This window comes from Bacillus cereus group sp. BfR-BA-01356 (assembly GCF_022663635.1).
Lineage (GTDB): Bacteria > Bacillota > Bacilli > Bacillales > Bacillaceae_G > Bacillus_A > Bacillus_A cereus.
This window is the reverse complement of sequence record NZ_JAKUFX010000022.1, coordinates 1-56856: the sequence shown is the minus strand read 5'-3', so window position 1 is coordinate 56856 and position 56856 is coordinate 1. Positions and strand designations below refer to the sequence as shown.

The window sequence follows — 56856 nt, the reverse complement described above, 5'->3', positions numbered from 1 at the left end:
TTGGATTATTAAAAATGAATGAATTAACGCCTCTTCAAAGGAGAGTTTTAGTCGAAAAGCATTTAATTAGTCCAAATCTCGCAGGGACCGAATATGGAGCATGTCTGTTATCAGAAAGCGAACACATTAGTGTGATGCTTAATGAGGAAGACCACATTAGGATTCAGTGCCTATTTCCAGGGCTACAGTTATCAAAGGCGCTTCAAAGCGCTAATCAAATAGATAATTGGATTGAGAAAGAGGTTGAATATGCTTTTGATGAATCACTTGGATATATTACGAGTTGTCCTACTAACGTTGGTACAGGATTAAGAGCTTCTGTAATGATTCATTTACCAGGGCTGGTTTTAACAAAAAGAATTAGCCGTATTATACAAGTAATTCAAAAATTAGGGTTAGTAGTAAGAGGAATATACGGTGAAGGTAGCGAAGCGTTAGGTAATATATTTCAAGTATCAAATCAAATGACGCTAGGGAAATCCGAAGTAGATATTATTGCAGATTTAAAGAGTGTCATGCAGCAAATTATACAACAAGAAAAATTGGCCAGAGAATTAATTGTACAAAATTCGAGCATTGAGCTTGAAGATAAGGTTTATCGTTCTTACGGTATACTAGCAAACAGTCGTTTAATTCAATCTGCAGAAGCGGCAACTTGCTTATCGGATGTACGACTTGGTATTGATCTAGGATATATAAAAGGTATATCGAGAAATATTTTGACTGAGCTAATGGTTCTTACGCAACCAGGTATTTTACAACAATATGCAGGAGGACCTTTAGGACCGGAAGAAAGAGATTATCGAAGAGCAACCTTAATCCGTGAGCGATTACGTATTGAAAAAAACTAAGCGCAAGTAGGAGGCGATTTCTATGATGTTTGGAAGATTTACAGAAAGAGCACAGAAAGTATTAGCTTTATCTCAAGAGGAAGCAATTCGCATTGGGCATAATAATATTGGAACAGAACATATTTTACTTGGGCTTGTACGCGAAGGTGAAGGAATTGCAGCAAAAGCGTTAATTGCTCTTGGATTGAGCCCGGAAAAAGTGCAAAAAGAGGTAGAAGCGTTAATTGGACGTGGAACAGAAGCTTCTCAAACTGTACATTATACACCTCGTGCTAAAAAAGTTATTGAATTGTCTATGGATGAAGCGCGTAAGCTAGGACATTCTTACGTTGGAACAGAACATATTTTACTTGGCTTAATCCGTGAAGGTGAAGGTGTAGCGGCACGTGTTTTAAATAATTTAGGCGTAAGCCTCAACAAAGCAAGACAACAAGTATTACAACTTCTTGGAAGTAACGAAGCAAGTTCAGGTCACCAAGGTGGTTCATCGACAAATGCCAATACACCGACACTAGACAGTTTAGCACGCGACTTAACAGTTGTTGCACGTGAGAATCGTTTGGATCCTGTTATTGGACGTAGTAAAGAAATTCAACGTGTAATTGAAGTGTTAAGCCGTAGAACAAAAAACAATCCAGTGTTAATTGGAGAGCCTGGTGTAGGTAAAACAGCAATTGCTGAAGGGTTAGCACAGCAAATCGTAAATAATGAAGTTCCTGAAACGTTAAGAGATAAGCGTGTTATGACACTAGATATGGGAACAGTGGTAGCTGGGACGAAATATCGTGGTGAGTTTGAAGATCGTTTAAAGAAAGTAATGGATGAAATACGTCAAGCAGGGAATATTATTCTATTTATTGATGAACTTCATACATTAATCGGTGCAGGTGGAGCAGAAGGTGCAATCGATGCATCAAATATTTTAAAACCATCTTTAGCACGCGGAGAATTACAATGTATTGGTGCGACAACTTTAGATGAGTATCGTAAATATATTGAAAAGGATGCAGCTTTAGAGAGACGTTTCCAGCCAATTCATGTTGATGAGCCGAGTCTAGAAGAATCAACTCAAATCTTGAAAGGTTTACGCGATCGTTATGAGGCGCATCACCGTGTGTCTATTACAGATGATGCAATTGATGCAGCTGTAAAACTTTCTGATCGTTATATTACGGATCGTTTCTTACCGGATAAAGCAATTGATTTAATTGATGAAGCTGCTTCAAAGGTTCGCTTACGCTCTTATACAACACCACCAAACTTAAAAGAGCTTGAAGTGAAGCTTGAGGAAATTCGAAAAGAAAAAGATGCGGCTGTACAAAGTCAAGAGTTTGAAAAGGCTGCTTCCTTACGTGATATGGAACAACGCTTACGTGAGAAATTGGAAGATACAAAGCGTCAGTGGAAAGAGCAACAAGGAAAAGAAAATTCAGAGGTTACGGTAGAAGATATTGCAAATGTCGTTTCTACATGGACACGTATCCCTGTTTCTAAACTTGCACAAACAGAGACTGATAAATTATTAAACTTAGAATCCATTCTTCATGATCGTGTCATCGGCCAGGATGAAGCGGTAGTGGCTGTAGCGAAAGCTGTTCGTCGTGCAAGAGCAGGACTAAAAGATCCGAAACGTCCAATTGGTTCATTTATTTTCTTAGGGCCAACAGGTGTAGGTAAAACAGAATTAGCAAGAGCATTGGCAGAATCTATGTTCGGTGATGAGGATGCAATGATTCGCATTGATATGTCTGAGTATATGGAGAAACATTCAACTTCTCGCTTAGTTGGTTCTCCTCCAGGATATGTTGGGTATGAAGAAGGCGGACAATTAACAGAGAAGGTTCGTCGTAAGCCGTATTCAGTTGTCCTATTAGATGAAGTAGAGAAGGCGCATCCCGATGTATTTAATATTTTACTACAGGTATTGGAAGATGGTCGTTTAACTGATTCTAAAGGACGTACAGTTGACTTCCGTAATACGATTGTTATTATGACGTCTAACGTTGGTGCTGAGGCGTTAAAACGTAACAAACATCTTGGATTTAACGTACAAGATGAAAGCCGTGATTATTCGGATATGAAAGGTAAAGTAATGGATGAGCTGAAAAAGGCATTTCGTCCAGAATTCTTAAACCGTATTGATGAAATTATCGTATTCCATATGCTTGAGAAAAAACATATTCAAGAAATTGTGACTCTTATGGTAAATCAGTTAGTGAATCGCTTAAAAGAACAAGAAATTGAATTGCAATTAACAGAAGGGGCGATTGCAGCTATTGCTGATAAAGGGTTTGATCGTGAATATGGTGCTCGTCCACTACGTAGAGCAATTCAGAAGCATGTAGAAGATAGACTATCGGAAGAACTTTTAAAAGGTGCTATTGAGAAAGGGCAAAAAGTTATCTTTGATGTAGAAGGGGAAACATTTGTCATTCATAGTGCTGAAAAGGTAAAATAAGTATAGACAAACTAAGAGGGCTACGAGATAGCCCTCTTTCTTGTACGAGAAGGTCAAATGTTTATAGATGAAAGCGAAGTGAAATATAAAAAGATATGGCTAAAAAGAAAACAAAATTCACATGTCAAGAGTGTGGTTATCAATCACCAAAATATATGGGTAAATGTCCAGGGTGTGGTCAATGGAATTCGCTTGTTGAAGAGATGGAACCCGTTGTATCATCCAGACGCCTAAATTATGCAAATGCAATTCAAACAGAAGTAACAAAACCAAGACGTCTTACAGAAGTAGAAACAAAGTCTGAGGCACGTATTGAAACAAAATTTCAGGAGTTTAACCGTGTACTAGGTGGCGGAATTGTAGATGGATCTTTAGTACTTATTGGTGGGGACCCTGGGATTGGAAAATCAACGTTATTATTACAGATTTCCTCGCAATTAGCAGATGCTTCATATGATGTATTGTATATATCAGGTGAGGAGTCAGCAAAGCAGATTAAACTTCGTGCAGATCGTTTACATGTAAATGGTAGTAATCTATTTGTTGTATCAGAGACAGATTTACAGCGTATTGCAGCACATATTGAAGAGATGAATCCTGCTTTTGTTGTTATTGATTCTATTCAAACGATACATTTACCTGAAGTGACATCAGCTCCTGGTAGTGTGGCGCAAGTACGTGAATGTACAGCAGAATTAATGAAACTTGCAAAAACAAAGGGGATCCCAATTTTTATCGTAGGGCATGTGACAAAAGAAGGTGCAATTGCGGGACCGCGTATGCTAGAACATATGGTCGATGCAGTTCTTTACTTTGAAGGAGATCGACACCATACATATCGTATTTTACGAGCTGTAAAGAATCGTTTTGGTTCTACGAATGAAATGGGTATCTTTGAAATGAAAGAACTTGGCCTTGCAGAAGTCTTAAATCCTTCTGAAATTTTCCTTGAGGAAAGACCAGTTGGAGTTGCAGGTTCAACAGTAGTTGCCTCAATGGAAGGAACAAGACCAGTTTTAGTAGAAATACAGGCATTAATTTCCCCTACTAGTTTTGGAAATCCTCGAAGAATGGCGACAGGAATTGATCATAATCGTGTCTCGCTTATTATGGCGGTACTAGAGAAAAGAACAGGTTTACTATTACAAAATCAAGATGCGTATTTAAAAGTAGCTGGTGGTTTGAAATTAGATGAACCGGCAATTGATTTAGCTGTTGCCTTAAGTATAGCTTCAAGTTTTAGAGATAAATCTACGGCACCAACTGATGCGGTAATAGGAGAAGTTGGATTAACTGGAGAAATAAGAAGAGTATCAAGAATCGAACAACGTGTACAAGAAGCAGCTAAATTAGGATTTCAACGTGCTATCATTCCTAGAAAAAATTTAGGGGGGTGGACAATTCCAGAGGGGATTGAGGTTGTAGGTGTTTCTAATTTAGGAGAAGCGCTTCGTTTGACATTAGGAGGCTAGGCTATGGAAGAAAATAAGCAACGTGTCAAAAGTATAATTAATATTTTACAGCTCGTGGCCCCGGGAACACCACTGCGCGAAGGGATAGATAATGTACTTCGCGCACAAACAGGGGGACTAATTGTTCTTGGGTATAATGAGCAGATTAAAAGCATTGTTGATGGTGGTTTTCATATTAATTGCGCATTCTCTCCTGCTAGTTTATATGAATTAGCAAAAATGGATGGAGCACTTATTTTAAATGAAACTGGAAGTAAAATTTTAATTGCAAACGCACAGTTAGTTCCGGATTCATCTATTGATTCTATTGAAACAGGTATGCGTCACCGAACAGCAGAGCGTGTAGCAAAGCAGACGGGCAGCCTTGTTGTGGCCATTTCACAAAGACGTAATGTAATTACGCTATATCAAGGGAACTTACGTTATACATTAAAAGATATAGGTGTCATTTTAACGAAGGCAAATCAAGCAATTCAAACGCTAGAAAAATATAAGGCTGTATGGAATGACGGCATTACGAATTTGGGTATTCTAGAATTTGAAGAGGTCGTTACAATGTCCGAGGTGGTTCACGTTTTACATAGTGTTGAAATGGTGCTGCGTATTAAAAATGAAATATTGAGCTATATTCATGAGTTAGGAACAGAAGGTAGGTTAATTCGTTTACAGCTTACAGAATTACTAGCTGATTTAGAGGCAGAGGCAGCATTGTTAATTAAAGATTATCACCAGGAGAAAACACAAGACCATCATCAAATATTGAAAAAGTTACAAGATCTTGCAAATACACAACTTTTAGAGGATAGTGATTTAGTTAAATTGCTTGGCTATCCAGGACAAACAAGTTTAGAAGAAAGTGTGACACCTAGAGGGTACCGAATCACAAGCAAGATTTCTCGTGTTCCGCCACTTATTATCGAGAATTTAATTAATCGATTTAAAACATTGCAAGGTGTTTGCCGAGCAACTATTAATGAATTGGATGATGTGGAAGGAATTGGAGAAGTGAGAGCGAAGAAAATACGAGAAGGTCTAAAAAGAATTCAAGAGCATCTCTATATGAGTAGACACAATTAAGAATATTACATTGATTCTATAATATAACGACACTAGAACATTTTTGGTATATGATATGATATATTGGTAAATAAAACTATTTACAAAAAAACACGTCCGCTTTTGCATTCGGCGTTTTGATTAGCGAAACAATGGTTAATAATGAGTAGGAGGTGGTTGGATGTTAAAACGGATTGTACAGCTCTTCTTTTTAGTGATCGGGGGAGCGTTAGGGATTTACTTAATCCCAAAAATTATTAATGTATTAGATATCGGTGCGGTTCCTTTGTTGGAAGGATCGTATGTTCGTGCAATTATTGGTGCAATTATTTTATTTTTAACAACATTTTGGCTTGTAGATTATATTGTTCAACTTATTAAGCATATTGAAGAGGCTCTTGTAAAGGCGCCTGTAGCAGATGTTTTATTTGGTACATTAGGATTAATCTCTGGTCTTATTGTTGCATATTTAATTTTGATACCAATTCGTGAATTTACAATTCCAGTTATTAGTACGGTGTTGCAAGTGTTCTTCACCCTTTTACTTGGATATTTAGGATTCCAAGTAGGATTTAAAAAGAGGAATGAATTGCTAGGATTATTTACATTACCCCAACGCGGAGGTAAGAAGAAAAACAATAGTGAGAATGAAGAGGTAGAGGTCGAAGCAGAAAAATCTACGACTCATTGGAAAATTCTCGATACGAGTGTAATTATTGACGGACGTATTGCAGATATTTGCCAAACAAAGTTTTTAGAAGGAACAATTGTCATTCCGCAATTCGTATTAGAAGAGCTTCAGCATATTGCCGATTCTTCAGATGCTTTAAAGCGTAATCGTGGCCGCAGAGGGCTAGACATTTTAAATCGTATTCAAAAGGAGATGCCAATTCCGGTAGAAATTTATGAAGGCGATTTCGATGATATCCAAGAAGTAGATAGCAAGCTTGTAAAGTTGGCAAAAATCACTGGTGGAACTGTAGTAACAAACGATTTCAATTTAAACAAAGTTTCTGAATTACAAGGGGTTACGGTGTTAAACATTAATGATTTAGCTAATGCGATTAAACCAGTCGTACTCCCTGGTGAAGAATTAAGTGTTTATGTTGTGAAAGATGGTAAAGAACAAAATCAAGGTGTTGCATACTTAGATGATGGTACGATGATTGTAGTAGAAGATGGTAGAGAGTATGTGGGTTCACAACTTGACGTACTTGTTACTAGCGTATTACAAACATCGGCTGGTCGTATGATTTTCGCAAAACGTAAATTGCTAGAAAAAGCATTATAAGTAGAGGATTATTAATATGTATACATTAATTATTCCGGCAGCGGGCCAAGGAAAACGAATGGGTGCTGGTAAAAATAAGTTATTTTTACTTATAGATGAAGTACCAATTATTGTGCACACATTGCGTGCTTTTGAAAAAGATAAAGCGTGCAAAAGTATTATTATGGCAATTAACGAAGAAGAACGCCCGTATTTTGAAGAGTTAATGCAGAAGTACCAGATTGAAAAGCACGTACAATTCATTCAGGGTGGAGCCGAAAGACAAGATAGCGTCTATAACGCACTTCAGTATGCGAGTGGTGTCGAATATGTTCTTGTGCATGACGGGGCGCGCCCGTTCGTAACGAATAAAGTGATTCGCGATGTATTAACTGCAGCAGAAAAATATGGAGCTTCCATTTGTGCAGTGCCAGTAAAAGATACTGTTAAGAAAGTAGAGAAGGGTGTTGTTGTAGAAACGGTAGAGCGATCTCAACTTAACGCTGTACAAACACCACAAGGATTCTCTGTTTCTCTTTTGCTAGAAGCTCATAGAAGCGCAAAGCAAAGTTGTTTTCTTGGCACAGATGATGCAAGTCTCGTAGAACGTGTGGGGAAGCAAGTAGGTGTAGTAGAGGGGAGTTACTATAATATTAAAGTGACGACTCCGGAAGATCTATTAATTGCTGAAAGTTTCCTACGTGTTCAGAAGAAATAACATTGATGACGTGTTAATAAAGAAAAGCTCGGCAACAGCCGGGCTTTTCTTTATAAGGATAGCGATATAATATAGAGTCATAAAGCTCAGTAGTTTAGCTTAAGGAGGAAGTAAGGATGTTTCGAATTGGACAAGGTTTTGATGTACATGAATTTGCGGAAGGGCGCCCGTTGATTATCGGTGGAATTACAATTCCACACGAGAAAGGATTAATCGGTCATTCAGATGCAGATGTATTGTTACATACGATTGCTGATGCATGTTTAGGTGCGATTGCAGCAGGAGATATCGGAAAGCATTTTCCTGATACAGACCCAGCTTTTAAAGATGCAGATTCAGCTGTATTGTTACAAAAAGTTTGGGAATTTGTGCGTGAACAAGGTTACGAGTTAGGAAATTTAGATTGTACAATTATTGCTCAAAAACCAAAAATGGCACCACATATTGAGAGTATGCGTAAGCGCATTAGTGAACTGTTAGAAACGTCTATCGATAACATTAATGTAAAGGCAACAACAACAGAAAAATTAGGATTTACAGGTAGAGAAGAAGGGATTGCTTCTCAAGCGGTTGTTTTATTACAGAAAAAATAATGGTTTTTAATTCGTAAGATGGATAATCACATTTTTTTGGTGTACAATTATAGAATGTGTTGACATTAAGAATGGAAGGTGTACCAATTATGGAAAAGCAAGTGAGAGTGCGCTACGCGCCAAGTCCAACAGGACACTTACATATCGGAAATGCGCGTACGGCATTATTTAATTATTTATTTGCTCGTCATTTAGATGGCAAATTTATTATTCGTATTGAAGATACTGATGTAAAACGTAACGTGGCTGGTGGAGAAGAAAGCCAATTAAAATACTTGAAATGGCTCGGTATGGACTGGGATGAAGGTGTTGATGTTGGTGGTGAATTTGGACCATATCGCCAAACAGAGCGTTTAGATATTTATAAAAAATTATATGAAGATTTATTAGAGCGTGGTCTAGCTTATAAATGTTATATGACAGAAGAAGAGCTAGAAGCAGAGCGTGAAGGACAAATCGCTCGCGGTGAAACACCTCGTTACGCAGGTAACCACCGTGAATTAACTGAAGAACAAGTGAAAGAATTTGAAGCTGAGGGACGTATTCCAAGTATTCGTTTCCGTGTACCAGCTGATCGTGACTACACATTCAAAGATATTGTAAAAGATGAAGTTGCGTTCCATTCAAATGATTTCGGTGATTTTGTTATTGTGAAAAAGGATGGAATTCCAACTTATAACTTTGCAGTAGCAGTAGATGATCATCTAATGGAAATTACACATGTACTTCGTGGTGATGATCATATTTCAAATACACCGAAACAAATGATGATTTATGAAGCTTTCGGCTGGGATATTCCACAATTCGGTCATATGACTCTAATTGTTAATGAAAGTCGTAAAAAGTTAAGTAAGCGTGATGAATCTATTATTCAATTTATTGAGCAATATAAAGAGCTTGGGTATCTTCCAGAAGCAATCTTTAACTTTATTGCACTACTAGGTTGGTCTCCGGTAGGAGAAGAAGAAATCTTCTCTAAAGATGAGTTTATCAAAATGTTCGATGCAGCTCGTTTATCAAAATCACCTGCATTATTTGATTCTCAAAAACTAAAATGGATGAACAACCAGTATATGAAAAAGCAAGATTTAGATACGGTTGTAGAGTTAAGCTTACCGCATTTAGTGAAAGCTGGACGTGTGGGAGAAACTTTAAGCGAACAAGACCAAGCTTGGATTCGTGATGTAATTGCTTTATACCATGAACAAATGAGTTTTGGAGCTGAAATTGTAGAGCTTTCTGAAATGTTCTTTAAAGATCATGTTGATTATGAAGAAGAAGGACAAGAAGTACTAAATGGTGAACAAGTACCTGAAGTACTTCGTGCATTTGCTGGTCAAATAGAAGCTCTAGAAGCAATGGAGCCAGCAGCAATTAAGGCAGCGATTAAAGCAGTTCAAAAGGAAACAGGACATAAAGGTAAAAATTTATTTATGCCAATCCGTGTTGCAACTACAGGACAAACGCATGGTCCAGAGCTTCCGAATGCTATTGCACTTCTTGGAAAAGAAAAAGTTTTAAATCGTCTTCAAAAAGTAATTGGTTAACATTTTCTAGGTTTAGAAATATAATAAGTATACCTAAAACCTAATAAGGAAAAGCGACGAGAAGGAGAAGTAGAAAATCAGGCTTTTTACAGAGAGAACCACCTTTAGGCTGGGAGTGGTTTATAAGCGGATTTTTGAAATGCCCCTTCGAGTCTTCTGCTGAACAGCGAATTGCTTCGTGGGATGTCTTAGGCCGCAAAGTAAGCAGAAGCGGTGTACACCGTTATCATGGATGAGTTTGAGGCTTTTTTAAGCCTAAACAGAGTGGAACCGCGCTTAAAAGGCGTCTCTGTCAATATGACAGAGACGCCTTTTTTTTATACCGTGTAAATAGGTATGAATATAGAATTTATCTCCTTATATAAAGAATTAGGGGAGAAGTGATGAGTTAGGGGAGTTAGTTCGCTCGACAAAAAAGCAGCCCATAAAGGGGAGGGAACACCGATGTTTAAGAGGCTTCGGGAAGATATTGAAGTCGTTTTTGAACAGGATCCAGCGGCAAGAGGTTATTTCGAAGTCATTTTAACTTACTCTGGATTACATGCAGTTTGGGCCCATCGAATTGCACATGCTTTTTATAAAAGAAATTTTTTCTTTCTTGCACGTTTTGTTTCACAAGTGAGCCGCTTTTTTACTGGCATTGAGATCCATCCAGGAGCAACTATTGGTCGACGTTTTTTTATAGATCATGGAATGGGAGTTGTAATCGGAGAAACTTGTGAAATTGGTGATAATGTAACGATTTATCAAGGGGTTACATTAGGTGGTACAGGAAAAGAAAAAGGAAAGAGGCATCCAACAATTCAGGATAATGTATTAATTGCGACGGGTGCTAAAGTTCTTGGTTCTATTACTGTAGGAGAGAATTCTAAAATCGGAGCAGGGTCTGTCGTATTAAAAGAAGTTCCTGCACATTCTACAGTTGTAGGTATACCTGGCCGTGTCGTTATTCAAAATGGAGTAAAGATTGGTCAAGAATTAAATCAATCTGACCTTCCGGATCCGATTTTTGATAAATTAAAGGCTATGGAAGTAGAACTTGATAAATTGAAGAAACAATTGGAATTAAAGGTAGAAAGGAAGGATAAAAATGACTATTCACATTTATAATACGTTAACACGTCAAAAAGAAGAGTTTGTTCCATTAGAAGAAAATAAGGTAAAGATGTATGTATGCGGACCTACAGTTTATAACTACATTCATATTGGGAATGCAAGGCCTCCTATGGTATTCGATACAGTGCGTCGTTATTTAGAATACAAAGGATACGATGTGCAATATGTATCTAACTTTACGGATGTAGATGATAAATTAATTAAAGCGGCAAATGAATTAGGTGAAGATGTACCGACAATTGCTGATCGCTTTGTTGAAGCGTACTTTGAAGATGTAACAGCACTAGGTTGCAAACACGCAACAGTTCATCCTCGTGTAACAGAAAATATGGATATCATTATTGAATTTATTCAAGAACTTGTGAATAAAGGGTATGCATATGAATCAGAGGGTGATGTGTACTTTAAGACGAAGGAATTCGAAGGTTACGGTAAATTATCACATCAACCAATCGCAGATTTACGTCACGGTGCTCGTATTGAGGTAGGGGAAAAGAAACAAGACCCTCTTGATTTTGCTTTATGGAAAGCTGCGAAAGAAGGAGAAATCTTCTGGGAAAGCCCTTGGGGGCAAGGACGTCCAGGATGGCATATTGAATGCTCAGCAATGGCGCGTAAGTACTTAGGGGATACAATTGACATTCATGCTGGTGGTCAAGACTTGGCATTCCCACATCATGAAAATGAAATTGCGCAGTCAGAAGCATTGACTGGAAAAACGTTTGCACGTTACTGGATGCATAATGGATATATTAATATTAACAATGAGAAGATGTCTAAATCGCTTGGTAACTTTATTTTAGTTCACGATATTATTAAGCAATACGACCCGCAGTTAATTAGATTCTTTATGTTATCAGTACACTATCGTCACCCGATTAACTTTAGTGAAGAGTTATTACAAAGTACGAATAATGGACTGGAAAGAATTAAAACAGCTTATGGAAACTTAAAGCATCGTATGGAGAGTAGTACGGATTTAACGGACCATAATGAGAAATGGTTAGCTGAAATAGAGAAATTCCAGACTGCATTTGAAGAGGCAATGAATGATGACTTTAACACTGCAAATGCAATTACCGAATTATACAACGTAGCAAATCATGCAAATCAATATTTACTTGAAGAGCATACATCTAAAGTTGTGATTGAAGCATACGTAAAACAACTGGAAACGTTATTTGATATTTTAGGATTAGAATTATCAAAAGAAGAATTACTGGATGAAGAAATTGAAGAGCTTATCCAAAAGCGCATTGAAGCTCGTAAAAATCGTGATTTTGCATTGTCTGATCAAATTCGTGACGATTTAAAAGAACGTAATATTATTTTAGAAGATACCGCTCAAGGTACAAGATGGAAAAGAGGATAAGGATGATCGATGCAAAGCAATTAAACAGCTTGGCGTTAGCGTATATGGGTGATGCGGTATATGAACAATATATCCGCTATCACCTCCTTCAAAAAGGAAAAGTTCGACCTAATCAATTACACCGCTTAGGGACGAGCTTTGTTTCAGCAAAAGCACAGGCGAAAGTTGTTTATCATTTATTAGAGACGGCATTTTTGACAGAGGAAGAAGAGGCGGTATTAAGAAGAGGGCGTAATGCAAATTCAGGTACAGTTCCGAAAAATACGGATGTACAAACATATCGACATAGTACAGCCTTTGAAGCGCTAATTGGTTACCATCATTTATTAAATAATCGTGAAAGATTAGACGAAATTGTATATAAGGCAATTGCAGTTTTAGAAGAAAAGGAAGGGGGCACATCATCATGACTAGTGAATATATTATCGGACGTAACCCTGTAATTGAAGCGTTAAGATCAGGGAGAGATATTAATAAAATTTGGATCGCAGAAGGTGCTGCCAAAGGACAAGTACAAATTGTACTAGCATTAGCGAAAGAAAATAAGATTATTTTACAACATGCACCAAAGAAAAAGTTAGATCAATTAGTTGAGGGTAATCATCAAGGTGTAATTGCTCAAGTAGCTGCATATCAGTATGCAGAGTTAGAAGATTTATTCAAAGTGGCAGAAAAACGTAATGAAGATCCGTTCTTCTTGATTTTAGATGAGATTGAAGATCCGCATAACCTAGGTTCTATTATGCGTACTGCTGATGCAACAGGAGCTCATGGAATTATTATTCCGAAGAGAAGAGCTGTGGGACTTACCGCATCAGTTGCGAAAGCATCAACAGGAGCGATTGAATACATTCCTGTTGCGCGCGTAACAAACTTATCTCGTACAATTGATGAATTAAAAGAGCGTGGACTTTGGATTGCTGGTACAGATGCCAAAGGGAAAACGGATTACCGTAATTTAGATGGTACAATGCCGATTGGATTAGTAATTGGTAGTGAAGGAAAAGGTATGAGTCGTATTATTGGTGAAAAGTGTGATTTCTTAATCACTCTACCGATGGTTGGTAAAGTTACATCCTTAAATGCTTCAGTAGCCGCAAGTTTGTTAATGTATGAGGTATATCGTAAACGTCACGAAATTGGTAAATAAAAAATGAACGATATTTTAATCGTTGACGGCTACAACATTATCGGAGCTTGGGGAGATTTGAAGAAACTGCGGGATGTAGATTTACAATCATCAAGAGATGCGCTTATTGATAAGATGGCGGATTATCAAGGTTATACAGGCACAAAAGTGATGATAGTCTTTGATGCCTATACAGTCCATGGTATTGAAAAAAAGATGAAACAATCTCGTGTAGAAGTAATATTCACACGAAAGAATCAAACTGCAGACGAAAAGATAGAGCAACTTGCGATAGAGCTTAGAAATATAAATACACAAATATATGTTGCGACTTCTGATTATACAGAACAATGGGTTATATTTGCGCAAGGTGCCCTTCGAAAATCTGCGCGTGAATTAGAGTTGGAAGTACAAGCAATGGAACAACAAGTAAGAAGGCGTACAAAAGACGCGAAAGAACAGCAGCCCGCCATGCGAAAGATATTTAGTAAAGATATTACAGAAAAATTAGAAAAATTAAGAAGAGGAGAGCGTTGAAGCATTGACGCTCTTTATCTTTTTACTGTATAATATTGCTAAATAAATAGCGGTCGGAGGGATCAAGGTGGAAGCAGGCTTCGTAAGTATAGGCGACGTTACATTTCGTGATTTAGAGGATGAGGCAATCGTTGAGTTAGTTCGAAAAGGTAATACTGACGCTCTAGAATATTTAATTCACAAGTATAAGAACTTTGTTCGTGCGAAATCAAGATCTTACTTTTTAGTGGGTGCCGATCGAGAAGACATTGTTCAAGAAGGTATGATAGGGTTGTTTAAAGCAATTCGTGATTATAAAGAGGACAAGCTGTCTTCATTCAAAGCATTTGCTGAACTATGTATCACTCGACAAATTATTACCGCTATTAAAACGGCAACAAGACAAAAACATATTCCTTTAAATTCGTATGTGTCTTTAGATAAGCCGATTTACGATGAGGAATCTGATCGAACGTTATTGGATGTTATTTCTGAAGCGAAGGTGACTGATCCTGAAGAGATGATCATTAGCCAGGAAGAATATACAGACATAGAATCAAAAATATCTGAATTATTAAGCGATTTAGAAAGAAAAGTGCTTTCTTTATATTTAGATGGTCGTTCTTATCAAGAGATTTCAGAACAGTTAAACAGGCATGTGAAATCTATTGATAACGCTTTACAAAGAGTAAAGAGGAAATTGGAACGATATATGGAAATGAGAGAAAGTACAACTTTAAATTCATAAGAAGTAACAAGTGCTACAGGTGTAAAATAAATCACCTGTTTTCTTTTGTAGAGAGTACAAAATGCATGTCATTGACATTGTCTTTTATTGTATGATACATTTTTAGGGACATAATGTTACAAGGTTGGTGTAACTAATGAGGAAAAAAGTTGTACTCTCATGTGAAGAGTGTAAAAATCGAAACTACTCTACTATGAAAGATACGAGCTCAATAGAGCGACTTGAAATAAAAAAGTTTTGTAAAACATGCAATCAGCATACAGTTCACAAGGAAACAAAATAAATAATTGAAATAATACACTGGAGGTCCCGCAGATGCGTTTAACGAACTTTTTCGGCGATGTAGGTCGCGAAATGAAAAAAGTAAGTTGGCCTAAAAAAGATGAATTACTCCGCTCAACAGCGACTGTTGTTGCTACAGTTGTGTTCTTTGCGATTTTCTTCGCAGTAGTTGATATGGGCATTTCTTCTTTAATTCGGTTAATTCTTGGTTAATTCTTGAATAAGAAGCACTTATCCATGATATAATGTTATTTATAAGAACTGTGTAAAAGCCCGGTGAACGGGTTTTTTCATTTGCGCAAAAAAATGTACGTCAGGGAGGGAAGGACGCTCGTCCTAAATGAATGGAAAAAAGTTGGTATGTTGTCCATACTTATTCTGGATATGAAAATAAAGTAAAAGCAAACCTAGAGAAACGTGTAGAATCAATGGGTATGCAAGATAAAATTTTCCGTGTTGTTGTCCCGGAAGAAGTAGAAGTAGAAATGAAAAACGGAAAAGAAAAATTAATGAAAAGAAAAGTGTTCCCAGGTTATGTATTAGTAGAATTAATCATGACTGATGACTCTTGGTATGTTGTACGTAACACGCCGGGTGTAACTGGGTTCGTTGGTTCTTCTGGTTCTGGATCTAAACCATCACCTCTATTAGAAGAGGAAGTTGTTACCATTATGAAACATATGGGAATGGACAACGAAGTGGTTGATTTCGACTTTGAACTTCATGAGACAGTACGTGTAAATGAGGGGCCATTCGCAGATTATACAGGTGCTATTGAAGAAATTGATGTGGAGAAGAAAAAGGTTAGCGTGCTTGTGGACATGTTTGGTCGCGAGACTCCAGTTGAACTTGACTTCCATCAAATTGAAAAATTATAAAATGAAACTTGAAATGAATTGTAAAAAGTGATAATATCTTTTAAGTCAGTACGTCTTCGTTATCGGAGACGTTTTTTGAAAGATTTTATCCTTACAGATAAAATATGACGTGGGAGGGCAAATCACTGTCCAATTGACCACATCACGGACTTAAGGAGGTGTGTCTCGTGGCTAAAAAGGTAATTAAAATGGTAAAGCTTCAAATTCCTGCAGGTAAAGCTAACCCAGCTCCACCAGTTGGTCCAGCATTAGGACAAGCAGGTGTTAACATCATGGGCTTCTGTAAAGAGTTTAACGCTCGTACAGCAGATCAAGCTGGTCTTATCATCCCTGTTGAAATTACGGTATTTGAGGACCGTTCATTCACTTTCATTACTAAAACTCCTCCTGCTGCTGTTCTTCTTAAGAAAGTAGCTGGTATTGAGTCTGGTTCTGGTGAACCGAACCGTAATAAAGTGGCAACTGTTAAGCGTGATAAAGTACGCGAAATCGCTGAAACTAAAATGCCTGACCTAAACGCTGCTAGCGTAGAAGCTGCAATGCGTATGGTTGAAGGTACTGCACGCAGTATGGGCATCGTTATCGAAGACTAATTCGATTTGTTTTTAAAAAAGGTTGCGGGTCTGGAATTCCAATTCGCAACCTTTATTATCGTAAATGATTATCGTTTTTAAATAAATGGATGGCGCTCATCCTCAGGTTATACCTGAAAACAGGCGTAAACGTGGGAGGTTATTCCGCTAAAACCACATTCGAGGAGGAAATAAAAATGGCTAAAAGAGGTAAAAAGTACGTAGAAGCTGCAAAGCTTGTTGATCGTGCAGCTGCTTACTCTGCAACAGAAGCAGTAGAATTAGTAAAGAAAACAAACACAGCTAAATTTGATGCAACTGTAGAAGCTGCATTCCGTTTAGGTGTTGACCCTAAGAAAGCTGACCAACAAATTCGTGGCGCAGTTGTTCTTCCACACGGTACTGGTAAAGTACAACGTGTATTAGTATTTGCTAAAGGTGAAAAAGCTAAAGAAGCTGAAGCTGCTGGAGCTGACTTCGTAGGCGATACTGATTACATCGGTAAAATCCAACAAGGTTGGTTCGATTTCGATGTAGTAGTAGCAACTCCTGACATGATGGGTGAAGTTGGTAAACTTGGTCGCGTATTAGGACCTAAAGGTTTAATGCCAAACCCTAAAACTGGAACAGTTACTTTCGATGTAACTAAAGCTGTTAACGAAATCAAAGCTGGTAAAGTTGAATACCGCGTTGATAAAGCTGGTAACATCCACGTTCCAATCGGTAAAGTATCTTTCGAAGATGCTAAATTAGTAGAAAACTTCAAAACAATTGCTGACACTTTACAAAAAGTTAAGCCAGCTGCTGCAAAAGGTACTTACATGAAGAACGTAACAGTTGCTTCTACAATGGGACCTGGCGTACGTGTAGACGTTTCTACATTAGCGTAAATTTTGGAAGTTGACTTCATAAAGAAGTTTTAATATAATCATTTATGTTGTGAATTTAATTAGTGTACCGTAGACAGTAGGTGTCAATAGACTTAATTTCCTACCTAGGTGTTAATATACGAAGCGGAATCTTTTTTCTGTGACTATATGCCTCCATGTCTACAAGTTGGGCATGGAGGTTTTTAGTGCACTTTCGGTACATCTTCTATATAATCTACAGGAGGTGTAATAACATGAGCAAAGTAATCGAAACTAAACAACAAGTTGTAACTGAAATCGCGGACAAACTTCGCGCTAGTAAATCTACAATCGTTGTTGACTACCGTGGTTTAACAGTTTCTGAAGCAACAGAATTACGTAAGCAATTACGTGAAGCTGGCGTTGAGTTCAAAGTTTACAAAAACTCTCTAACTCGTCGTGCTGCAGAATCTGCTGAAATGGCTGAGTTAAATGAATTCTTAACAGGACCAAACGCAATCGCGTTCAGTAACGAGGATGTAGTTGCTCCTGCGAAAGTATTAAACGACTTCGCTAAAGATCATGAAGCTTTAGAAATTAAAGCGGGCGTAATCGAAGGTAAACTTGTAACACTTGATGAGGTTAAAGCAATCGCTACTCTTCCATCACGTGAAGGCTTACTTTCTATGCTTCTTAGCGTTCTTCAAGCTCCAATCCGTAACCTTGCACTTGCTACTAAAGCAGTTGCAGACCAAAAGGAAGAGCAAGGCGCTTAATTTTTTAAAAGATAATTACGTATTATCGATAAAACAACACAAACCTATTTAAGGGAGGATATTTACAATGACTAAAGAACAAATCATTGAAGCAGTTAAATCTATGACTGTATTAGAACTTAACGACTTAGTAAAAGCTATCGAGGAAGAATTCGGCGTAACTGCTGCTGCTCCTGTAGCTGTTGCTGGTGGCGCTGGAGAAGCTGCTGCTGAGAAAACTGAATTTGATGTGGAACTAACTAGCGCTGGTGCACAAAAAATCAAAGTTATCAAAGTTGTTCGTGAAATCACTGGTCTTGGCTTAAAAGAAGCTAAAGAATTAGTTGACAACACTCCAAAAGTAATCAAAGAAGCTGCTGCTAAAGAAGAAGCTGAAGAAATCAAAGCTAAACTTGAAGAAGTTGGCGCTGCTGTAGAAGTTAAGTAATTAACTTTTGATGCTTTAAAAAAAGCTCGCTCTCATGCGAGCTTTTTTTTTAACTGTAAAGAAAAGAGGTGGCCATATGGCAGACCATTATTTTTCTAACGACCCTTCTAGTAAAAGTGATCGTAAGCGATGGGAGTTTGCCCTTCGTGGATCTCGATTCACTTTCTTATCTGACCATGGGGTGTTCTCGAAAAACGAAGTGGACTTTGGTTCCCGTCTTTTAATTGAAGCGTTTCAAATGCCAGATATTAAAGGTGATATATTAGACGTAGGTTGCGGATACGGTCCTATTGGTTTGTCGTTAGCGAAAGAGTTTCAAGGTCGTGAAGTTCACATGGTGGATGTGAACGAGAGGGCACTTGGGCTTGCGAAAGAAAACGCCGCTAATAACAAAATCGAGAATATACGTATTTTTCAAAGTAGCGTCTATGAAAATGTAGATGGTAAGTATGCTGCTATTCTATCTAACCCTCCGATTCGTGCGGGTAAAGATATCGTACATGAGATTTTAGAAAAAGCTGTGGAGTATTTAGTTCCAGATGGAGAGCTTTGGATTGTTATTCAAAAGAAACAAGGTGCACCGTCTGCGCTAAAAAAACTAGAAGAAGTATTTTCTGAAGTTGAGTTTGTAGAAAAGAAAAAAGGATATTATATCATAAAATCAAAAAAACGTTGACGGTTATTTTTGGCTATGTTAACATTATACAATGCCAATATATGATTTTCTGCGTTGAGAAAGATGTATATTTTTGTTTCTCTTGGAAAAGATAGTAAAATCAGCAGATTATGAAACAGAATGATGGTTTTCTTATAGAAGCCATTTTTCTTTTTTGAGCAGGTAGAAAGACTCAACGTATTTATCTTTAAGAGAAAGAGACTACGCTAATAGCAGTAGTTGTATTTATTTGTGATTTTGCACAAATTTTTTTGTGCATTTATAATACTCATGATTTGAGGGGTGAAGCAGTTGACAGGTCAACTAGTTCAATACGGACGCCACCGCCAACGAAGAAGTTATGCCCGTATTAGTGAAGTATTAGAGTTACCAAATCTTATCGAAATTCAAACCTCTTCTTATCAGTGGTTTCTTGATGAGGGTTTGCGAGAAATGTTCCAAGACATTTCTCCGATTGAAGACTTTACGGGAAATCTATCGCTTGAATTTATCGACTACAGCTTAGGTGAACCTAAATACTCTGTAGACGAATGCAAAGAGCGTGATGTGACGTATGCAGCACCACTTCGTGTAAAAGTGCGTCTAATCAACAAGGAAACTGGTGAAGTAAAAGAACAAGATGTGTTCATGGGAGATTTCCCACTCATGACAGAGACTGGAACATTCGTAATTAACGGTGCAGAACGTGTTATCGTTTCCCAGTTAGTTCGCTCTCCAAGCGTATACTATAGTGGCAAAGTGGATAAAAACGGAAAACGTGGTTTTACTGCTACTGTAATTCCAAACCGCGGAGCTTGGTTAGAGTATGAGACAGATGCTAAGGATGTTGTATATGTGCGTATTGACCGTACGCGTAAACTTCCTGTAACTGTTTTGTTACGCGCATTAGGGTTTGGCTCTGATCAAGAAATCACCGAGCTTTTAGGTGATAACGAATACTTAAGCAACACATTAGAAAAAGACAACACAGATAGCACAGAAAAAGCATTGCTTGAAATTTATGAGCGTCTACGTCCTGGTGAACCACCAACAGTAGAAAATGCTAAGAGCTTACTTGTGTCTCGTTTCTTTGATCCAAAGCGCTACGATTTAGCAAATGTAGGTCGCTATAAGATCAACAAGAAGTTACACATTAAAAACAGATTGTTTAATCAACGTTTAGCTGAAACATTAGTGGATCCAGAAACTGGTGAAATTTTAGCGGCAGAAGGAACAATCTTAGATCGTCGTACACTTGATCGCATTTTACCTTACTTAGAGAAAAACATTGGATTCAAAACAGCGAAACCAATGGGTGGAGTGGTAGAAGGCGATGTTGAGCTGCAATCTATTAAGATTTATGCTCCTGAGTCGGAAGGCGAACGCGTAATTAATGTAATTGGTAATGCAAACATTACTCGTGATGTGAAACACATCACACCAGGTGATATCCTTGCTTCTATCAGTTACTTCTTCAACCTACTATACAAAGTAGGGGATACAGATGATATTGACCATTTAGGAAACCGTCGTCTGCGTTCTGTTGGAGAACTGTTACAAAATCAATTCCGTATCGGTCTTTCTCGTATGGAACGTGTTGTTCGTGAGAGAATGTCGATCCAAGATACAAATGCAATTACACCACAGGCACTAATTAATATTCGTCCTGTTATTGCATCTATTAAAGAGTTCTTCGGAAGTTCTCAGTTATCTCAGTTTATGGACCAAACAAACCCATTAGCAGAGTTAACTCACAAACGAAGACTATCTGCATTAGGACCTGGTGGTTTAACGCGTGAGCGCGCAGGCTTTGAAGTGCGTGACGTTCATTACTCTCACTACGGTCGTATGTGTCCGATTGAAACACCAGAGGGACCAAACATCGGTTTGATTAACTCATTATCTTCGTTCGCGAAAGTAAATGAGTTTGGTTTCATTGAAACACCATACCGTCGTGTTGACCCAGAAACTGGTCTTGTAACAGGGCATGTTGATTACTTAACAGCAGATGAAGAAGATAACTATGTTGTAGCCCAAGCGAATATGAAATTATCTGACGAAGGTGAATTCCTAAGTGAAGATATCGTAGCTCGTTTCCGTGGTGAAAACATTGTCACAAATAGAGAACGCATCGACTACATGGATGTATCTCCAAAACAAGTAGTGTCGGCAGCGACAGCTTGTATTCCGTTCTTAGAAAACGATGACTCTAACCGCGCACTTATGGGAGCGAACATGCAACGTCAGGCGGTTCCGTTAATGAATCCGGAATCTCCGATTGTAGGTACAGGTATGGAGTACGTATCAGCAAAAGACTCAGGTGCTGCAGTAATCTGTAAACATCCTGGTGTTGTTGAGCGCGTAGAAGCACGTGAAGTTTGGGTACGTCGCTATGTAGAAGTTGACGGTCAAACAGTAAAAGGCGACTTAGATCGCTACAAAATGCAAAAATTCATTCGTTCTAACCAAGGAACTTGTTACAACCAACGTCCAATCGTAAGTGTTGGAAATGAAGTTGTAAAAGGTGAAATCCTTGCGGATGGTCCTTCTATGGAATTAGGTGAACTAGCACTTGGACGTAACGTGCTTGTTGGCTTCATGACTTGGGACGGTTATAACTACGAGGATGCGATCATCATGAGTGAGCGCCTTGTAAAAGATGATGTGTACACTTCTATTCATATTGAAGAATATGAATCAGAAGCTCGTGATACGAAGCTTGGACCAGAAGAAATTACACGTGACATTCCAAACGTTGGGGAAGACGCATTACGTAACCTTGACGAGCGCGGTATCATTCGCGTTGGTGCTGAAGTAAAAGATGGAGATTTACTTGTTGGTAAAGTAACACCTAAAGGTGTAACAGAATTAACAGCTGAAGAACGTCTATTACATGCTATCTTTGGAGAAAAAGCGCGTGAAGTACGTGATACATCACTACGTGTACCACACGGTGGTGGCGGTATTATCTTAGACGTAAAAGTATTCAACCGTGAAGATGGCGATGAATTGCCACCAGGCGTGAATCAACTTGTACGTGCATATATCGTTCAAAAACGTAAAATTTCTGAAGGTGACAAGATGGCCGGACGTCACGGTAACAAAGGTGTTATTTCTCGTATTTTACCAGAAGAAGATATGCCTTACCTACCAGACGGTACGCCAATCGATATCATGTTAAACCCATTAGGGGTACCATCTCGTATGAATATCGGTCAGGTATTAGAGCTTCATCTTGGTATGGCAGCAAGATACCTTGGCATTCACATTGCAACACCAGTATTCGATGGTGCTCGTGAGGAAGATGTTTGGGGCACAATTGAAGAAGCTGGTATGGCAAATGACGCGAAAACAATCCTGTATGACGGACGTACTGGTGAACCATTCGATAACCGCGTATCTGTTGGTGTCATGTATATGATCAAACTTGCGCACATGGTTGACGATAAACTTCATGCTCGTTCTACTGGACCATACTCACTTGTAACGCAGCAACCTCTTGGAGGTAAAGCTCAGTTCGGTGGACAGCGTTTCGGTGAGATGGAGGTTTGGGCACTTGAAGCTTACGGTGCTGCTTATACTCTTCAAGAAATCTTAACAGTGAAGTCTGATGATGTTGTTGGACGTGTTAAGACTTATGAAGCAATTGTTAAAGGCGAAAATGTTCCAGAACCAGGCGTTCCTGAATCATTCAAAGTATTGATTAAAGAGCTGCAAAGTTTAGGTATGGACGTTAAAATGATGTCTAGCGACGATACAGAAATTGAAATGCGTGATACAGAAGATGACGATGATCATCAATCAGCAGATAAATTGAATGTCGAAGTTGAGACAACTAAGGAATAATTGGGATAACCTGTAGACTAAAAGGGAGGTAGGCCCCTTGATAGATGTAAATAACTTTGAATATATGAAGATTGGACTTGCTTCACCTGACAAGATTCGTTCTTGGTCATACGGTGAAGTTAAGAAACCAGAAACTATTAACTATCGTACGTTAAAGCCTGAAAAAGATGGCTTGTTCTGTGAGCGTATTTTCGGACCACAAAAGGACTGGGAATGTCATTGCGGAAAATACAAACGTGTACGTTATAAAGGTGTAGTTTGTGATCGATGTGGCGTTGAAGTAACGCGTGCAAAAGTACGTCGTGAACGTATGGGTCATATCGAATTAGCTGCTCCTGTATCTCATATTTGGTATTTCAAAGGTATCCCGAGCCGCATGGGACTTGTCTTAGACATGTCCCCTCGCGCGCTTGAAGAAGTAATTTATTTCGCTTCTTATGTTGTAACAGAAAGTGGAGATACACCACTTGATAAGAAGCAATTACTTTCTGAAAAAGAATACCGTGCATATCGTGATCGATATGGTAGCACATTCCAAGCTGCTATGGGTGCAGAAGCAATTAAAAAGCTACTACAAGACATCGATTTAGATAAAGAAGTAGACTTCTTAAAAGAAGAATTAAAAACAGCACAAGGACAACGCCGTACTCGTGCTATTAAACGTCTAGAAGTATTAGAAGCATTCCGTAACTCTGGAAATGAACCGTCTTGGATGATCTTAGATGTTCTACCAGTAATCCCACCAGAACTACGCCCAATGGTACAGTTAGACGGTGGACGTTTTGCTACTTCTGACTTAAACGACTTATACCGTCGTGTAATTAACCGTAACAACCGTTTAAAACGTCTATTGGACTTAGGTGCACCAAGCATCATCGTTCAAAACGAAAAACGTATGTTACAAGAAGCTGTAGACGCATTAATCGATAATGGTCGTCGTGGCCGTCCAGTTACTGGGCCAGGTAACCGTCCATTAAAATCACTATCTCACATGCTTAAAGGTAAACAAGGACGTTTCCGTCAAAACTTATTAGGTAAACGTGTTGACTACTCTGGTCGTTCTGTAATCGTTGTAGGACCGAACTTAAAGATGTATCAATGTGGATTACCAAAAGAAATGGCGCTTGAACTGTTCAAACCTTTCGTAATGAAAGAGTTAGTTGAAAAAGGATTAGCACATAACATTAAGAGTGCGAAACGTAAAATCGAGCGTGTACAACCTGAAGTTTGGGACGTTTTAGAGTCTGTGATTAAAGAACATCCAGTACTTCTAAACCGCGCACCAACACTTCACCGTCTTGGTATCCAGGCGTTTGAACCTACATTAGTAGAAGGTCGCGCAATCCGTCTTCACCCACTTGTATGTACTGCATACAACGCGGACTTTGACGGTGACCAAATGGCCGTTCACGTACCTTTATCATCAGAAGCTCAAGCTGAAGCTCGTCTTCTTATGTTAGCGGCACAAAACATCTTGAACCCGAAAGACGGTAAACCAGTTGTTACTCCATCTCAGGATATGGTATTAGGTAACTATTACTTAACACTTGAGCGTGAAGGTGCAATCGGTGAAGGTATGGTCTTCAAAGATGCAAATGAAGCATTGCTTGCATATCAAAATGGATATGTTCATCTTCATACACGTGTTGCAGTAGCTGCAAGTGCAGTAAACAACGCAACATTTACTGAAGAGCAAAAGAGTATGCTTCTATTAACAACAGTTGGTAAATTAATATTTAACGAAATCTTACCAGAGTCGTTCCCTTATATTAATGAACCAACAAATTCAAACCTTGAAAAAGAAACACCAGCGAAATATTTCGTTGAAAAAGGTGCGAACATTAAAGAAATTATTGCTAGTCGCGAAGAAGTGGCGCCATTTAGCAAGAAGATCCTTGGTAACATCATTGCGGAAGTGTTCAAACGTTTCCAAATTACAGAAACGTCTCGCATGCTTGACCGTATGAAAAACTTAGGATTCAAGTACTCTACAAAAGCTGGTATTACAGTTGGGGTATCTGACATTCTTGTATTAGGCGAAAAAGATGAAATTCTCCACGAAGCACAAGCAAAAGTAGATAATGTAATTAAACAATTCCGTCGCGGTTTAATCACGGAAGAAGAACGTTACGATCGCGTTATCTCTATTTGGAGTAATGCAAAAGATGTTATCCAAGGAAAACTGATGAAATCCTTGAATAAACGCAACCCAATCTTCATGATGAGTGACTCAGGTGCCCGTGGTAACGCATCTAACTTTACTCAGCTTGCTGGTATGCGTGGTCTTATGGCCAATCCATCTGGTCGTATCATCGAACTTCCAATCAAATCGAGTTTCCGTGAAGGTTTAACAGTACTTGAGTACTTCATCTCTACGCATGGTGCGCGTAAAGGTCTTGCCGATACAGCACTTAAAACTGCCGATTCTGGTTACTTAACACGTCGTCTTGTTGACGTTGCACAAGATGTAATCGTTCGTGAAGATGATTGTGGAACAGATCGCGGTTTATTAATTGGTGCGATTAAAGAGGGTAATGAAGTTATCGAGTCATTATATGATCGTCTTGTTGGACGTTTTGCAAGAAAAACTGTAAAACATCCTGAAACAGGTGAAGTATTAGTTGCTGAAAATCAATTAATTACTGAAGATATCGCTCATATCGTTGAAAATTCGGGTGTTGAAACTGTAAACATTCGTTCAGCGTTTACGTGTAACACTCGCCACGGTGTATGTAAGAAGTGTTACGGTCGTAACTTAGCAACTGGAACAGACGTAGAAGTAGGAGAAGCGGTAGGTATTATCGCAGCTCAATCTATCGGTGAGCCAGGTACACAGTTAACGATGCGTACATTCCATACAGGTGGGGTTGCCGGAGATGATATTACTCAAGGTTTACCTCGTATCCAAGAGATCTTCGAAGCTCGTAATCCGAAAGGTCAGGCAGTTATCAGTGAAATCGACGGTGTTATCGCAGCGATCAACGACGTTAAAGATCGCCAAGAAGTAGTTGTACAGGGTGAAGTTGAAGCTCGTACGTATGCTATTCCTTACGGTGCTCGTCTGAAAGTAACTCCAGGACAGCCAATTAGCCACGGTAAAGAGTTAACAGAAGGTTCTATTGATCCGAAAGAATTACTAAAAGTAACGGACATTACGGCGGTTCAAGAATACTTATTACGTGAAGTTCAAAAAGTATACCGTATGCAAGGGGTAGAAATTGGTGACAAACACGTAGAAGTAATGGTACGTCAAATGTTACGTAAAGTTCGTGTAAGTGATGCAGGTGAAACAGATGTATTACCAGGAACATTACTAGATATCCATCAGTTCACTGATGCGAATGCTAAGGTCTTACTGCAAGGTAAGCAACCAGCAACAGCTAGACCTGTTCTACTTGGTATTACAAAAGCTTCACTTGAAACAGATTCATTCTTATCTGCAGCATCGTTCCAAGAAACAACTCGTGTCTTAACTGATGCAGCAATTAAGGGTAAACGCGATGAACTTCTAGGATTAAAAGAAAATGTTATTATCGGTAAACTTGTTCCTGCTGGAACAGGTATGAATCGTTATCGCAAAGTGGATCTTGTAAAAACAACACAAGATGACATGAATGTAGAAAACGATGAGGTTTATGTGGAACAGTAAAATTTTCCGGCATAAATTTTGTATAAAAACAATTAATCTTAGTTGACATTGTATGAGTCAAAATGTTACTATAATCAAGGTTGCTCCTGAACGATGCTTTGGAGGATATTTATATGTCTTATCAAAAAGTATCAACTGCTGAAAATGTAGTCGTTGGTCATAAACGTACATTGGAGGCAATCAAAAATGGTACAGTTAAAGAAGTTGTCATCGCAGAGGATGCTGACATGCGGTTAACCCATGCTATCATTCGTGTTGCAATGCAATATAACGTGCCCATAACAAAAGTTGAATCAGTTCGTAAGCTTGGTAAAGCTTCGGAGATTCAAGTGGGAGCTTCAGCAATAGGAATAATAAGTTAAAACTGTTTTTGTGAGGAGAGAGCATTTGCTCTTCCTTGCAAAAACTTTGTTTTCAACTAATAATGAACCACCTGGATATGTGGTCATACAAACATGCGAAGGGAGGATAATCAAATGCCTACTATTAACCAATTAGTGAGAAATGGTCGTACTGATAAAGTATGGAAATCTAAATCACCTGCGTTAAACAAAGGTTTTAACTCTTTAAAGAAAAAATCAACTGATATCTCTGCACCTCAAAAACGTGGTGTATGTACTCGTGTTGGTACAATGACTCCAAAGAAACCTAACTCAGCGTTACGTAAATACGCTCGTGTACGTTTAACAAACGGTATCGAGGTTACAGCTTACATCCCAGGTATCGGTCATAACCTACAAGAGCATAGCGTAGTATTAATTCGCGGTGGTCGTGTAAAGGATTTACCGGGGGTACGTTACCACATCGTTCGTGGTGCGCTTGACACAGCTGGTGTTGACAAACGTATGCAAGGACGTTCTAAATATGGTACTAAGAGACCAAAACCTGCTAAAAAATAATAACTTTAAAATGAAAGGAGGAACTCAATATGCCTCGTAAAGGACCTGTTGCGAAACGTGACGTGTTACCAGATCCAATGTACAATTCGAAGCTAGTAACACGCCTTATCAACAAAATGATGGTTGACGGTAAAAAAGGTAAATCTCAAACAATTCTTTATAATGCGTTCGATATCGTAAACGAACGTACTGGTAAAGAGCCAATGGAAGTATTCGAGCAAGCTCTTAAGAACATCATGCCTGTTCTTGAAGTACGCGCTCGTCGTGTTGGTGGTGCTAACTACCAAGTTCCAGTTGAGGTTCGTCCAGAACGCCGTACAACTTTAGGTCTTCGTTGGTTAGTAAACTACGCTCGTCTTCGTGGTGAAAAAACTATGGAAGAGCGTCTTGCTAACGAAATCTTAGATGCAGCTAACAACGCTGGTGCATCTGTTAAGAAACGTGAAGACACTCATAAAATGGCAGAAGCTAACAAAGCATTTGCTCATTACCGTTGGTAGGATTCAACGTAAAATAAATGTAAGCATAAACCGCTTTATTTGTCGCTTATGGAAGTGTGGAGAGGGAGAATGCCTCTCCCTTTCATCGGGCGCTCGTTTTACATAATGAGAGTACTGGACATACTGACATGTGTAACAATATAAAGTGGCTTTTTTGCTACTTAAAATAAAAAAATCCAATCCATATATGGAAGGAGCAAGACACCAAATGGCAAGAGAGTTCTCTTTAGAAAACACTCGTAATATTGGTATCATGGCTCACATCGATGCTGGTAAAACAACAGCAACTGAGCGTATTCTGTACTACACAGGACGTATTCATAAAATCGGTGAAACTCACGAAGGTGCATCTCAGATGGACTGGATGGAGCAAGAGCAAGAGCGTGGTATCACAATTACTTCTGCTGCAACTACAGCACAATGGAAAGGTCATCGTGTAAACATCATTGATACTCCAGGACACGTAGATTTCACAGTAGAAGTAGAACGTTCTTTACGCGTACTTGATGGCGCTGTAGCGGTACTTGATGCGCAATCTGGTGTAGAACCACAAACAGAAACTGTTTGGCGTCAGGCTACTACTTACGGCGTACCTCGTATCGTATTCGTTAACAAAATGGATAAGATCGGTGCAGATTTCTTATACTCTGTAGGAACAATCCACGATCGTTTACAAGCAAACGCACATCCAATTCAGTTACCAATCGGTGCTGAAGATGAGTTCAATGGTATCATTGACCTTGTTGAAGAGTGTGCTTACATGTACGGTAACGATTTAGGAACAGACATTCAACGTGTTGAAATTCCTGAAGAGCACAAAGAATTAGCTGAAGAATACCGTGGAAAACTTATTGAAGCGGTAGCTGAGCTTGATGAAGAAATGATGATGAAGTACCTAGAAGGTGAAGAAATCACTGTAGAAGAGCTTAAAGCTGGTATCCGTAAGGCTACAACTTCTGTAGAATTCTTCCCAGTAATCTGTGGTTCTGCATTCAAAAACAAAGGTGTTCAAATTCTGTTAGACGCAGTTATCGACTACCTTCCATCACCACTAGATGTACCTGCTATTAAAGGTACTCTACCGGATACAGATGAAGAAGTAGAACGTAAGTCTAGCGATGAAGAACCATTCGCAGCTTTAGCATTCAAAATCATGACTGACCCTTATGTTGGTAAGTTAACGTTCTTCCGTGTGTACTCTGGTGTGTTAAACTCTGGATCATACGTGAAAAACTCAACTAAAGGTAAGCGTGAGCGTGTAGGTCGTATCCTACAAATGCACGCTAACAGCCGTGAAGAGATTTCAACAGTTTACGCTGGTGATATCGCTGCTGCTGTAGGTTTAAAAGATACTACTACTGGTGATACTCTTTGTGACGAGAAGAGCCTTGTTATCCTTGAGTCTATGGAATTCCCAGAGCCAGTTATCTCTGTAGCTATCGAACCAAAATCTAAAGCTGACCAAGATAAAATGGGTACAGCATTATCTAAGCTTTCTGAAGAAGATCCAACATTCCGTGCTCACACTGACCAAGAAACTGGCCAAACTATCATCGCTGGTATGGGTGAACTTCACCTTGATATCATCGTTGACCGTATGCGTCGTGAATTCAAAGTGGAAGCAAACGTTGGTGCTCCTCAGGTAGCATACCGTGAGACTTTCCGCGCTGCTGCGAAAGTTGAAGGTAAGTTCGCTCGTCAATCTGGTGGTCGTGGACAATTCGGTCACGTTTGGATTGAGTTTGAACCTAACGAAGAAGGTAAAGGATTCGAATTCGAAAACAAGATCGTCGGTGGTGTAGTTCCTCGTGAATACATCCCAGCTGTTGGAGCAGGTCTTGAAGATGCACTTAAAAATGGTGTACTAGCTGGTTATCCACTAGTTGACATTAAAGCTGCATTAGTTGACGGATCTTACCATGATGTCGATTCATCTGAGATGGCGTTCAAAATCGCTGCATCTATGGCACTTAAAGCTGCGGTTTCTAAATGTAGCCCAGTAATTCTTGAGCCAATGATGAAAGTTGAAGTTGTAATTCCTGAAGAGTACATGGGTGACATTATGGGTGACGTAACATCTCGTCGTGGACGTGTAGAAGGTATGGAAGCTCGCGGTAACGCACAAGTTGTTCGCGCTATGGTTCCACTTTCTGAAATGTTCGGTTATGCAACGTCATTACGTTCTAACACTCAAGGACGCGGAACATTCTCTATGGTGTTTGACCACTATGAAGAAGTACCAAAGTCTGTTTCTGAAGAAATTATCAAAAAAAATAAAGGTGAATAATTGATTTTTATCGATTGTTCAAGTATAACTACTTATGTAAGCTTAGAAAGTGGGACGTAAGTTTCACTTTCTAGTCTAAATATAAAATAACCTATATAAACTAAGGAGGAATTTAGAATGGCTAAAGCTAAATTCGAACGTTCTAAACCCCATGTTAACATCGGTACAATCGGCCACGTTGACCATGGTAAAACTACATTAACTGCTGCGATCACTACAGTTCTTGCAAAAGCTGGTGGTGCTGAAGCACGCGGATACGATCAAATCGATGCTGCTCCAGAAGAAAGAGAGCGCGGTATCACAATCTCAACTGCACACGTTGAGTACGAAACTGAAACTCGTCACTATGCACACGTTGACTGCCCAGGTCACGCTGACTATGTTAAAAACATGATCACTGGTGCTGCTCAAATGGACGGCGGTATCTTAGTAGTATCTGCTGCTGATGGCCCAATGCCTCAAACACGTGAGCACATCCTTCTTTCTCGTCAAGTAGGTGTTCCTTACATCGTTGTATTCTTAAACAAATGCGACATGGTAGATGACGAAGAATTATTAGAATTAGTAGAAATGGAAGTTCGCGACCTATTATCTGAATACGGATTCCCAGGCGACGACATTCCTGTAATCAAAGGTTCTGCTCTTAAAGCTCTTCAAGGAGAAGCTGATTGGGAAGCAAAAATCATTGAATTAATGGCTGAAGTTGATGCTTACATCCCAACTCCAGAACGTGAAACTGACAAACCATTCTTAATGCCTGTAGAGGACGTATTCTCTATCACAGGTCGTGGTACAGTTGCTACTGGTCGTGTTGAGCGCGGTATCGTTAAAGTTGGTGACGTAGTAGAAATCATCGGTCTTGCTGAAGAAAATGCTTCTACAACTGTAACTGGTGTAGAGATGTTCCGTAAACTTCTTGACCAAGCTCAAGCTGGAGACAACATCGGTGCTTTACTTCGTGGGGTTGCTCGTGAAGACATCCAACGTGGACAAGTACTTGCAAAAAGCGGTTCTGTAAAAGCTCACGCTAAATTCAAAGCTGAAGTTTTCGTATTATCTAAAGAAGAAGGTGGACGTCACACTCCATTCTTCGCTAACTACCGTCCTCAGTTCTACTTCCGTACAACTGACGTAACTGGTATCATCCAATTACCAGAAGGTACTGAAATGGTAATGCCTGGTGACAACATCGAAATGACTATCGAACTTATCGCTCCAATCGCTATCGAAGAGGGAACTAAATTCTCTATTCGTGAAGGTGGACGTACAGTAGGTTACGGTGTAGTTGCTACTATCGTTGAGTAATCTTAACTGATATAAAAAAACCTAAGGGATTTTCCCTTAGGTTTTTTGTTTGCGTTTATATAAGGAAGAAGAGGGTGTTTTTTGTTTTGACGAGTTTCTTCTATAGTAATATAAAAACGACAAAAGATAATCCAGAAACTGTAAAATGAATTCTGTTAGATGAAAACTTGAAATTCTTTAAAGTGCCATGTATAATAGCAAAAGTAGAGAAAAGCAGATGCAAACAAAAAGATGCTTGCATCTAGACGAATAACATTGTATAATAGACAATGTTGGTCTTTGACTGCGATGAAGTGGAAGGTTGCTGACACACCCGGCCGCTTTGCCATGGCATGGTGTGGGGAAATTTCCATGGAGAAGGTCTATTTTAGAAATAGGCGAACGAAGGAGGGAAAATAATGGCAAAAGAAAAAATTCGTATCCGTTTAAAAGCTTACGATCACCGTATTCTTGATCAGTCAGCTGAGAAAATTGTAGAAACAGCTAAGCGTTCTGGGGCAACAGTTTCTGGTCCGATCCCATTACCAACTGAAAAAACTGTTTACACAATTCTTCGTGCTGTTCATAAGTACAAAGATTCTCGTGAGCAATTCGAAATGCGCACGCACAAACGTCTAATCGACATCGTGAGTCCTACTCCACAAACAGTAGATTCATTAATGCGTTTAGACTTACCATCTGGTGTAGATATCGAAATCAAACTATAATTTATATAACTTAAAAATGTAGGAGGTGTAACTCATGACCAAAGGAATCTTAGGAAGAAAGATCGGTATGACTCAAGTATTTGCTGAGAACGGTGAGTTAATCCCAGTAACAGTTATCGCTGCTAATCCAAACGTTGTTCTTCAAAAGAAAACAACTGAAACTGATGGCTACAATGCAATCCAGTTAGGATTTGAAGATAAACGTGAAAAGTTAACTAACAAACCTGAACAAGGCCACACTGCTAAAGCATCTACAACTCCTAAGCGCTTCATTCGCGAAATCCGCGATGCAGACGTGGACGGATTAGAGGTTGGTCAAGAGGTAAAAGTTGACGTATTCGCTACAGGTGAAATCGTTGATGTAACAGGAATTTCTAAAGGTAAAGGTTTCCAAGGTGTTATCAAACGCCACGGACAATCTCGCGGACCTATGTCTCATGGTTCTCGCTATCACCGTCGTCCAGGTTCAATGGGCCCAGTTGCTCCGAACCGTGTATTCAAAGGCAAAAAACTTGCTGGACGTATGGGTGGAGACCAAGTTACTATCCAAAACTTAGAAATCGTTCAAGTTGACACTGAGCGCAACTTATTACTAGTAAAAGGTAACGTTCCAGGTGCTAAGAAATCTCTTGTAGTTGTTCAAGGCGCTGTGAAGGTTAGCAAATAATTCACAATAGGAAGGAGGAATTCCAATGCCAAAAGTTACTGTATATAACCAAACTGGTTCACAGGTTGGTGAAATCGAATTAGCTGAAGCTATTTTCGGTATCGAACCAAATGAAGCTGTACTTTTCGAAGCTGTAATGATGCAACGTGCATCTTTACGTCAAGGTACACACAAAGTAAAAACTCGCTCTGAAGTTCGCGGTGGTGGTCGTAAACCATGGCGTCAAAAAGGAACTGGACGTGCTCGTCAAGGGTCTATCCGCTCTCCTCAATGGCGTGGTGGTGGTACGGTATTCGGACCTACACCAAGAAGCTATGCGTACAAACTTCCTAAGAAAGTTCGTCGTTTAGCAATCAAATCTGCATTAGCTACTAAAGTAGTTGAGAACAACATTGTAGTTCTTGAAGACCTAGTGTTAAATGCACCAAAAACAAAAGATATGCTAGCAGTACTTAAAGGATTAACTGTTGAGAAGAAAGCTCTTATCGTAACTGCTGATGCAAACGAATCTGTAGAGTTATCTGCTCGCAATATCCCTGGAGTAACAGTAATCACTGCTGATGGCGTAAACGTTTTAGACGTGCTTCATCATGATAAGCTAATCATGACAAAAGCGGCAGTGGAAAAAGTAGAGGAGGTGCTTGCATAATGAGAGATCCTCGTGATATCATTAAGCGCCCAGTTATCACTGAACGTTCTATGGAAATGATGGCTGAAAAAAAATACACGTTCGATGTGGACGTTAAATCTAATAAAACAGAAGTTAAAGATGCTCTTGAAGCGATCTTTGGTGTTAAAGTAGAAAAAGTGAACATCATGAACTACAAGCCGAAAGCAAAACGCGTTGGTCGTCACGCTGGTTTTACTAGCCGTCGTCGTAAAGCAATCGTTAAGCTAACTGCTGACAGCAAAGAAATCGAAATCTTCCAAGGCGTTTAATTCTTACTAAAGAAGGAGGGAAATTGAGATGGGAATCAAAAAGTATAATCCAACTACTAACGGTCGTCGTAATATGACTACGAATGATTTCGCTGAAATCACGACTGATAGACCCGAAAAGTCATTACTTGCTCCTTTAAGCAAGAAGGCTGGTCGTAATAACCAAGGTAAAATCACTGTACGTCATCAAGGTGGCGGACATAAGCGTCAATACCGTATCATCGACTTTAAGCGTAACAAAGATGGAATTCCAGGACGCGTTGCTACGATCGAATACGATCCAAACCGCTCTGCGAATATCGCATTAATTAACTACGTTGACGGTGAAAAACGTTACATTCTTGCTCCTAAATCTTTAGAAGTAGGTATGGAAGTTATGTCTGGCCCAGAAGCTGACATTAAAATCGGTAACGCATTACCATTAATCAACATTCCAGTAGGTACTGTTGTTCATAACATCGAGCTTAAGCCTGGTCGTGGCGGACAATTAGTTCGTTCTGCTGGTACATCTGCTCAAGTACTTGGTAAAGAAGGTAAATACGTACTTGTACGTTTAACTTCTGGTGAAGTACGTCTTGTATTATCTGCTTGTCGCGCTTCAATCGGTCAAGTAGGTAACGAACAACACGAACTTATCAAAATCGGTAAAGCAGGTCGCTCTCGCTGGTTAGGTAAACGCCCAACAGTTCGTGGTTCTGTAATGAACCCTGTTGATCACCCACACGGTGGTGGTGAAGGACGTTCTCCAATCGGACGTAAGTCTCCAATGTCTCCATGGGGTAAACCAACTCTTGGATTCAAGACTCGTAAGAAAAACAAAGCGTCTGACAAATTTATCGTTCGTCGTCGTAAAAAATAATGGGATTGTAGTACGGTTCATTTCTAGAACCGTACGCCAATCACGAAGGGAGGCACCAAAATGGCTCGTAGCTTAAAAAAAGGACCATTTGTCGATGATCACTTAATGAGCAAAATGGAAAAATTAGTTGCATCTGAGCAAAAACAAGTTGTTAAAACTTGGTCTCGCCGTTCAACAATCTTCCCTCAGTTCATCGGACACACAATCGCTGTATATGATGGTCGTAAACACGTACCTGTGTACATCACTGAGGATATGGTTGGCCATAAGTTAGGTGAATTCGCACCAACTCGTACGTACAAAGGTCACCTTGCTGACGATAAGAAAACTAGAAGATAATGAGAGGAGGCACTTCAATGCAAGCTAAAGCAGTAGCGAGAACAGTTCGTATTGCTCCTCGTAAAGTTCGTTTAGTAGTAGACTTAATCCGAGGTAAGCAAGTGGGTGAAGCGATTGCTATCCTTAACCACACACCAAAAACTGCTTCTCCAGTTGTAGAAAAAGTTTTAAAATCTGCAATCGCAAATGCAGAGCACAATTATGAGATGGACATTAACAACCTAGTTGTAGAAAAAGTTTTCGTTGACGAAGGTCCAACGTTAAAACGTTTCCGTCCACGTGCAATGGGTCGTGCAAGCCAAATTAACAAACGCACAAGCCACATCACAGTTGTGGTATCAGAAAAGAAGGAGGGATAATCGATGGGTCAAAAGGTTAATCCAATTGGTCTTCGTGTCGGCGTTATCCGTGACTGGGAATCTCGTTGGTTCGCTGAGAAAGATTACGCTACATTATTACATGAAGACATCAAAATCCGTGAGTACATTAATGTACGCTTAAAAGATTCTGCTGTTGCTAAAGTAGAAATCGAACGTGCAGCAAATCGTGTAAATGTTACAATTCACACTGCAAAACCTGGTATGGTAATTGGTAAAGGTGGTACTGAAGTTGAAGCACTTCGTAAAGCTCTTAACCAATTAACAGGCAAGCGTGTACACATCAACATTTTAGAAGTTAAGAGAGCTGATCTTAACGCTAAATTAGTAGGCGAAAACATCGCTCGTCAATTAGAAAACCGTGTATCATTCCGTCGTGCACAAAAGCAAGTTATTCAACGTGCTATGCGTGCAGGTGCTAAAGGTATTAAAACACAGGTTTCTGGTCGTCTTGGCGGAGCTGATATCGCTCGTGCAGAATCTTACAGTGAAGGAACTGTTCCACTTCATACACTTCGCGCTGATATTGACTATGCAGCAGTTGAAGCTGATACAACATACGGTAAATTAGGCGTAAAAGTATGGATCTACCGTGGAGAAGTCCTTCCTACAAAAAAGAAAGCTTCTGAGGAAGGAGGAAAATAATATGTTAATGCCAAAACGCGTAAAATATCGTAGAGAGCATCGTGGTAAAATGCGTGGTCGTGCTAAAGGTGGAACTGAAATTGCTTTCGGTGAATTCGGTTTACAAGCACAAGCTGCTTCATGGATTACAAACCGTCAAATCGAAGCTGCTCGTCGTGCAATGACTCGTTACATGAAACGTGGCGGTAAAGTATGGATTAAAATTTTCCCTTCTAAACCTTACACTGCAAAACCTCTAGAAGTACGTATGGGTTCCGGTAAAGGGGCACCAGAAGGCTGGGTAGCAGTAGTAAAACCTGGGAAAATTATGTTCGAAATCGCGGGTGTATCTGAAGAGGTAGCACGCGAAGCATTACGTCTTGCAGCTCACAAGTTACCTGTGAAATGTAAATTCGTAAAACGTGAAGAAAATGGTGGTGAATCTAATGAAAACTAATGATATTCGTGAATTAACCACTGCCGAAATCGAAACAAAAGTTAAAGCTTTAAAGGAAGAGTTGTTTAATCTTCGCTTCCAACTTGCTACAGGACAATTAGAGAATCCAACTCGCATTCGTGAAGTGCGTAAAGCAATTGCTCGTATGAAAACTGTAGTTCGTGAAAGAGAGATCGGAATTAATCGATAAATTGAGGGGAGGTTTGCATAGTGAGCGAACGTAACCAACGCAAAGTTTATACTGGTCGTGTAGTGTCTGACAAAATGGACAAAACGATTACAGTTTTAGTTGAAACTTACAAAACTCATTCCTTGTACGGAAAACGTGTTAAGTATTCTAAGAAGTACAAAGCCCATGATGAGCAAAACCAAGCGAAACTTGGCGATATCGTTAAAATCATGGAAACTCGCCCGCTTTCTGCTACTAAGCGTTTCCGTTTAGTTGAAATCGTTGAAGAAGCGGTTATTATCTAAATAGACGAATCGGAATTTTTAGTCCGAAGGGAGGTTTCATAACATGATCCAACAAGAATCTCGTTTGAAAGTTGCTGACAACTCTGGTGCACGTGAACTTTTAACAATTAAAGTATTAGGCGGCTCTGGTCGTAAATATGCTAACATTGGTGACATTATCGTTGCTACGGTAAAACAAGCAACACCAGGTGACGTTGTTAAAAAAGGTGACGTTGTTAAAGCAGTAGTAGTACGTACGAAGAGCGGAGCTCGTCGTACGGACGGTTCTTACATCAAATTTGATGAAAACGCAGCGGTTATCATTAAAGACGATAAGAGCCCACGTGGTACTCGTATCTTCGGACCAGTAGCTCGTGAATTACGTGATAGCAACTTCATGAAGATCGTTTCTTTAGCTCCAGAAGTTCTATAATTTAAGGTATTGCCTTGCTAAGGAGGTGCAGAATTAAGATGCATGTAAAAAAAGGTGATAAAGTACAGGTAATCACTGGTAAAGACAAAGGAAAACAAGGCGTTATCCTTGTGGCTTTCCCAAAGCAAAACCGTGTTATCGTTGAGGGTGTCAATATCGTTAAGAAGCACTCTAAGCCATCTCAATTAAATCCACAAGGTGGAATTATTACTAAAGAAGCACCTATTCACGTTTCTAACGTTATGATTTTAGATCCGAAAACAGGTGAACCTACTCGCGTAGGCTTCAAAGTAGAAGATGGTAAAAAAGTTCGTATTGCAAAAAAATCTGGTGAATTATTAGATAAATAATTTTCTTAAGAAAGGAGGTCACTTCATTGAATCGCCTTAAAGAGAAGTTCCAAAAGGAAATTACTCCTGCTCTAGTGAGCAAGTTTAACTATAAATCTGTAATGCAGGTACCAAAAATCGAAAAGATCGTAATCAACACTGGTGTTGGTGACGCGGTATCTAACTCAAAAGCGTTAGACAACGCAGTAGAAGAATTAACACAAATCACAGGTCAAAAACCTGTTGTAACTCGTGCTAAAAAATCAATCGCTGGTTTCCGTCTTCGTGAAGGTATGCCAATCGGTGCGAAAGTAACTTTACGCGGCGAGCAAATGTATGAGTTCTTCGACAAATTAGTATCAGTTTCTTTACCACGTGTACGTGATTTCCGTGGTGTTTCTAAGAAATCATTCGATGGTCGTGGAAACTATACATTAGGTGTTAAAGAGCAACTTATTTTCCCTGAGATTGATTATGATAAAGTAAGCAAAGTCCGCGGTATGGACATCGTAATCGTTACTACAGCGAAAACTGATGAAGAAGCTCGTGAACTGTTAACACAATTCGGTATGCCATTCCAAAAATAATGGAAGCCAACGCTAAGTAGAGGAGGCGAAAACGTGGCTAAAAAATCTATGATAGCGAAACAAAAGCGTACTCCTAAGTTTAAAGTACAAGAGTATACACGTTGCGAACGCTGCGGTCGTCCGCATTCTGTATACCGCAAATTTAAACTTTGCCGTATTTGTTTCCGTGAACTTGCATATAAAGGTCAAATTCCTGGTGTTAAAAAAGCTAGTTGGTAAAACCCACAAATGGGAAGGAGGTAAAACACATGGTGATGACAGATCCAATTGCAGACATGCTTACTCGCATCCGTAATGCGAACATGGTACGTCATGAGAAATTAGAGGTTCCTGCTTCTAAAATCAAAAAAGAGATCGCTGAACTTTTAAAACGTGAAGGTTTCATTCGTGATGTAGAATACATCGAGGATAACAAACAAGGTATCCTTCGTATTTTCCTGAAATATGGTGCAAACAATGAACGTGTAATCACTGGATTAAAACGTATCAGTAAACCTGGCTTACGCGTTTACGCTAAAGCTGACGAAGTACCACGTGTACTTAACGGATTAGGTATCGCTCTTGTTTCTACATCTAAGGGAGTAATGACAGACAAAGACGCTCGTCAATTACAAACTGGTGGAGAAGTAGTAGCATACGTTTGGTAATATATATTTAAAACGAACGGAGGTGTGACCACATGTCTCGTATTGGTAAAAAGATTCTTGAAATCCCTGCAGGTGTTACTATTACAGTTGCAGAAGACAATACTGTAACAGTAAAAGGCCCTAAAGGTGAATTAACTCGTACTTTCAATGCTGATATGCTTATCAAAATTGAAGAGAATACATTAACAGTTGAGCGTCCATCTGAACAGAAGGAACACCGTGCATTACACGGTACAACTCGTGCTTTAATCGGAAACATGGTTGAAGGTGTAACTGAAGGTTTCGCACGCGGACTTGAATTAGTCGGTGTTGGTTACCGTGCTCAAAAACAAGGTGATAAACTTGTATTAAGCGTAGGTTATTCTCATCCAGTAGAAATGACTCCGGAAGCAGGTCTTGAAGTTGAAGTACCTGCACCAACTAAGATCGTAATTAAAGGTATCGACAAGCAACGTGTTGGCGAATTCGCTGCTAACATCCGTGCTGTACGTGCTCCTGAGCCTTACAAAGGTAAAGGTATTCGTTACGAAGGCGAAGTTGTTCGTCGTAAAGAAGGTAAAACTGCTAAGTAAACCCGTTAGGTGAGAGAAAGGAGTGACAAGAATGATCACTAAAGCTGATAAAAATGCGACTCGTAAGAAAAGACATGCACGTGTACGTGCTAAACTTACTGGTACTGCAGAGCGTCCACGTTTAAACGTGTTCCGTTCTAACCAACATATTTACGCTCAAGTTATTGATGATGTGAATGGTGTAACGTTAGTAAGTGCATCTACTCTTGATAAAGACCTTGCTCTTAACGGTACTAGCAATATTGAAGCTGCTACGAAAGTTGGAGAATCAGTTGCTAAGCGTGCTGTAGAGAAAGGCGTTAAAGAAGTAGTATTTGATCGCGGTGGTTACTTATACCATGGCCGTGTTAAAGCTCTAGCTGAAGCTGCTCGTGAGGCTGGATTACAATTTTAATGGTCAAAGGAGGGAAAATTGATGCATCGCATTGACCCAAGTAAATTAGAACTTGAAGAACGTGTAGTTACGATAAATCGTGTCGCGAAAGTTGTTAAGGGTGGTCGTCGTTTCCGCTTTGCTGCACTAGTTGTAGTTGGCGATAAAAACGGTCATGTTGGATTCGGTACTGGTAAAGCACAAGAGGTACCAGACGCAATCCGTAAAGCTATCGAAGACGCTAAGAAAAACTTAATCGCTGTACCATTAGTTGGTACAACAATTCCACACACAATCAACGGTCATTTTGGCGCTGGTGAAGTATTCTTAAAACCTGCTGCTGAGGGTACTGGTGTTATTGCTGGTGGACCTGTTCGTGCGGTCCTTGAATTAGCTGGTGTACAAGATATTCTTTCGAAATCTCTTGGTTCTAACACACCAATCAACATGATTCGCGCTACTGTGAACGGATTAAGCGAACTTAAGCGCGCTGAAGATGTTGCAAAATTACGCGGTAAATCTGTAGAAGAGCTACTAGGTTAAGGAGGGAAAACAAATGGCGAAAAAGTTAGAAATTACCCTCACTCGTAGTGTAATTGGTCGTCCACAAGATCAACGTGCGACGGTAGAAGCTTTAGGTCTTAAAAAGTTGAATTCAACTGTAGTTAAGGAAGAAACTCCTGCTATTCTTGGTATGATCAACAAAGTTTCTCACCTTGTAACTGTAAAAGAAGCTTAAGGATAACTCATTAATATAAGGAGGTGCCTGGGAATGAAACTTCATGAATTAAAACCTGCAGAAGGTTCTCGTAAAGTACGTAACCGTGTCGGTCGTGGTATCGGTTCTGGTAACGGTAAAACTGCTGGTAAAGGTCATAAAGGACAAAACGCACGTTCTGGCGGCGGTGTTCGTCTTGGCTTCGAAGGTGGTCAAACTCCATTATTCCGTCGTTTACCAAAACGCGGCTTCACAAACATTAACCGTAAAGAGTTTGCTATTGTAAACTTATCAACGTTAAATCGTTTTGAAGATGGTACAGAAGTAACACCTGAATTATTGCTGGAAACTGGCGTTATCAGCAAGTTAAACGACGGTGTTAAAGTTCTTGCAAGCGGAGCAGTAGAGAAAAAACTAACTGTTAAAGCGCACAAGTTCTCTTCAAGTGCTAAAGAAGCAATTGAAGCAGCTGGCGGATCAGTTGAGGTGATCTAATGTTTCGTACAATCTCCAACTTTATGCGCGTTGCTGAGATAAGACGTAAAATATTATTCACTTTAGCGATGTTAATCGTATTCAGGATTGGCACGTTTATCCCCGTGCCATTTACAAATGGAGACGTACTGAAGGCACAAGATCAATTAAATGCTTTAGGTATTCTAAATACATTTGGCGGTGGAGCCTTGAAAAACTTCTCCATCTTTGCGATGGGAATCATGCCGTATATTACAGCATCCATCATCGTGCAATTATTGCAGATGGATGTTGTTCCTAAATTTTCGGAATGGTCGAAGCAAGGTGAAATGGGCCGTCGTAAATTAACGCAATTTACGCGTTACTTTACAATTGTTCTTGCGTTTATTCAGGGGTTTGGTATGTCAATCGGTTTTAACGGTATGGTAGGTGGACAATTAATTTTGAATCCAGGTTGGAGCACTTATTTATACATTGCTACGGTACTGACTGCTGGTACTGCATTTTTAATGTGGTTAGGTGAACAGATTACAGCTAAAGGTGTAGGTAATGGTATTTCCATCCTTATCTTTGGCGGTATTGCCGCAGCGATCCCAAGTGTTATATCTCAAGTGTATCAGCAACAGTTTCAAAATATCGGAGATCAATTGTTCATGAGTATCGTTAAAGTTGCATTGATTTTACTAGCTGTGCTAGCAGTTATTGTGGGTGTTATTTTCATTCAACAGGCTGTTAGAAAGATCCCAATTCAATATGCGAAGCGTGTAACAGGAGGAAATGGTGGTTATGCTGGAGCACAAAACACACATTTACCGCTTAAGGTAAATAGTGCTGGTGTTATTCCAGTAATTTTTGCTGTTTCATTCTTAATTACGCCTCCGACTATTGCACAGTTCTTCCCGAAACATGATGTATCGCAGTGGATTATTGCAAACTTTAACTATTCTCACCCAGTGGGAATGATCATATATGTTGCGCTCATTGTAGCCTTCACATATTTCTATGCATTTGTTCAGGTTAATCCAGAGCAAATGTCAGAGAATCTAAACAAGCAAGGTGGATATGTTCCAGGTATTCGTCCGGGTAAGAATACGGAACAATATCTAACAAAAATCTTGTATCGTTTGACCTTTGTAGGATCAATTTTCCTAGCAGCGATTGCAATCTTACCAGTTATCTTTACTAAATTGGGAAATCTTCCTCCATCTGCACAGATTGGTGGAACGAGTATGTTAATCGTTGTCGGCGTTGCTTTAGAAACAATGAAGCAGCTAGAAAGCCAACTGGTAAAACGCCATTACAAAGGGTTTATCAAGCAGTGAGTAAGTGGGAAGAATTGTCTTCCCTACATGCTCATGTACTCTGAGGGGGAACAAGGATGAACTTAATTTTAATGGGGCTTCCTGGTGCTGGTAAAGGTACACAAGCCGAACAGATTGTTGCCAAGTATAACATCCCTCACATTTCAACAGGAGACATGTTCCGTGCAGCTATGAAGGCTGAAACTGAAATGGGTCTACAAGCAAAATCTTTTATTGATAAAGGTGCACTTGTTCCAGATGAAGTTACAATCGGAATCGTTCGTGAACGTTTAAGTCAAGACGACTGCGTAAGAGGTTTCTTACTAGACGGTTTCCCACGAACTGTTGCACAAGCATCAGCTCTTGAAGAAATTATGAAAGATCTTGGCAAAAAAATCGACTATGTTTTAAACATTAATGTGGATTCAGGGTTGTTATTAAAACGCCTTACAGGCCGTCGCATTTGTAAAGAGTGCGGTGCGACTTACCACTTAGAATTCAATCCACCAGCAAAAGCTGATGTGTGCGATAAATGTGGTGGCGAATTATATCAACGCTCTGATGACAATGAAGAAACTGTAGCAAATCGTTTAGATGTAAATATTAAGCAAACAAAACCTTTGCTTGATTTCTACGAAGAGCTTGGTTACTTACAAAGCATTAATGGTGAGCAAGATATCAATAAAGTATTTGCTGATATCGATGTTCTCATCGGAGGCTTAGCGTAATGATAATCTGCAAAACTCCTCGCGAGATAGAAATCATGCGAGAAGCTGGCAGGATCGTTGCTTTGACTCATCAAGAGTTGAAACAGCACATTACTCCAGGAATTACAACGAAAGAGCTCGATCAAATAGCGGAAAAGACGATTCAAAAATATGGTGCTACGCCATCTTTTAAAGGATACAACGGATTTCCGGGGAGCATATGTGCTTCTGTAAATGAAGAGCTTGTACACGGAATTCCAGGGAAGCGCAAGCTCAAAGAGGGCGATATCATCAGTATCGATATTGGTGCGAAATACAATGGGTACCATGGAGATTCTGCATGGACGTATCCAGTTGGAAACATTTCTGAATCTGTTCAAAAGCTACTTGATGTCACAGAAAAATCGTTGTATCTTGGTCTAGAACAAGTAAAACCAGGCGAGAGATTATCAAATATCTCACATGCGGTTCAAACCCATGCTGAAGAGAATGGATTCTCGATCGTTAGGGAGTATGTTGGTCACGGAATCGGGCAAGACTTACATGAGGACCCTCAAATCCCGCACTATGGTCCACCAAATAGAGGCCCTAGATTAAAGCCGGGAATGGTCATCTGTGTTGAGCCGATGGTGAATCAAGGAAGACGATATGTAAAAACACTATCTGATGACTGGACAGTGGTAACGGTAGATGGTAAATGGTGTGCCCATTTTGAGCACACGATTGCTCTTACAGAAGCAGGATACGAAATCCTTACCACTTTATAAGTAGCTGGCTCTCCGGGATTTCAGAGCAGTGTAAAATGTTACTGATTTGAAGAAGGGAGAACTATTGAATGGCTAAAGATGATGTAATTGAAGTCGAAGGTACCGTTCTTGAAACGTTGCCAAATGCTATGTTCAAAGTAGAATTAGAGAATGGGCATGTCGTATTGGCTCACGTTTCTGGTAAAATCCGTATGAACTTCATTCGTATTTTACCAGGAGACAAAGTTACGGTAGAATTATCTCCGTACGATTTAAATCGTGGTCGTATTACGTACCGTTTTAAATAATATAGCACTCCGTAATCTTTAAGGAGGTTCGAGACATGAAAGTAAGACCGTCAGTTAAACCAATCTGCGAAAAATGTAAAGTTATTCGTAGACGTGGAAAAGTAATGGTTATTTGTGAAAACCCTAAACATAAACAAAAACAAGGTTAATCAGAAGGAGGTGCATTCGTAATGGCACGTATCGCAGGTGTAGATATTCCTCGAGACAAACGCGTTGTTATTTCTTTAACTTACGTATTCGGCATTGGTCGCACAACTGCTGAAAAAATTCTTGCTGAAGCAGGTATTTCTGAAGAAACACGAGTTCGTGATTTAACGGAAGACGAATTAGGACGTATCCGTGATATCATCGATCGTATTAAAGTTGAGGGAGACCTTCGTCGTGAAGTATCTCTTAACATCAAACGTCTAATGGAGATCGGTTCTTACCGTGGTCTTCGTCACCGTCGTGGTTTACCAGTTCGTGGTCAAAACTCTAAAAACAATGCTCGTACACGTAAAGGTCCACGTCGTACAGTAGCAAATAAAAAGAAATAATAAGTAAAGGAGGTTGAACTAACAATGGCACGTAAAACAAACACTCGTAAAAAACGTGTGAAAAAGAATATTGAAGCTGGTATAGCTCATATTCGTTCTACTTTCAACAACACAATCGTAACACTTACAGATACTCACGGTAACGCACTTTCTTGGTCTAGTGCTGGTGCACTTGGTTTCCGTGGATCTCGTAAATCTACTCCATTCGCTGCGCAAATGGCTGCTGAAACTGCTGCTAAAGCTGCAATGGAACACGGTTTAAAAACTTTAGAGGTTACTGTTAAAGGTCCTGGTGCTGGTCGTGAAGCTGCAATTCGTGCTCTTCAAGCTGCAGGTCTAGAAGTAACAGCAATTAGAGATGTTACTCCAGTTCCTCATAATGGATGTCGTCCACCAAAACGTCGTCGTGTGTAATTTTTCTGTATAGAATTTTCCCTTTTGTCTATAATGGATATGATGCATTATCGAGAAATTTCGTACAGAAACATCGCTTGTTGTGCACAATCGGGAACTGCCTAAGGGGGACTTTCGGTTAGACAGGGGTTATACCTTTGTTTAACCGGGGTTTCGACGTTTTGAAGGAGGGTTTAGTTAATGATTGAAATCGAAAAGCCGAAAATCGAAACGGTTGAACTTAACGAAGATGCTAAATATGGTAAATTCGTAATTGAACCGCTTGAGCGTGGATATGGTACTACTTTGGGTAACTCCTTACGTCGTATTCTTTTATCCTCACTCCCTGGTGCCGCTGTTACTGCTATCCAAATCGATGGCGTATTACATGAATTTTCAACAGTTGAGGGCGTAGTAGAAGACGTTACGACGATCATCTTAAACTTGAAAAAGTTAGCTCTTAAAATCTACTCTGAAGAAGAGAAGACGTTGGAAATTGATGTACAGGGCGAAGGTATTGTCACAGCTGCTGATATTACTCACGATAGTGATGTAGAAATCTTAAATCCAGATTTACACATTGCAACGTTAGCAAAAGATGCGCATTTCCGCGTGCGTTTAACTGCAAAGCGTGGCCGTGGGTATACGCCAGCTGATGCAAATAAAAGCGAAGATCAACCAATAGGAGTAATTCCTATTGATTCTATTTATACTCCAGTATCACGTGTGACTTACCAAGTGGAAAAGACACGTGTCGGACAAGTGGCTAATTATGATAAGCTTACGCTTGATGTATGGACGGATGGAAGCATCGGGCCAAAAGAAGCTATCTCTTTAGGTGCCAAAATCTTAACTGAGCATTTAAATATCTTTGTTGGTTTAACTGATGAAGCACAAAATGCTGAGATTATGGTCGAGAAGGAAGAAGATCAAAAAGAGAAAGTTCTTGAGATGACTATCGAAGAACTAGACCTTTCTGTTCGTTCTTATAATTGCCTAAAACGTGCAGGAATTAATACTGTACAAGAGCTTGCGAACAAAACAGAAGAAGATATGATGAAAGTTCGTAACTTAGGACGTAAATCCTTAGAAGAAGTTAAACATAAACTTGAGGAATTAGGTTTAGGTTTACGTAAAGACGACTGAGGATTTAAACCCATCAACAAAGGAGGGAACTACGAATGGCATACAGAAAATTAGGCCGTACAAGTGCGCAACGTAAAGCTATGTTACGTGATTTAGCTACTGATTTAATTATCAACGAGCGCATCCAAACGACAGAAACTCGTGCAAAAGAACTTCGTTCTGTAGTGGAAAAAATGATCACTTTAGGTAAACGCGGAGATCTTCATGCTCGTCGTCAAGCAGCAGCTTTCATTCGCAATGAAGTAGCTAACGCTGAGACTGGTCAAGATGCACTTCAAAAACTATTCGCTGATGTAGCTCCACGCTATGCTGAGCGCCAAGGCGGATACACTCGTATTGCAAAAATTGGTCCACGTCGCGGAGACGCAGCACCAATGGTAATTATCGAGTTAGTATAATGATAATTAAAAGGGCAGGACAGTTCTTTTCAAGAAACTGGTCATGGCCCTTTTTTTTAAATATAAAAATAGGCTAACTTGGCGAAGGAAAGGGTGCCTTCTATTGAAAAAAGAGAAACTTCGGATAGAAAATATATCATTTCAATATCCTGGGGCAGCCACTTATGCATTAAAAGATGTTTCATTTTCCTTATATGAGGGAGAATGGGTATCTATTATTGGTCAAAACGGTTCAGGAAAGTCTACACTTGCAAAATTATTGAATGGTTTGTTTTTGCCAGAAGCAGGGACTATTACAGTAAATGATACAATGGTTTTATCAGAGGAAACGGTATGGGATGTTCGAAAACAAATTGGAATGGTATTTCAAAATCCAGATAATCAATTTGTTGGAACGACAGTGCAAGATGATGTTGTATTTGGCTTGGAGAATATCGGAATGCCAAGAGAACAAATGATTGAAAGATTAGAACAGGCCTTGCAACTTGTCCGTATGGAAGATTTTCTTAATGATGAGCCTCATTCCTTATCTGGTGGGCAAAAGCAGCGAGTGGCAATAGCAGGCGTTTTAGCACTTCAACCATCTATTTTAATATTAGATGAAGCAACGTCAATGTTAGACCCTCAAGGGAGACGTGAAGTAGTAGAAACGGTTAGACAACTTGTTACTCAAAAAGGTATTACCGTGTTATCAATTACGCACGATTTAGAAGAAGCGGCACAGTCAGATCGTGTCATTATTTTAAATAAGGGAGAAATATTAGAGGAAGGGACTCCAGAAAAAATTTTCAAATCCTCTCATATGCTCCAAGAAATTGGCTTAGATGTACCGTTTTCGGTGAAAATAGCAGAATTATTAAAAAGAAATGAAATTCTCTTGCAAAATACGCATCTTACAATGGAAAGCTTGGTGAACGAACTTTGGAGATTACATTCCAAAAAGTAGAACATCGTTATCAATATAAAACTCCATTTGAAAGACGCGCACTTTATGATGTAGACGTGTCGTTTCCAAGTGGGGGCTATTATGCCATTATCGGTCATACTGGTTCAGGAAAGTCGACGATGATTCAACATTTAAATGGTTTATTGCAGCCGACAAATGGTACAGTTCAAATTGGTGAACATTTGATTTCGGCAGGAAAGAAAGAAAAAAAGCTAAAGCCACTACGTAAGAAAGTAGGGGTTGTCTTTCAATTCCCAGAACATCAGTTGTTTGAAGAGACTGTGGAGAAAGATATTTGTTTCGGCCCTACTTATTTTGGAGTATCTGTAGACGAAGCAAGGCAAAAGGCTAGAAAGGCAATTGAACTTGTAGGGCTAGAACCAGAACTGTTAGCACGTTCTCCGTTCGAATTAAGTGGTGGACAAATGAGACGTGTTGCTATAGCGGGTGTACTGGCAATGGAACCTGAAGTGCTTGTATTAGATGAACCTACAGCAGGACTAGATCCAAAAGGGCAGAACGAACTTATGGAGATGTTTTATAAGCTGCACAAGGAGAAGGGTCTTACAGTCATCCTTGTAACGCATAATATGGAGGATGCTGCTCAGTATGCGGAGCAGATTGTAGTTATGCATAAAGGAACGGTCTTTTTGCAAGGAAGTGCAGAGGAAGTATTTTCACATGCTGATGAACTAGAGAAAATTGGTGTGGATCTTCCTATGTCATTAAAGTATAAACGTGCAATTGAAGAGAAGTTTGGTATTTCAATTCCAAAGGCTACCTTATCTTTAGAGGATCTTACTCATGAAGTTGTGCAGGTGTTACGAAAAGGTGGTCATGAATCATGCAGCAGTTGATTATTGGGAGATATATCCCGGGGAATTCACTTATTCATCAACTTGATCCACGTACGAAGCTGCTGATTGTCTTTTTATATGTATTTGTTGTTTTCTTAGCAAATAATGCGATTTCATATGGATTTTTATTTTTATATGCACTCATTGCTTTATTTTTTGCAAAAGTGCCGATTCGTTATGTACTTTCGGGCTTAAAACCAATTTTATGGATTTTTCTTTTTACATTCTTCCTGCATATTTTTACAAATAAAGAGGGGGATGTACTATTCCAGCTTGGTTGGTTTTCGATATATGAAAAAGGATTAGAGCAAGGGATATACATTTCTGTACGATTCTTCGTTATTATTTTAATGACGACATTATTAACGTTAACGACGACACCTATTGAAATTACAGATGGTTTGGAGACGTTATTAAAGCCGTTGAAGCGTATAAAGGTTCCTGTTCATGAAATCGCATTAATGATGTCAATTTCTCTTCGTTTTATCCCGACATTAATGGATGAAACGAGTAAAATAATGAAAGCACAAGCGTCACGTGGTATTGATTTTTCCGGGGGACCGATAAAAGATAGAATGAAAGCTATTATTTCACTGCTCGTTCCTCTGTTTATCAGTGCTTTTAAGCGTGCAGAGGACTTAGCCATTGCGATGGAAGCTCGTGGATATCAAAGTGGTGAAGGACGTACTAAATTTAGGCAACTACGCTGGAAAACAAGCGATACAGTAACGATTGTCAGCTTATTTTGTTTAGCTTGTATTTTGGCATGGGTGCGATCGTAATGGAGAATAGGGAAATGGATAGAATAAAATGTACGGTTGCATATGATGGCATGCATTTTTGTGGTTATCAAATTCAGCCGAACCATCGTACTGTTCAACAGGAGATAGAAAAAGCATTGCAGAAATTGCATAAGGGAGAACTTGTTCGTGTTCAGGCATCTGGTAGAACAGATTCTACAGTTCATGCAAAAGGACAAGTAATACACTTTGATACTCCTTTGTCTCTTGAAGAATGGCAATGGATTAATGCTTTAAACACAATGTTGCCAGATGATATTGTTATTAGGCAAGTAGAGAAAAAAACAGAAGAATTTCATGCACGTTACGGTGTTGAGAAAAAAGAATATCGTTATCGTGTATTATTATCAAAGACTGCGGATGTATTCCGTAGAAATTACGTATATCAATATCCATACCCGCTCGAAATCAACTCTATAAGAAAAGCAATTCCTTATTTTATTGGAACACATGATTTCACTTCTTTTTGTTCGGCAAAAACTGACAAAAAAGATAAAGTGCGAACAATTTATGAAATCGAGTTAATTGAACAAAATGATGAAATAATTTTTCGTTTTGTAGGTAATGGATTTTTATATAATATGGTCAGAATTATTGTTGGTACGTTACTTAGCGTAGGGCAAGGAAAGCTTGATCCTGATAGCATTCCAGAGATTTTAGCGAAACAAAATCGTCAGTTTGCTGGAAAGATGGCTCCAGGTCATGGGCTTTACTTATGGGAGGTAAACTATAACAACTAATCCTGGTGTAACATTTGCTTGACATTAGAAACTCAAAAGTATATCATAACATATGGTATTGTTTCTAAAACCACGATTAGCCCCGGAAGGAAATCGTGTTTAAGATAAACAATAGATTTTTTCTATGGAAAAGATAACGAGGAGGGAAACACATGCGTACGACTTTTATGGCAAAAGCTAACGAAGTTGAGCGTAAATGGTATGTGGTTGATGCTGAAGGTCAAACTTTAGGTCGCCTTGCTAGTGAAGTAGCATCCATTTTACGTGGTAAAAACAAACCTACATTTACACCACACGTTGACACGGGTGATCATGTAATTATTATTAACGCTGAGAAAATTCATTTAACAGGTAATAAATTAAACGATAAAATTTACTACCGTCACACTAACCACCCAGGTGGACTTAAGCAAAGAACAGCTCTTGAAATGCGTACAAACTACCCTGTACAAATGTTAGAGCTTGCAATTAAAGGCATGCTTCCAAAAGGACGCTTAGGCCGTCAAGTTTCTAAGAAACTTAACGTGTATGCTGGAGCAGAGCATCCACACCAAGCACAAAAACCAGAAGTTTACGAACTTCGCGGATAATTAATTAAAGGAGGGCTTACTTTGGCACAGGTTCAATACTATGGCACTGGACGTCGTAAGAGTTCAGTAGCGCGCGTACGCCTAGTTCCAGGCGAAGGACGCGTTATCATTAACGGTCGTGATTTTGAAAACTATATCCCATTTGCTGCATTACGTGAAGTAGTGAAACAACCTCTAGTTGCAACAGAAACTTTAGGTAACTACGATGTACTTGTAAACGTAAATGGTGGTGGATACACTGGTCAAGCTGGTGCTATTCGTCACGGTATTTCTCGCGCTTTATTAAAAGCTGATCCAGAATACCGTCTAACATTAAAACGTGCAGGTCTATTAACTCGTGACGCACGTATGAAAGAGCGTAAAAAATACGGTCTTAAAGGCGCACGTCGTGCACCTCAGTTCTCAAAACGTTAATTTTTGCGAACTACAAACCCCAACCATTTTGGTTGGGGTTTTTTATGTTTCATTCCTCTTTTGCAATTTTTATAGCTTGGAATATTTTAGTGCTCCCGCCACGCGTATGCTTCTTCTTTAGAAGTTTAGACTAATACGTATTAGGGAGGTTTATATGTACTATGAATGTCATTGTCAGCTTACAAGAAAAACAAAAAGAAAAGCAGTTAAAATACGAGCGGAAGATGTTGCGGGAATTATCATTAAAAACATTGCGTTCAAATATTCGTGATGCCTTTCAAATGCAAGAGCTTCATCGTCAGTATGAAGATTACTGTATTGAATTAGGGATAGAATCTTATTTATTAGGAGCGAGATACAGTAAATTTGGTTATTATGGTGAATCGTTTTTTGATGTGAAATATAGAGCTTTAGAAGAACAACAACAATTAACTGAAACGCTATTTCAATTTTTAACGAGTATGACTATGCGAGAAATAAAGTTGAAAGATGAGGAGTTACTTTTTGAATCTTGTCAGCAGTTTATAGGATTGTGGTGGCAAGAAGGGTATGAAAAAGGTGAAAGAAGATATCGATTAAAGCTTCATTAAGACAAGCATAAACTTTCCTCTTGTCCCATATAAGTAATTAGAGGGACTAGCTGGAGGAGGAAAGGTATGAAGAGAATTCGAATTATCTCTTTTGCACTCGCTGCGGTTGTATTGTTTTTTTTAGTCAAGCAAGAATTTCAAATTACAAAATCGTGGCGAGCTTGGAATTTACCCTTATCAGGGAAAGTAATTGTGTTAGATGCTGGGCATGGTGGACCAGATGGAGGGGCTGTTGGTGGAAAGGATATTATAGAAAAGGATATTACGCTTGAAATTACAAAAAAGGTACAAGACTATTTACAAGAACAAGGTGCACTAGTTATTTTAACGCGTGAGGGAGATTATGATTTAGCTAACAAAGATACAAAGTCATATAGTAGACGTAAAGCAGAGGATTTAAAAAAACGTGTAGAAATCATCAATAAACCTGATGTAGACTTTTTTGCAAGTATTCATTTAAATGCTTTAACTAGTAGTGGATCGAAAGGCGCACAAACGTTCTATTACCGCTCTTCGATTGAAAATGAACGTGCTGCAAAATTTATACAGGCTGAATTGAGAACAAGTTTAGAGAACACGAATCGTTCTGCTAAGACAATTTCGCATGTATATTTATTAAAGTATTCTAAAACACCAGGTGCTTTAATTGAAGCTGGCTTTTTATCGAATGTGAACGAAAGGTATATGTTAAATTCGGAGAAATATCAGCAAAAGGTAGCAGCTGCAATATACCGTGGTATATTACGTTATTTCACGGAAAAAGGAAATCCTCCAGAATAAGGAGGATTTTTTTGAGCTTCTCTCGTTAACGAAGTTTTCGGAAAATATGTTATACTGGAAATGTAAACGCATTTATTTCAAGGATAAGCAGAGATAAATTCAATTAACATTACGTTATTTTTCATACAGGGGGCTGGGCTAATTATGGTAACGAAAGAGCAAGTGGTTGAAGCGTTAGAAGGGATTGTAGATCCGTTTTTACATAAAACATTAAAAGAAACAAGTGCAATTAAAGAGGTAACAGTCAAGCCAGAGAAGGAACATGTGAGTGTCAAAATTGCAATCGTAAAAACCGGTACAGCGGAACAAATGCAGTTGCAGTCTGGAATTGTAAAGTTAGTAAAAGAACTTGGGGCAGCAACAGTTGGACTTCGTTTTGCAGAATTTACAGAAGAGGAATTAGCTCAGTTTGCACCGGAACAAGAAGAAGAGCAAAGTGAATCTTTATTGTCACCTAATTCAAAAACAACATTCTTAGCAGTAGCGAGTGGAAAAGGTGGCGTGGGAAAATCAACTGTTTCCGTTAACCTTGCAGTTGCTTTAGCTCGTTTAGGAAAAAAAGTTGGTATTATTGATGCGGACATTTACGGTTTTAGTGTGCCAGACATGATGGGGATAGAAAAACGTCCTATCGTAAGAGGTGACAAGATAATTCCGGTGGAACGTTTAGGTGTAAAGGTAATCTCAATGGGCTTCTTTGTAGAGGATAATGCACCAGTTATTTGGAGAGGACCTATGCTTGGGAAAATGTTAAACCACTTCTTCACAGAAGTAGAATGGGGCGATTTAGATTATTTAGTACTAGATTTGCCACCAGGCACAGGTGATGTTGCGTTAGATGTGCACTCAATGTTGCCATCTTGCAAAGAGATTATTGTAACGACGCCTCATCCAACAGCTGCGTTTGTAGCAGCGCGTGCTGGAGCGATGGCATTGCGCACTGAACATAGTATTCTTGGTGTTGTTGAGAATATGGCATATTTTGAAAGTAAGGTAACTGGTGAGAAAGAATATGTATTTGGAAAAGGTGGGGGAGATAAGTTAGCTACCGAATTACAAACGAATGTTCTTGGTCGTATTCCACTGCAACAACCCGATTGGAATAAAGAAGACTTTGCTCCTTCAGTATATGAAGATACACATACAACGGGCATTATTTATAGTAAAATAGCTGAAACAGTAATTGATAAAACAGCTGTTACACAAAAATAAAGTGAAACTTTAATCAGTGGGGTTCACCTGTTACTGACAACAATAAGGCTTTTGTTGCTAGTAAACCTTTCGCTTAATTAGAGGGGTCCATTTTGTCTGTTAATAGCAAGATAAAGTAATAACGAGTGAACAATATATAAATTGTCCACTCGTTATTATAGTTATTATTTTTTACTGTTCTTCCTTCTTCTCGCCTTGAGAACCACCGTCACCGCCTGCTTCTTTCTTGCCAGATCCGCCTTTTTCAGCTTTTTGCACACCTTTACTAATGATATCAATCATCTTGGCTTGGAAGAGTGGACTTTCAGCAGTTTCTGTTAGTACTTGTTGTAGATATTGACGGTATTCTTTACTCTTCATTGTTTGTAACATCATTTTTTCTACTTCAGGATTTTTCATAATTTCTATAACGCCTGCTTGGTATTCAGGGTCTTTTAATAAGGTTTTCATTAATTGAGTTTGTTCTTTCCCCATACTTTTAGCAAATTTTGATGAGAACTCAGGATCTTTAAAGAGCTTTTCCCAGAATTGTTGCCCTTTATCGGATACCATGGCATCTTCAATCGTTTTCTTTACTACTGTTTCATCTAGTATGAGTGCTTGTTTCATTTTTTCATCAGTTAATACATCTTGAATAGCTTTCTTACCTTGATCTGTTTTTAAAATATCAACAATCATTTTCTTTGTTTGATCGTAATCTAGTTCGGATTTCGTTTCTTTTCCTTGTGCGCATGCTGCAAGTACGATAAGTAGAAAAGAAGAAACGAAAATGAATAGCATCCGTTTCATAAGTTGGAACTCCTTTCAGCACAGTTCTCTCTTTTTAATATAAATATCTTTAAGGAATTTATACATGAACATGGCTAGCTTTTTGAAATTGTCATTGATACAATTTAATTAGAAATATAAGGATAATGGGGGATGTGTTGTGAATAGCCGCAAGTGGGTACGACTATTTTTAACGACGTTGTTTCTTGGTGGGATTAGCACAGTTATTATTGGTTTTGTTTTGGAGTGGGACAAGTATGATAAATTTTTTCAAAATTTCGACGGTAAGGAGATTTTAGCAGTATCTTTCTGGCTGATGGGTGTAGGATTTATTTTTAGTGTTATAAGTCAAATGGGATTCTTTGCATATTTAACAATCCACCGTTTTGGACTAGGAATGTTTCGCTCATCTTCTTTATGGAATGCAGTCCAGCTCTTCTTTATTGCATTCGTATTATTTGATTTTGTGTATTTAAGATCTGTACTTATTGCAAATGGGGAAGTCTCGTTAGGGAATAATATACTTGTTGCTGGAATGTTATTTGTGTTTGGAGCAATTGTTGCTTATGTAAAAAGTAAAGAAACAAATAAAAAAGCATTTGTGCCAGCTCTGTTCTTTATGGTTGTTGTAACGATCCTTGAATGGGTACCGGCGCTTCGGATTAATGATACAGATTGGTTATATTTAATGGTTATACCGCTATTGTTATGTAATGCATATCAATTACTTGTATTACATCGTTTAATCGGAAAAACAAGTAAATCAGCTTAATAGAGAGGTTTTATACAACAGCAGTTATAATGTTGTAAATGGTATGATTAAAAAAGCTCTACCACCTTCTTGAAAGGTAGTAGAGCTTTTTATGCGTGAAGAGTAGTAGGGAAGAAGCTACTTCACATCCTCACTTTTCGTACTTGTGTTGGAAATAAGTTGTGAAACGGATATTTGCTCATATCCATCACTTTTTATTTTTTGCAGGAGCAGCGGTAAAGCTCTATTTGTTTGAAGGGCAGAATCGGATGCGTGTAATAAGACGATATCTCCACCTTTCAAATTATTAGAGACAGTGGAAACGATGTTATTTACACCTGGGTTTTTCCAATCGTTTGAATTATTACTCCAATGCACGACGGTGTATCCAAGTGATTCTGCGATTTTAAGGGTTGCTTTGTTAAATTCGCCACTAGGTGGACGTAACAGCTTGACTTGTTTTACACCAAGTTTCGTAAAAACATCTTGTGCTCGTAAAAGGTCTCGTCTTATTTCATTTGTCTCTAGAGAAGTATAGGATGTGTAATTGTACCCCATACTACCGATTTCGTGTCCATCTTTCATGATTCGCTCTACAATATCGGGGTGTCTTTCGGCCCATGCAGCAGAAAGGAAGAAGGTTGCATTCTTAATTTCTTTTTCTTTAAGAGTATCTAGGATTGGAATTGCTTTTTTGTCTCCCCAACTAATATCAAACGTAAATGCAACTTGCTTTTTAGCCGTGTCTCCTTTGTAAATTACTTTAGGGCCTGTAGCAGTTGAAAAAGCAGATTCATGTGAATATGTTTTTAAAAAGAGTAGCCATGCTGTAAATAAGGACAGTATCACTATTAAGCTAATGTGTTTAAAATTTCTCTTACTCGTAATAAAAAAGAAAAACATAATATTACGCCCCTTTGTCCAATCCTTTTCAGTTACATATATGCTGGAAATATAAAAAAGAGAACAAAGGATTAATATCGTAAGTAGTGGATATAATGGATGATAGGATTGTGATAATTGAAAATGAGCGGAACGTTTATTGTTGCGTAAGGAATTATTGAGGTGATTGTTTGCTTGGGCTGATGTTGACAAAAGAAGAGAGAAAAGAAATGGAATACATATTGAAGAGAGAATTAGAGGAACTTTTATTTGATTTTGAAGATGAGCGTATTCATGAAGTTGTAAAAAAAGCCATGGAAGAAAGATATAAAATCATTTTCTGTTTATTCCGGAGAGTAGCTAACACAGAAGAATGTATTCGTTATGTAAGAAAAAGAATTTTTTATTAAAAAGTGTTGACGTTAATAGTTTGTATATGTTAAATTAATAACCGTCGCTGATGCGGAAACGCAGAAAACGACAAAAAGAAATTGAAAAACTTAGTTGACATTAACTAACGAAGATGTTAACATAAGGAAGTCGCAAACGAGCGATCAAGTAGTTCTTTGAAAACTGAACGAAACAAACAACGTGAAACGTCAATTTTTATTTTAGATGCTAGACAAACTAACTTTATTGGAGAGTTTGATCCTGGCTCAGGATGAA

The 56856-nt window shown here is 39.0% G+C and carries 72 protein-coding genes and 2 other annotated features (1 of these 74 only partly in view); of the genes, 70 read left to right on the top strand and 2 right to left on the bottom strand.

Annotated features, from left to right (window positions below):
- From mcsB to MR168_RS10385, 68 genes are all read left to right on the top strand, one after another.
- Nucleotides 1-851 carry the 3' portion of a protein-arginine kinase McsB gene (gene mcsB, locus MR168_RS10720; protein WP_000050843.1) on the top strand. It extends 214 nt beyond the left edge of the window, so only the last 851 of its 1065 coding nucleotides appear in the window; its start codon lies off the left edge, out of view; the stop codon is at nt 849-851.
- Between the two features lie 22 nt (nt 852-873).
- On the top strand, nt 874-3309 hold the full coding sequence (gene clpC / locus MR168_RS10715) for an ATP-dependent protease ATP-binding subunit ClpC (protein ID WP_000971184.1): 2436 nt from the start codon (nt 874-876) through the stop codon (nt 3307-3309).
- Nucleotides 3310-3404: 95 nt separating this feature from the next.
- Nucleotides 3405-4781, top strand: a complete 1377-nt coding sequence (radA, locus tag MR168_RS10710; RefSeq protein WP_001085202.1) for a DNA repair protein RadA — start codon at nt 3405-3407, stop codon at nt 4779-4781.
- A 3-nt stretch (nt 4782-4784) separates the two neighbouring features.
- Nucleotides 4785-5858 (top strand): DNA integrity scanning diadenylate cyclase DisA, encoded by a 1074-nt coding sequence (disA, locus tag MR168_RS10705; RefSeq protein ID WP_000392158.1) that lies wholly within the window; start codon nt 4785-4787, stop codon nt 5856-5858.
- A gap of 160 nt (nt 5859-6018) precedes the next feature.
- Entirely contained in the window at nt 6019-7128 is a 1110-nt protein-coding gene (locus tag MR168_RS10700) for a PIN/TRAM domain-containing protein (RefSeq protein WP_000919677.1), read from the top strand.
- Nucleotides 7129-7144: 16 nt separating this feature from the next.
- Nucleotides 7145-7825 carry a 2-C-methyl-D-erythritol 4-phosphate cytidylyltransferase gene (gene ispD / locus MR168_RS10695; RefSeq protein ID WP_000288283.1) on the top strand — a complete coding sequence of 227 codons (681 nt, stop codon included), beginning with the start codon at nt 7145-7147 and terminating at the stop codon, nt 7823-7825.
- A 116-nt stretch (nt 7826-7941) separates the two neighbouring features.
- Nucleotides 7942-8418 carry a 2-C-methyl-D-erythritol 2,4-cyclodiphosphate synthase gene (gene ispF, locus MR168_RS10690; RefSeq protein WP_000488386.1) on the top strand — a complete coding sequence of 159 codons (477 nt, stop codon included), beginning with the start codon at nt 7942-7944 and terminating at the stop codon, nt 8416-8418.
- Nucleotides 8419-8507: 89 nt separating this feature from the next.
- Entirely contained in the window at nt 8508-9965 is a 1458-nt protein-coding gene (gltX, locus tag MR168_RS10685; protein ID WP_000415143.1) for a glutamate--tRNA ligase, read from the top strand.
- A gap of 47 nt (nt 9966-10012) precedes the next feature.
- Nucleotides 10013-10259: a binding site (T-box leader), on the top strand.
- A 150-nt stretch (nt 10260-10409) separates the two neighbouring features.
- On the top strand, nt 10410-11075 hold the full coding sequence (cysE, locus tag MR168_RS10680; protein WP_086412304.1) for a serine O-acetyltransferase: 666 nt from the start codon (nt 10410-10412) through the stop codon (nt 11073-11075).
- Nucleotides 11056-12453, top strand: a complete 1398-nt coding sequence (gene cysS / locus MR168_RS10675) for a cysteine--tRNA ligase (RefSeq protein WP_000152276.1) — start codon at nt 11056-11058, stop codon at nt 12451-12453. The genes cysE and cysS overlap by 20 nt, the downstream gene beginning before the upstream one ends.
- A 2-nt stretch (nt 12454-12455) precedes the next feature.
- Nucleotides 12456-12863, top strand: a complete 408-nt coding sequence (locus tag MR168_RS10670; RefSeq protein WP_000564261.1) for a Mini-ribonuclease 3 — start codon at nt 12456-12458, stop codon at nt 12861-12863.
- On the top strand, nt 12860-13603 hold the full coding sequence (gene rlmB, locus MR168_RS10665; RefSeq protein WP_000200237.1) for a 23S rRNA (guanosine(2251)-2'-O)-methyltransferase RlmB: 744 nt from the start codon (nt 12860-12862) through the stop codon (nt 13601-13603). The genes MR168_RS10670 and rlmB overlap by 4 nt, the downstream gene beginning before the upstream one ends.
- A 3-nt stretch (nt 13604-13606) precedes the next feature.
- A complete protein-coding gene (locus MR168_RS10660; RefSeq protein WP_000997880.1) occupies nt 13607-14119 on the top strand; it encodes an NYN domain-containing protein in 513 nt (170 codons plus the stop codon).
- Nucleotides 14120-14186: 67 nt separating this feature from the next.
- Nucleotides 14187-14846, top strand: coding sequence for an RNA polymerase factor sigma-70 (locus MR168_RS10655; protein ID WP_000387193.1), 660 nt, complete (start codon nt 14187-14189; stop codon nt 14844-14846).
- 136 nt (nt 14847-14982) lie between these two features.
- Entirely contained in the window at nt 14983-15129 is a 147-nt protein-coding gene (gene rpmG, locus MR168_RS10650) for a 50S ribosomal protein L33 (RefSeq protein ID WP_014481927.1), read from the top strand.
- 32 nt (nt 15130-15161) lie between these two features.
- Entirely contained in the window at nt 15162-15341 is a 180-nt protein-coding gene (secE, locus tag MR168_RS10645; protein WP_001241323.1) for a preprotein translocase subunit SecE, read from the top strand.
- Between the two features lie 131 nt (nt 15342-15472).
- Nucleotides 15473-16006 (top strand): transcription termination/antitermination protein NusG, encoded by a 534-nt coding sequence (gene nusG, locus MR168_RS10640; protein ID WP_000415794.1) that lies wholly within the window; start codon nt 15473-15475, stop codon nt 16004-16006.
- Between the two features lie 167 nt (nt 16007-16173).
- Nucleotides 16174-16599, top strand: a complete 426-nt coding sequence (gene rplK / locus MR168_RS10635; protein WP_001085872.1) for a 50S ribosomal protein L11 — start codon at nt 16174-16176, stop codon at nt 16597-16599.
- A gap of 176 nt (nt 16600-16775) precedes the next feature.
- Nucleotides 16776-17468, top strand: a complete 693-nt coding sequence (gene rplA / locus MR168_RS10630; protein WP_001987630.1) for a 50S ribosomal protein L1 — start codon at nt 16776-16778, stop codon at nt 17466-17468.
- 49 nt (nt 17469-17517) lie between these two features.
- Nucleotides 17518-17662, top strand: a sequence feature (ribosomal protein L10 leader region).
- Between the two features lie 39 nt (nt 17663-17701).
- Nucleotides 17702-18202, top strand: coding sequence for a 50S ribosomal protein L10 (gene rplJ, locus MR168_RS10625; RefSeq protein ID WP_000048716.1), 501 nt, complete (start codon nt 17702-17704; stop codon nt 18200-18202).
- Between the two features lie 67 nt (nt 18203-18269).
- Nucleotides 18270-18629, top strand: coding sequence for a 50S ribosomal protein L7/L12 (rplL, locus tag MR168_RS10620; RefSeq protein ID WP_000159736.1), 360 nt, complete (start codon nt 18270-18272; stop codon nt 18627-18629).
- A gap of 76 nt (nt 18630-18705) precedes the next feature.
- Nucleotides 18706-19305, top strand: coding sequence for a class I SAM-dependent methyltransferase (locus MR168_RS10615; protein ID WP_086412303.1), 600 nt, complete (start codon nt 18706-18708; stop codon nt 19303-19305).
- Nucleotides 19306-19596: 291 nt separating this feature from the next.
- The gene (rpoB, locus tag MR168_RS10610) at nt 19597-23130 is read left to right on the top strand and encodes a DNA-directed RNA polymerase subunit beta (protein ID WP_000147553.1); all 3534 of its coding nucleotides are present in this window, start codon (nt 19597-19599) and stop codon (nt 23128-23130) included.
- A 37-nt stretch (nt 23131-23167) separates the two neighbouring features.
- On the top strand, nt 23168-26779 hold the full coding sequence (rpoC, locus tag MR168_RS10605; RefSeq protein WP_000567939.1) for a DNA-directed RNA polymerase subunit beta': 3612 nt from the start codon (nt 23168-23170) through the stop codon (nt 26777-26779).
- A 113-nt stretch (nt 26780-26892) separates the two neighbouring features.
- Complete coding sequence (locus MR168_RS10600) at nt 26893-27141, top strand: ribosomal L7Ae/L30e/S12e/Gadd45 family protein (protein WP_086412302.1); 249 nt, start codon at nt 26893-26895, stop codon at nt 27139-27141.
- 114 nt (nt 27142-27255) lie between these two features.
- Nucleotides 27256-27678 (top strand): 30S ribosomal protein S12, encoded by a 423-nt coding sequence (gene rpsL / locus MR168_RS10595; RefSeq protein WP_001142341.1) that lies wholly within the window; start codon nt 27256-27258, stop codon nt 27676-27678.
- A 29-nt stretch (nt 27679-27707) separates the two neighbouring features.
- Entirely contained in the window at nt 27708-28178 is a 471-nt protein-coding gene (rpsG, locus tag MR168_RS10590; protein WP_001137491.1) for a 30S ribosomal protein S7, read from the top strand.
- 208 nt (nt 28179-28386) lie between these two features.
- Nucleotides 28387-30465 (top strand): elongation factor G, encoded by a 2079-nt coding sequence (gene fusA / locus MR168_RS10585; protein WP_000090370.1) that lies wholly within the window; start codon nt 28387-28389, stop codon nt 30463-30465.
- A gap of 117 nt (nt 30466-30582) precedes the next feature.
- Nucleotides 30583-31770, top strand: coding sequence for an elongation factor Tu (gene tuf, locus MR168_RS10580; protein ID WP_001029614.1), 1188 nt, complete (start codon nt 30583-30585; stop codon nt 31768-31770).
- A gap of 398 nt (nt 31771-32168) precedes the next feature.
- The gene (rpsJ, locus tag MR168_RS10575) at nt 32169-32477 is read left to right on the top strand and encodes a 30S ribosomal protein S10 (protein WP_001040596.1); all 309 of its coding nucleotides are present in this window, start codon (nt 32169-32171) and stop codon (nt 32475-32477) included.
- A gap of 34 nt (nt 32478-32511) precedes the next feature.
- Nucleotides 32512-33144, top strand: a complete 633-nt coding sequence (gene rplC / locus MR168_RS10570; RefSeq protein WP_000160207.1) for a 50S ribosomal protein L3 — start codon at nt 32512-32514, stop codon at nt 33142-33144.
- A 25-nt stretch (nt 33145-33169) separates the two neighbouring features.
- Nucleotides 33170-33793: a 50S ribosomal protein L4 gene (rplD, locus tag MR168_RS10565; RefSeq protein ID WP_001127258.1), complete on the top strand. Its 624-nt coding sequence runs from the start codon at nt 33170-33172 to the stop codon at nt 33791-33793.
- A complete protein-coding gene (rplW, locus tag MR168_RS10560; protein WP_001205558.1) occupies nt 33793-34083 on the top strand; it encodes a 50S ribosomal protein L23 in 291 nt (96 codons plus the stop codon). Before rplD ends, rplW begins: the two co-directional genes overlap by 1 nt.
- Before the next feature lie 28 nt (nt 34084-34111).
- On the top strand, nt 34112-34942 hold the full coding sequence (rplB, locus tag MR168_RS10555; RefSeq protein WP_000511583.1) for a 50S ribosomal protein L2: 831 nt from the start codon (nt 34112-34114) through the stop codon (nt 34940-34942).
- Between the two features lie 60 nt (nt 34943-35002).
- A complete protein-coding gene (gene rpsS / locus MR168_RS10550) occupies nt 35003-35281 on the top strand; it encodes a 30S ribosomal protein S19 (RefSeq protein ID WP_000124454.1) in 279 nt (92 codons plus the stop codon).
- Nucleotides 35282-35298: 17 nt separating this feature from the next.
- Nucleotides 35299-35640, top strand: coding sequence for a 50S ribosomal protein L22 (gene rplV, locus MR168_RS10545; RefSeq protein WP_001148024.1), 342 nt, complete (start codon nt 35299-35301; stop codon nt 35638-35640).
- Nucleotides 35641-35643: 3 nt separating this feature from the next.
- Nucleotides 35644-36303 carry a 30S ribosomal protein S3 gene (rpsC, locus tag MR168_RS10540; RefSeq protein WP_000529956.1) on the top strand — a complete coding sequence of 220 codons (660 nt, stop codon included), beginning with the start codon at nt 35644-35646 and terminating at the stop codon, nt 36301-36303.
- Between the two features lies 1 nt (nt 36304).
- Nucleotides 36305-36739 (top strand): 50S ribosomal protein L16, encoded by a 435-nt coding sequence (gene rplP, locus MR168_RS10535; RefSeq protein WP_000928969.1) that lies wholly within the window; start codon nt 36305-36307, stop codon nt 36737-36739.
- Nucleotides 36729-36929, top strand: a complete 201-nt coding sequence (gene rpmC, locus MR168_RS10530) for a 50S ribosomal protein L29 (protein ID WP_000855718.1) — start codon at nt 36729-36731, stop codon at nt 36927-36929. The genes rplP and rpmC overlap by 11 nt, the downstream gene beginning before the upstream one ends.
- A 20-nt stretch (nt 36930-36949) precedes the next feature.
- Nucleotides 36950-37213, top strand: coding sequence for a 30S ribosomal protein S17 (rpsQ, locus tag MR168_RS10525; protein WP_000004106.1), 264 nt, complete (start codon nt 36950-36952; stop codon nt 37211-37213).
- A gap of 43 nt (nt 37214-37256) precedes the next feature.
- The gene (gene rplN / locus MR168_RS10520; protein WP_242291256.1) at nt 37257-37625 is read left to right on the top strand and encodes a 50S ribosomal protein L14; all 369 of its coding nucleotides are present in this window, start codon (nt 37257-37259) and stop codon (nt 37623-37625) included.
- Nucleotides 37626-37663: 38 nt separating this feature from the next.
- Nucleotides 37664-37975, top strand: a complete 312-nt coding sequence (gene rplX / locus MR168_RS10515; protein WP_000558200.1) for a 50S ribosomal protein L24 — start codon at nt 37664-37666, stop codon at nt 37973-37975.
- 26 nt (nt 37976-38001) lie between these two features.
- The gene (gene rplE, locus MR168_RS10510) at nt 38002-38541 is read left to right on the top strand and encodes a 50S ribosomal protein L5 (protein ID WP_001080831.1); all 540 of its coding nucleotides are present in this window, start codon (nt 38002-38004) and stop codon (nt 38539-38541) included.
- Between the two features lie 33 nt (nt 38542-38574).
- Complete coding sequence (rpsN, locus tag MR168_RS10505; protein ID WP_001085700.1) at nt 38575-38760, top strand: 30S ribosomal protein S14; 186 nt, start codon at nt 38575-38577, stop codon at nt 38758-38760.
- 29 nt (nt 38761-38789) lie between these two features.
- The gene (gene rpsH / locus MR168_RS10500) at nt 38790-39188 is read left to right on the top strand and encodes a 30S ribosomal protein S8 (protein WP_000245511.1); all 399 of its coding nucleotides are present in this window, start codon (nt 38790-38792) and stop codon (nt 39186-39188) included.
- A gap of 32 nt (nt 39189-39220) precedes the next feature.
- Nucleotides 39221-39760: a 50S ribosomal protein L6 gene (gene rplF / locus MR168_RS10495; protein ID WP_000086558.1), complete on the top strand. Its 540-nt coding sequence runs from the start codon at nt 39221-39223 to the stop codon at nt 39758-39760.
- 31 nt (nt 39761-39791) lie between these two features.
- Complete coding sequence (rplR, locus tag MR168_RS10490; RefSeq protein ID WP_000628816.1) at nt 39792-40154, top strand: 50S ribosomal protein L18; 363 nt, start codon at nt 39792-39794, stop codon at nt 40152-40154.
- Nucleotides 40155-40175: 21 nt separating this feature from the next.
- On the top strand, nt 40176-40676 hold the full coding sequence (gene rpsE / locus MR168_RS10485) for a 30S ribosomal protein S5 (protein WP_000554646.1): 501 nt from the start codon (nt 40176-40178) through the stop codon (nt 40674-40676).
- A 13-nt stretch (nt 40677-40689) separates the two neighbouring features.
- Nucleotides 40690-40872 (top strand): 50S ribosomal protein L30, encoded by a 183-nt coding sequence (rpmD, locus tag MR168_RS10480; RefSeq protein ID WP_001085234.1) that lies wholly within the window; start codon nt 40690-40692, stop codon nt 40870-40872.
- A 33-nt stretch (nt 40873-40905) separates the two neighbouring features.
- Nucleotides 40906-41346, top strand: coding sequence for a 50S ribosomal protein L15 (gene rplO / locus MR168_RS10475; protein ID WP_000766081.1), 441 nt, complete (start codon nt 40906-40908; stop codon nt 41344-41346).
- A complete protein-coding gene (gene secY, locus MR168_RS10470; protein ID WP_000490117.1) occupies nt 41346-42647 on the top strand; it encodes a preprotein translocase subunit SecY in 1302 nt (433 codons plus the stop codon). The genes rplO and secY overlap by 1 nt, the downstream gene beginning before the upstream one ends.
- Nucleotides 42648-42703: 56 nt before the next feature.
- Nucleotides 42704-43354 (top strand): adenylate kinase, encoded by a 651-nt coding sequence (locus tag MR168_RS10465; protein WP_001048989.1) that lies wholly within the window; start codon nt 42704-42706, stop codon nt 43352-43354.
- Complete coding sequence (gene map, locus MR168_RS10460) at nt 43354-44100, top strand: type I methionyl aminopeptidase (RefSeq protein WP_000582539.1); 747 nt, start codon at nt 43354-43356, stop codon at nt 44098-44100. The genes MR168_RS10465 and map overlap by 1 nt, the downstream gene beginning before the upstream one ends.
- A gap of 68 nt (nt 44101-44168) precedes the next feature.
- On the top strand, nt 44169-44387 hold the full coding sequence (gene infA / locus MR168_RS10455) for a translation initiation factor IF-1 (RefSeq protein ID WP_001029884.1): 219 nt from the start codon (nt 44169-44171) through the stop codon (nt 44385-44387).
- Nucleotides 44388-44422: 35 nt separating this feature from the next.
- Nucleotides 44423-44536 (top strand): 50S ribosomal protein L36, encoded by a 114-nt coding sequence (gene rpmJ, locus MR168_RS10450; RefSeq protein ID WP_000868344.1) that lies wholly within the window; start codon nt 44423-44425, stop codon nt 44534-44536.
- Between the two features lie 21 nt (nt 44537-44557).
- A complete protein-coding gene (gene rpsM / locus MR168_RS10445; RefSeq protein ID WP_000090788.1) occupies nt 44558-44923 on the top strand; it encodes a 30S ribosomal protein S13 in 366 nt (121 codons plus the stop codon).
- 24 nt (nt 44924-44947) lie between these two features.
- Entirely contained in the window at nt 44948-45337 is a 390-nt protein-coding gene (gene rpsK / locus MR168_RS10440; RefSeq protein ID WP_000101798.1) for a 30S ribosomal protein S11, read from the top strand.
- A 180-nt stretch (nt 45338-45517) separates the two neighbouring features.
- Nucleotides 45518-46462: a DNA-directed RNA polymerase subunit alpha gene (locus tag MR168_RS10435; RefSeq protein WP_000569643.1), complete on the top strand. Its 945-nt coding sequence runs from the start codon at nt 45518-45520 to the stop codon at nt 46460-46462.
- A 35-nt stretch (nt 46463-46497) separates the two neighbouring features.
- On the top strand, nt 46498-46860 hold the full coding sequence (gene rplQ / locus MR168_RS10430) for a 50S ribosomal protein L17 (protein WP_000331490.1): 363 nt from the start codon (nt 46498-46500) through the stop codon (nt 46858-46860).
- Between the two features lie 103 nt (nt 46861-46963).
- Entirely contained in the window at nt 46964-47806 is an 843-nt protein-coding gene (locus MR168_RS10425) for an energy-coupling factor ABC transporter ATP-binding protein (RefSeq protein WP_000711757.1), read from the top strand.
- Nucleotides 47782-48663, top strand: a complete 882-nt coding sequence (locus MR168_RS10420) for an energy-coupling factor ABC transporter ATP-binding protein (RefSeq protein WP_086412301.1) — start codon at nt 47782-47784, stop codon at nt 48661-48663. Before MR168_RS10425 ends, MR168_RS10420 begins: the two co-directional genes overlap by 25 nt.
- Nucleotides 48651-49445 (top strand): energy-coupling factor transporter transmembrane component T family protein, encoded by a 795-nt coding sequence (locus MR168_RS10415; protein WP_016126170.1) that lies wholly within the window; start codon nt 48651-48653, stop codon nt 49443-49445. Before MR168_RS10420 ends, MR168_RS10415 begins: the two co-directional genes overlap by 13 nt.
- Before the next feature lie 14 nt (nt 49446-49459).
- Nucleotides 49460-50203, top strand: a complete 744-nt coding sequence (truA, locus tag MR168_RS10410; RefSeq protein ID WP_002098927.1) for a tRNA pseudouridine(38-40) synthase TruA — start codon at nt 49460-49462, stop codon at nt 50201-50203.
- 152 nt (nt 50204-50355) lie between these two features.
- Nucleotides 50356-50793, top strand: a complete 438-nt coding sequence (rplM, locus tag MR168_RS10405; RefSeq protein WP_001260793.1) for a 50S ribosomal protein L13 — start codon at nt 50356-50358, stop codon at nt 50791-50793.
- A 21-nt stretch (nt 50794-50814) separates the two neighbouring features.
- Nucleotides 50815-51207, top strand: a complete 393-nt coding sequence (gene rpsI, locus MR168_RS10400) for a 30S ribosomal protein S9 (protein ID WP_000079986.1) — start codon at nt 50815-50817, stop codon at nt 51205-51207.
- Nucleotides 51208-51368: 161 nt separating this feature from the next.
- Nucleotides 51369-51797: a DUF2521 family protein gene (locus tag MR168_RS10395; RefSeq protein ID WP_086412300.1), complete on the top strand. Its 429-nt coding sequence runs from the start codon at nt 51369-51371 to the stop codon at nt 51795-51797.
- A 66-nt stretch (nt 51798-51863) separates the two neighbouring features.
- Nucleotides 51864-52577, top strand: a complete 714-nt coding sequence (gene cwlD / locus MR168_RS10390; RefSeq protein WP_000822439.1) for an N-acetylmuramoyl-L-alanine amidase CwlD — start codon at nt 51864-51866, stop codon at nt 52575-52577.
- Nucleotides 52578-52721: 144 nt separating this feature from the next.
- Nucleotides 52722-53789 (top strand): Mrp/NBP35 family ATP-binding protein, encoded by a 1068-nt coding sequence (locus tag MR168_RS10385; RefSeq protein WP_000256628.1) that lies wholly within the window; start codon nt 52722-52724, stop codon nt 53787-53789.
- 171 nt (nt 53790-53960) lie between these two features.
- Here MR168_RS10385 and gerD read toward each other — a convergent pair whose 3' ends face one another.
- Nucleotides 53961-54578, bottom strand: a complete 618-nt coding sequence (gerD, locus tag MR168_RS10380; protein WP_242291255.1) for a spore germination lipoprotein GerD — start codon at nt 54576-54578, stop codon at nt 53961-53963.
- 139 nt (nt 54579-54717) lie between these two features.
- Here gerD and kbaA point away from each other — a divergent pair, with 139 nt between their 5' ends.
- Nucleotides 54718-55329, top strand: coding sequence for a KinB signaling pathway activation protein KbaA (gene kbaA / locus MR168_RS10375; RefSeq protein ID WP_006921137.1), 612 nt, complete (start codon nt 54718-54720; stop codon nt 55327-55329).
- A gap of 117 nt (nt 55330-55446) precedes the next feature.
- Here kbaA and pdaB read toward each other — a convergent pair whose 3' ends face one another.
- A complete protein-coding gene (pdaB, locus tag MR168_RS10370; RefSeq protein WP_000464703.1) occupies nt 55447-56211 on the bottom strand; it encodes a polysaccharide deacetylase family sporulation protein PdaB in 765 nt (254 codons plus the stop codon).
- A 170-nt stretch (nt 56212-56381) separates the two neighbouring features.
- On the opposite strand from pdaB, the gene MR168_RS10365 reads away from it, so the two are divergent.
- Nucleotides 56382-56600 carry a hypothetical protein gene (locus MR168_RS10365; protein ID WP_000901147.1) on the top strand — a complete coding sequence of 73 codons (219 nt, stop codon included), beginning with the start codon at nt 56382-56384 and terminating at the stop codon, nt 56598-56600.
- Nucleotides 56601-56856: the final 256 nt, after the last annotated feature.

Coding starts and splice junctions, on each gene's coding strand:
- clpC (WP_000971184.1), top strand. CDS start 874: ATGATGTTTGGAAGATTTACAGAAAGAGCACAGAAAGTATTAGCTTTA.
- radA (WP_001085202.1), top strand. CDS start 3,405: ATGGCTAAAAAGAAAACAAAATTCACATGTCAAGAGTGTGGTTATCAA.
- disA (WP_000392158.1), top strand. CDS start 4,785: ATGGAAGAAAATAAGCAACGTGTCAAAAGTATAATTAATATTTTACAG.
- MR168_RS10700 (WP_000919677.1), top strand. CDS start 6,019: ATGTTAAAACGGATTGTACAGCTCTTCTTTTTAGTGATCGGGGGAGCG.
- ispD (WP_000288283.1), top strand. CDS start 7,145: ATGTATACATTAATTATTCCGGCAGCGGGCCAAGGAAAACGAATGGGT.
- ispF (WP_000488386.1), top strand. CDS start 7,942: ATGTTTCGAATTGGACAAGGTTTTGATGTACATGAATTTGCGGAAGGG.
- gltX (WP_000415143.1), top strand. CDS start 8,508: ATGGAAAAGCAAGTGAGAGTGCGCTACGCGCCAAGTCCAACAGGACAC.
- cysE (WP_086412304.1), top strand. CDS start 10,410: ATGTTTAAGAGGCTTCGGGAAGATATTGAAGTCGTTTTTGAACAGGAT.
- cysS (WP_000152276.1), top strand. CDS start 11,056: ATGACTATTCACATTTATAATACGTTAACACGTCAAAAAGAAGAGTTT.
- MR168_RS10670 (WP_000564261.1), top strand. CDS start 12,456: ATGATCGATGCAAAGCAATTAAACAGCTTGGCGTTAGCGTATATGGGT.
- rlmB (WP_000200237.1), top strand. CDS start 12,860: ATGACTAGTGAATATATTATCGGACGTAACCCTGTAATTGAAGCGTTA.
- MR168_RS10660 (WP_000997880.1), top strand. CDS start 13,607: ATGAACGATATTTTAATCGTTGACGGCTACAACATTATCGGAGCTTGG.
- rpmG (WP_014481927.1), top strand. CDS start 14,983: ATGAGGAAAAAAGTTGTACTCTCATGTGAAGAGTGTAAAAATCGAAAC.
- secE (WP_001241323.1), top strand. CDS start 15,162: ATGCGTTTAACGAACTTTTTCGGCGATGTAGGTCGCGAAATGAAAAAA.
- nusG (WP_000415794.1), top strand. CDS start 15,473: ATGGAAAAAAGTTGGTATGTTGTCCATACTTATTCTGGATATGAAAAT.
- rplA (WP_001987630.1), top strand. CDS start 16,776: ATGGCTAAAAGAGGTAAAAAGTACGTAGAAGCTGCAAAGCTTGTTGAT.
- rplJ (WP_000048716.1), top strand. CDS start 17,702: ATGAGCAAAGTAATCGAAACTAAACAACAAGTTGTAACTGAAATCGCG.
- rplL (WP_000159736.1), top strand. CDS start 18,270: ATGACTAAAGAACAAATCATTGAAGCAGTTAAATCTATGACTGTATTA.
- MR168_RS10615 (WP_086412303.1), top strand. CDS start 18,706: ATGGCAGACCATTATTTTTCTAACGACCCTTCTAGTAAAAGTGATCGT.
- MR168_RS10600 (WP_086412302.1), top strand. CDS start 26,893: ATGTCTTATCAAAAAGTATCAACTGCTGAAAATGTAGTCGTTGGTCAT.
- rpsL (WP_001142341.1), top strand. CDS start 27,256: ATGCCTACTATTAACCAATTAGTGAGAAATGGTCGTACTGATAAAGTA.
- rpsG (WP_001137491.1), top strand. CDS start 27,708: ATGCCTCGTAAAGGACCTGTTGCGAAACGTGACGTGTTACCAGATCCA.
- fusA (WP_000090370.1), top strand. CDS start 28,387: ATGGCAAGAGAGTTCTCTTTAGAAAACACTCGTAATATTGGTATCATG.
- tuf (WP_001029614.1), top strand. CDS start 30,583: ATGGCTAAAGCTAAATTCGAACGTTCTAAACCCCATGTTAACATCGGT.
- rpsJ (WP_001040596.1), top strand. CDS start 32,169: ATGGCAAAAGAAAAAATTCGTATCCGTTTAAAAGCTTACGATCACCGT.
- rplC (WP_000160207.1), top strand. CDS start 32,512: ATGACCAAAGGAATCTTAGGAAGAAAGATCGGTATGACTCAAGTATTT.
- rplD (WP_001127258.1), top strand. CDS start 33,170: ATGCCAAAAGTTACTGTATATAACCAAACTGGTTCACAGGTTGGTGAA.
- rplW (WP_001205558.1), top strand. CDS start 33,793: ATGAGAGATCCTCGTGATATCATTAAGCGCCCAGTTATCACTGAACGT.
- rplB (WP_000511583.1), top strand. CDS start 34,112: ATGGGAATCAAAAAGTATAATCCAACTACTAACGGTCGTCGTAATATG.
- rpsS (WP_000124454.1), top strand. CDS start 35,003: ATGGCTCGTAGCTTAAAAAAAGGACCATTTGTCGATGATCACTTAATG.
- rplV (WP_001148024.1), top strand. CDS start 35,299: ATGCAAGCTAAAGCAGTAGCGAGAACAGTTCGTATTGCTCCTCGTAAA.
- rpsC (WP_000529956.1), top strand. CDS start 35,644: ATGGGTCAAAAGGTTAATCCAATTGGTCTTCGTGTCGGCGTTATCCGT.
- rplP (WP_000928969.1), top strand. CDS start 36,305: ATGTTAATGCCAAAACGCGTAAAATATCGTAGAGAGCATCGTGGTAAA.
- rpmC (WP_000855718.1), top strand. CDS start 36,729: ATGAAAACTAATGATATTCGTGAATTAACCACTGCCGAAATCGAAACA.
- rplN (WP_242291256.1), top strand. CDS start 37,257: ATGATCCAACAAGAATCTCGTTTGAAAGTTGCTGACAACTCTGGTGCA.
- rplX (WP_000558200.1), top strand. CDS start 37,664: ATGCATGTAAAAAAAGGTGATAAAGTACAGGTAATCACTGGTAAAGAC.
- rpsH (WP_000245511.1), top strand. CDS start 38,790: ATGGTGATGACAGATCCAATTGCAGACATGCTTACTCGCATCCGTAAT.
- rplF (WP_000086558.1), top strand. CDS start 39,221: ATGTCTCGTATTGGTAAAAAGATTCTTGAAATCCCTGCAGGTGTTACT.
- rplR (WP_000628816.1), top strand. CDS start 39,792: ATGATCACTAAAGCTGATAAAAATGCGACTCGTAAGAAAAGACATGCA.
- rpsE (WP_000554646.1), top strand. CDS start 40,176: ATGCATCGCATTGACCCAAGTAAATTAGAACTTGAAGAACGTGTAGTT.
- rpmD (WP_001085234.1), top strand. CDS start 40,690: ATGGCGAAAAAGTTAGAAATTACCCTCACTCGTAGTGTAATTGGTCGT.
- rplO (WP_000766081.1), top strand. CDS start 40,906: ATGAAACTTCATGAATTAAAACCTGCAGAAGGTTCTCGTAAAGTACGT.
- secY (WP_000490117.1), top strand. CDS start 41,346: ATGTTTCGTACAATCTCCAACTTTATGCGCGTTGCTGAGATAAGACGT.
- MR168_RS10465 (WP_001048989.1), top strand. CDS start 42,704: ATGAACTTAATTTTAATGGGGCTTCCTGGTGCTGGTAAAGGTACACAA.
- map (WP_000582539.1), top strand. CDS start 43,354: ATGATAATCTGCAAAACTCCTCGCGAGATAGAAATCATGCGAGAAGCT.
- infA (WP_001029884.1), top strand. CDS start 44,169: ATGGCTAAAGATGATGTAATTGAAGTCGAAGGTACCGTTCTTGAAACG.
- rpmJ (WP_000868344.1), top strand. CDS start 44,423: ATGAAAGTAAGACCGTCAGTTAAACCAATCTGCGAAAAATGTAAAGTT.
- rpsM (WP_000090788.1), top strand. CDS start 44,558: ATGGCACGTATCGCAGGTGTAGATATTCCTCGAGACAAACGCGTTGTT.
- rpsK (WP_000101798.1), top strand. CDS start 44,948: ATGGCACGTAAAACAAACACTCGTAAAAAACGTGTGAAAAAGAATATT.
- MR168_RS10435 (WP_000569643.1), top strand. CDS start 45,518: ATGATTGAAATCGAAAAGCCGAAAATCGAAACGGTTGAACTTAACGAA.
- rplQ (WP_000331490.1), top strand. CDS start 46,498: ATGGCATACAGAAAATTAGGCCGTACAAGTGCGCAACGTAAAGCTATG.
- MR168_RS10415 (WP_016126170.1), top strand. CDS start 48,651: ATGCAGCAGTTGATTATTGGGAGATATATCCCGGGGAATTCACTTATT.
- truA (WP_002098927.1), top strand. CDS start 49,460: ATGGATAGAATAAAATGTACGGTTGCATATGATGGCATGCATTTTTGT.
- rplM (WP_001260793.1), top strand. CDS start 50,356: ATGCGTACGACTTTTATGGCAAAAGCTAACGAAGTTGAGCGTAAATGG.
- MR168_RS10395 (WP_086412300.1), top strand. CDS start 51,369: ATGAATGTCATTGTCAGCTTACAAGAAAAACAAAAAGAAAAGCAGTTA.
- cwlD (WP_000822439.1), top strand. CDS start 51,864: ATGAAGAGAATTCGAATTATCTCTTTTGCACTCGCTGCGGTTGTATTG.
- MR168_RS10385 (WP_000256628.1), top strand. CDS start 52,722: ATGGTAACGAAAGAGCAAGTGGTTGAAGCGTTAGAAGGGATTGTAGAT.
- gerD (WP_242291255.1), bottom strand. CDS start 54,578: ATGAAACGGATGCTATTCATTTTCGTTTCTTCTTTTCTACTTATCGTA.
- pdaB (WP_000464703.1), bottom strand. CDS start 56,211: ATGTTTTTCTTTTTTATTACGAGTAAGAGAAATTTTAAACACATTAGC.